Origin of the sequence: Pseudonocardia asaccharolytica DSM 44247 = NBRC 16224, from assembly GCF_000423625.1 — a bacterium.
GTDB classification, from domain to species: domain Bacteria; phylum Actinomycetota; class Actinomycetes; order Mycobacteriales; family Pseudonocardiaceae; genus Pseudonocardia; species Pseudonocardia asaccharolytica.
On the sequence record NZ_AUII01000027.1, the window covers coordinates 1 to 57,511 of the forward strand.

At 72.4% G+C, this 57,511-nt stretch carries 55 protein-coding genes and 2 pseudogenes (1 of these 57 cut by a window edge); 41 read left to right on the forward strand and 16 right to left on the reverse strand.

Annotated features, from left to right (window positions below):
- The 3 genes from pdxS to G567_RS30195 form a co-directional block, all read left to right on the forward strand.
- Window positions 1-861 (forward strand): pyridoxal 5'-phosphate synthase lyase subunit PdxS (pdxS, locus tag G567_RS0120625; protein ID WP_028931480.1); only part of this gene is annotated, 861 nt, incomplete at its 5' end.
- Between the two features lie 179 nt (window positions 862-1,040).
- The gene (locus G567_RS35660; protein ID WP_028931481.1) at window positions 1,041-1,304 is read left to right on the forward strand and encodes a hypothetical protein; all 264 of its coding nucleotides are present in this window, start codon (window positions 1,041-1,043) and stop codon (window positions 1,302-1,304) included.
- 467 nt (window positions 1,305-1,771) lie between these two features.
- Entirely contained in the window at window positions 1,772-2,536 is a 765-nt protein-coding gene (locus G567_RS30195) for a glycoside hydrolase family 16 protein (protein WP_051233352.1), read from the forward strand.
- Between the two features lie 17 nt (window positions 2,537-2,553).
- Here G567_RS30195 and G567_RS0120640 read toward each other — a convergent pair whose 3' ends face one another.
- Window positions 2,554-3,108, reverse strand: a complete 555-nt coding sequence (locus G567_RS0120640) for a helix-turn-helix domain-containing protein (protein WP_028931482.1) — start codon at window positions 3,106-3,108, stop codon at window positions 2,554-2,556.
- Window positions 3,109-3,161: 53 nt separating this feature from the next.
- On the opposite strand from G567_RS0120640, the gene G567_RS0120645 reads away from it, so the two are divergent.
- From G567_RS0120645 to G567_RS30200, 3 genes are all read left to right on the forward strand, one after another.
- Window positions 3,162-3,854 (forward strand): AzlC family ABC transporter permease, encoded by a 693-nt coding sequence (locus tag G567_RS0120645; protein ID WP_028931483.1) that lies wholly within the window; start codon window positions 3,162-3,164, stop codon window positions 3,852-3,854.
- Window positions 3,851-4,159 (forward strand): AzlD domain-containing protein, encoded by a 309-nt coding sequence (locus G567_RS0120650; protein ID WP_028931484.1) that lies wholly within the window; start codon window positions 3,851-3,853, stop codon window positions 4,157-4,159. The genes G567_RS0120645 and G567_RS0120650 overlap by 4 nt, the downstream gene beginning before the upstream one ends.
- A gap of 283 nt (window positions 4,160-4,442) precedes the next feature.
- Complete coding sequence (locus G567_RS30200; protein WP_051233353.1) at window positions 4,443-5,522, forward strand: glycoside hydrolase family 16 protein; 1,080 nt, start codon at window positions 4,443-4,445, stop codon at window positions 5,520-5,522.
- A 53-nt stretch (window positions 5,523-5,575) separates the two neighbouring features.
- Here G567_RS30200 and G567_RS30210 read toward each other — a convergent pair whose 3' ends face one another.
- Together G567_RS30210 and G567_RS0120665 are read right to left on the reverse strand one after the other, a co-directional pair.
- Window positions 5,576-6,808, reverse strand: coding sequence for an MFS transporter (locus G567_RS30210; protein ID WP_211223988.1), 1,233 nt, complete (start codon window positions 6,806-6,808; stop codon window positions 5,576-5,578).
- Between the two features lie 9 nt (window positions 6,809-6,817).
- On the reverse strand, window positions 6,818-8,953 hold the full coding sequence (locus G567_RS0120665; RefSeq protein ID WP_028931485.1) for an elongation factor G-like protein EF-G2: 2,136 nt from the start codon (window positions 8,951-8,953) through the stop codon (window positions 6,818-6,820).
- 126 nt (window positions 8,954-9,079) lie between these two features.
- On the opposite strand from G567_RS0120665, the gene G567_RS0120670 reads away from it, so the two are divergent.
- From G567_RS0120670 to G567_RS0120680, 3 genes are all read left to right on the forward strand, one after another.
- Window positions 9,080-10,456: an NAD-dependent malic enzyme gene (locus G567_RS0120670; protein WP_028931486.1), complete on the forward strand. Its 1,377-nt coding sequence runs from the start codon at window positions 9,080-9,082 to the stop codon at window positions 10,454-10,456.
- 130 nt (window positions 10,457-10,586) lie between these two features.
- Complete coding sequence (pdxT, locus tag G567_RS0120675) at window positions 10,587-11,234, forward strand: pyridoxal 5'-phosphate synthase glutaminase subunit PdxT (protein WP_037057782.1); 648 nt, start codon at window positions 10,587-10,589, stop codon at window positions 11,232-11,234.
- 133 nt (window positions 11,235-11,367) lie between these two features.
- Window positions 11,368-12,120 carry a YebC/PmpR family DNA-binding transcriptional regulator gene (locus G567_RS0120680; RefSeq protein ID WP_028931488.1) on the forward strand — a complete coding sequence of 251 codons (753 nt, stop codon included), beginning with the start codon at window positions 11,368-11,370 and terminating at the stop codon, window positions 12,118-12,120.
- A gap of 62 nt (window positions 12,121-12,182) precedes the next feature.
- Here G567_RS0120680 and G567_RS34445 read toward each other — a convergent pair.
- Window positions 12,183-12,855 (reverse strand): annotated as a pseudogene (locus tag G567_RS34445) (response regulator).
- Between the two features lie 402 nt (window positions 12,856-13,257).
- Between G567_RS34445 and G567_RS30220 the strand changes: the two are divergent.
- The 13 genes and pseudogenes from G567_RS30220 to G567_RS0120760 all read left to right on the forward strand — a co-directional run bounded on the left by G567_RS30220 (window position 13,258) and on the right by G567_RS0120760 (window position 27,064).
- Window positions 13,258-13,722 carry a hypothetical protein gene (locus G567_RS30220; RefSeq protein WP_051233354.1) on the forward strand — a complete coding sequence of 155 codons (465 nt, stop codon included), beginning with the start codon at window positions 13,258-13,260 and terminating at the stop codon, window positions 13,720-13,722.
- Between the two features lie 16 nt (window positions 13,723-13,738).
- A complete protein-coding gene (locus G567_RS30225) occupies window positions 13,739-14,143 on the forward strand; it encodes a multicopper oxidase domain-containing protein (protein WP_051233355.1) in 405 nt (134 codons plus the stop codon).
- 85 nt (window positions 14,144-14,228) lie between these two features.
- A complete protein-coding gene (locus G567_RS0120705) occupies window positions 14,229-14,741 on the forward strand; it encodes a GNAT family N-acetyltransferase (RefSeq protein ID WP_211223989.1) in 513 nt (170 codons plus the stop codon).
- Window positions 14,742-14,791: 50 nt separating this feature from the next.
- Window positions 14,792-17,584, forward strand: a complete 2,793-nt coding sequence (gene polA / locus G567_RS30230) for a DNA polymerase I (RefSeq protein ID WP_084796304.1) — start codon at window positions 14,792-14,794, stop codon at window positions 17,582-17,584.
- Window positions 17,585-17,703: 119 nt separating this feature from the next.
- Window positions 17,704-17,817: pseudogene (locus G567_RS36930) on the forward strand (VOC family protein); the annotation flags it as partial.
- Window positions 17,818-18,295: 478 nt separating this feature from the next.
- Window positions 18,296-18,865, forward strand: coding sequence for a crossover junction endodeoxyribonuclease RuvC (gene ruvC, locus G567_RS0120725; protein ID WP_028931491.1), 570 nt, complete (start codon window positions 18,296-18,298; stop codon window positions 18,863-18,865).
- A complete protein-coding gene (gene ruvA, locus G567_RS0120730; RefSeq protein ID WP_028931492.1) occupies window positions 18,862-19,467 on the forward strand; it encodes a Holliday junction branch migration protein RuvA in 606 nt (201 codons plus the stop codon). The genes ruvC and ruvA overlap by 4 nt, the downstream gene beginning before the upstream one ends.
- Window positions 19,468-19,477: 10 nt before the next feature.
- A complete protein-coding gene (gene ruvB, locus G567_RS0120735) occupies window positions 19,478-20,524 on the forward strand; it encodes a Holliday junction branch migration DNA helicase RuvB (RefSeq protein WP_051233356.1) in 1,047 nt (348 codons plus the stop codon).
- Between the two features lie 86 nt (window positions 20,525-20,610).
- On the forward strand, window positions 20,611-20,997 hold the full coding sequence (gene yajC, locus G567_RS30235; protein ID WP_037057783.1) for a preprotein translocase subunit YajC: 387 nt from the start codon (window positions 20,611-20,613) through the stop codon (window positions 20,995-20,997).
- A gap of 22 nt (window positions 20,998-21,019) precedes the next feature.
- The gene (secD, locus tag G567_RS0120745; RefSeq protein ID WP_028931494.1) at window positions 21,020-22,747 is read left to right on the forward strand and encodes a protein translocase subunit SecD; all 1,728 of its coding nucleotides are present in this window, start codon (window positions 21,020-21,022) and stop codon (window positions 22,745-22,747) included.
- Between the two features lies 1 nt (window position 22,748).
- Entirely contained in the window at window positions 22,749-24,011 is a 1,263-nt protein-coding gene (gene secF, locus G567_RS0120750) for a protein translocase subunit SecF (protein WP_028931495.1), read from the forward strand.
- 127 nt (window positions 24,012-24,138) lie between these two features.
- Entirely contained in the window at window positions 24,139-24,678 is a 540-nt protein-coding gene (locus G567_RS0120755; RefSeq protein ID WP_028931496.1) for an adenine phosphoribosyltransferase, read from the forward strand.
- Window positions 24,679-24,727: 49 nt separating this feature from the next.
- Entirely contained in the window at window positions 24,728-27,064 is a 2,337-nt protein-coding gene (locus G567_RS0120760) for a RelA/SpoT family protein (RefSeq protein ID WP_028931497.1), read from the forward strand.
- A 7-nt stretch (window positions 27,065-27,071) separates the two neighbouring features.
- On the opposite strand, the gene G567_RS30240 is transcribed toward G567_RS0120760, so the two are convergent.
- The 5 genes from G567_RS30240 to G567_RS0120785 form a co-directional block, all read right to left on the reverse strand.
- Window positions 27,072-28,799 (reverse strand): SulP family inorganic anion transporter, encoded by a 1,728-nt coding sequence (locus G567_RS30240; protein ID WP_051233357.1) that lies wholly within the window; start codon window positions 28,797-28,799, stop codon window positions 27,072-27,074.
- A gap of 97 nt (window positions 28,800-28,896) precedes the next feature.
- Window positions 28,897-29,250 carry a thioredoxin family protein gene (locus G567_RS0120770; RefSeq protein ID WP_028931498.1) on the reverse strand — a complete coding sequence of 118 codons (354 nt, stop codon included), beginning with the start codon at window positions 29,248-29,250 and terminating at the stop codon, window positions 28,897-28,899.
- A gap of 397 nt (window positions 29,251-29,647) precedes the next feature.
- A complete protein-coding gene (locus G567_RS0120775) occupies window positions 29,648-30,493 on the reverse strand; it encodes a peptidylprolyl isomerase (protein ID WP_028931499.1) in 846 nt (281 codons plus the stop codon).
- A 75-nt stretch (window positions 30,494-30,568) separates the two neighbouring features.
- Window positions 30,569-30,871: a Rieske (2Fe-2S) protein gene (locus G567_RS30245; RefSeq protein ID WP_051233358.1), complete on the reverse strand. Its 303-nt coding sequence runs from the start codon at window positions 30,869-30,871 to the stop codon at window positions 30,569-30,571.
- A 51-nt stretch (window positions 30,872-30,922) separates the two neighbouring features.
- The gene (locus G567_RS0120785) at window positions 30,923-31,753 is read right to left on the reverse strand and encodes a pentapeptide repeat-containing protein (protein WP_028931500.1); all 831 of its coding nucleotides are present in this window, start codon (window positions 31,751-31,753) and stop codon (window positions 30,923-30,925) included.
- A 115-nt stretch (window positions 31,754-31,868) separates the two neighbouring features.
- Between G567_RS0120785 and G567_RS0120790 the strand changes: the two genes are divergently transcribed.
- The 3 genes from G567_RS0120790 to G567_RS0120800 are packed head-to-tail and all read left to right on the forward strand — an operon-like array spanning window position 31,869 to window position 34,401.
- A complete protein-coding gene (locus tag G567_RS0120790; protein WP_028931501.1) occupies window positions 31,869-32,558 on the forward strand; it encodes an MBL fold metallo-hydrolase in 690 nt (229 codons plus the stop codon).
- On the forward strand, window positions 32,555-33,835 hold the full coding sequence (gene hisS / locus G567_RS0120795) for a histidine--tRNA ligase (protein WP_028931502.1): 1,281 nt from the start codon (window positions 32,555-32,557) through the stop codon (window positions 33,833-33,835). Before G567_RS0120790 ends, hisS begins: the two co-directional genes overlap by 4 nt.
- Window positions 33,832-34,401: a class I SAM-dependent methyltransferase gene (locus tag G567_RS0120800; protein WP_028931503.1), complete on the forward strand. Its 570-nt coding sequence runs from the start codon at window positions 33,832-33,834 to the stop codon at window positions 34,399-34,401. The genes hisS and G567_RS0120800 overlap by 4 nt, the downstream gene beginning before the upstream one ends.
- 26 nt (window positions 34,402-34,427) lie before the next feature.
- On the opposite strand, the gene G567_RS30250 is transcribed toward G567_RS0120800, so the two are convergent.
- Window positions 34,428-35,753, reverse strand: a complete 1,326-nt coding sequence (locus G567_RS30250; protein ID WP_307724151.1) for a YibE/F family protein — start codon at window positions 35,751-35,753, stop codon at window positions 34,428-34,430.
- 44 nt (window positions 35,754-35,797) lie between these two features.
- Window positions 35,798-36,388 (reverse strand): gluconokinase, encoded by a 591-nt coding sequence (locus G567_RS0120810; protein WP_245585729.1) that lies wholly within the window; start codon window positions 36,386-36,388, stop codon window positions 35,798-35,800.
- A 53-nt stretch (window positions 36,389-36,441) separates the two neighbouring features.
- On the opposite strand from G567_RS0120810, the gene aspS reads away from it, so the two are divergent.
- Genes aspS through G567_RS30255 form a run of 3 tightly spaced genes read left to right on the forward strand, consistent with a single transcriptional unit; the run spans window position 36,442 to window position 40,394 of the window.
- Window positions 36,442-38,241 carry an aspartate--tRNA ligase gene (aspS, locus tag G567_RS0120815; RefSeq protein WP_028931505.1) on the forward strand — a complete coding sequence of 600 codons (1,800 nt, stop codon included), beginning with the start codon at window positions 36,442-36,444 and terminating at the stop codon, window positions 38,239-38,241.
- Between the two features lie 9 nt (window positions 38,242-38,250).
- Complete coding sequence (locus G567_RS0120820; protein ID WP_028931506.1) at window positions 38,251-39,192, forward strand: DUF389 domain-containing protein; 942 nt, start codon at window positions 38,251-38,253, stop codon at window positions 39,190-39,192.
- A gap of 11 nt (window positions 39,193-39,203) precedes the next feature.
- Window positions 39,204-40,394: a hypothetical protein gene (locus G567_RS30255; RefSeq protein ID WP_037057784.1), complete on the forward strand. Its 1,191-nt coding sequence runs from the start codon at window positions 39,204-39,206 to the stop codon at window positions 40,392-40,394.
- Window positions 40,395-40,403: 9 nt separating this feature from the next.
- On the opposite strand, the gene G567_RS0120830 is transcribed toward G567_RS30255, so the two are convergent.
- Together G567_RS0120830 and G567_RS0120835 are read right to left on the reverse strand one after the other, a co-directional pair.
- Window positions 40,404-41,558 carry an aminotransferase class I/II-fold pyridoxal phosphate-dependent enzyme gene (locus tag G567_RS0120830; protein ID WP_028931507.1) on the reverse strand — a complete coding sequence of 385 codons (1,155 nt, stop codon included), beginning with the start codon at window positions 41,556-41,558 and terminating at the stop codon, window positions 40,404-40,406.
- Window positions 41,555-42,043: an Lrp/AsnC family transcriptional regulator gene (locus tag G567_RS0120835; RefSeq protein ID WP_028931508.1), complete on the reverse strand. Its 489-nt coding sequence runs from the start codon at window positions 42,041-42,043 to the stop codon at window positions 41,555-41,557. Before G567_RS0120835 ends, G567_RS0120830 begins: the two co-directional genes overlap by 4 nt.
- Before the next feature lie 540 nt (window positions 42,044-42,583).
- On the opposite strand from G567_RS0120835, the gene G567_RS0120840 reads away from it, so the two are divergent.
- The 3 genes from G567_RS0120840 to hepT all read left to right on the forward strand — a co-directional run bounded on the left by G567_RS0120840 (window position 42,584) and on the right by hepT (window position 44,804).
- Entirely contained in the window at window positions 42,584-43,936 is a 1,353-nt protein-coding gene (locus G567_RS0120840; RefSeq protein WP_028931509.1) for a replication-associated recombination protein A, read from the forward strand.
- 72 nt (window positions 43,937-44,008) lie between these two features.
- Complete coding sequence (locus G567_RS0120845) at window positions 44,009-44,395, forward strand: nucleotidyltransferase domain-containing protein (RefSeq protein ID WP_037057785.1); 387 nt, start codon at window positions 44,009-44,011, stop codon at window positions 44,393-44,395.
- Between the two features lie 16 nt (window positions 44,396-44,411).
- On the forward strand, window positions 44,412-44,804 hold the full coding sequence (gene hepT / locus G567_RS0120850) for a type VII toxin-antitoxin system HepT family RNase toxin (protein WP_211223990.1): 393 nt from the start codon (window positions 44,412-44,414) through the stop codon (window positions 44,802-44,804).
- 16 nt (window positions 44,805-44,820) lie between these two features.
- Here the strand turns inward: hepT and G567_RS0120855 are convergent, their stop codons facing one another.
- Together G567_RS0120855 and G567_RS0120860 are read right to left on the reverse strand one after the other, a co-directional pair.
- Window positions 44,821-45,192: a DUF488 domain-containing protein gene (locus tag G567_RS0120855; protein ID WP_028931512.1), complete on the reverse strand. Its 372-nt coding sequence runs from the start codon at window positions 45,190-45,192 to the stop codon at window positions 44,821-44,823.
- A gap of 80 nt (window positions 45,193-45,272) precedes the next feature.
- Window positions 45,273-46,502: an arginine deiminase gene (locus tag G567_RS0120860; protein ID WP_307724150.1), complete on the reverse strand. Its 1,230-nt coding sequence runs from the start codon at window positions 46,500-46,502 to the stop codon at window positions 45,273-45,275.
- Between the two features lie 19 nt (window positions 46,503-46,521).
- Between G567_RS0120860 and G567_RS0120865 the strand changes: the two genes are divergently transcribed.
- A complete protein-coding gene (locus G567_RS0120865) occupies window positions 46,522-46,977 on the forward strand; it encodes an Lrp/AsnC family transcriptional regulator (RefSeq protein WP_028931514.1) in 456 nt (151 codons plus the stop codon).
- 130 nt (window positions 46,978-47,107) lie between these two features.
- Window positions 47,108-48,331, forward strand: coding sequence for an ornithine--oxo-acid transaminase (rocD, locus tag G567_RS0120870; RefSeq protein ID WP_037057800.1), 1,224 nt, complete (start codon window positions 47,108-47,110; stop codon window positions 48,329-48,331).
- Between the two features lie 51 nt (window positions 48,332-48,382).
- On the opposite strand, the gene G567_RS32340 is transcribed toward rocD, so the two are convergent.
- Window positions 48,383-49,075, reverse strand: a complete 693-nt coding sequence (locus G567_RS32340) for a TetR family transcriptional regulator (protein WP_084796307.1) — start codon at window positions 49,073-49,075, stop codon at window positions 48,383-48,385.
- Between the two features lie 444 nt (window positions 49,076-49,519).
- Between G567_RS32340 and shbA the strand changes: the two genes are divergently transcribed.
- From shbA to G567_RS30275, 8 genes are all read left to right on the forward strand, one after another.
- Window positions 49,520-50,185, forward strand: coding sequence for an RNA polymerase sigma factor ShbA (shbA, locus tag G567_RS30265; RefSeq protein ID WP_051233364.1), 666 nt, complete (start codon window positions 49,520-49,522; stop codon window positions 50,183-50,185).
- 74 nt (window positions 50,186-50,259) lie between these two features.
- Window positions 50,260-50,673 (forward strand): DUF948 domain-containing protein, encoded by a 414-nt coding sequence (locus G567_RS0120885; RefSeq protein WP_028931516.1) that lies wholly within the window; start codon window positions 50,260-50,262, stop codon window positions 50,671-50,673.
- Window positions 50,670-50,966, forward strand: a complete 297-nt coding sequence (locus G567_RS34925) for a hypothetical protein (RefSeq protein WP_028931517.1) — start codon at window positions 50,670-50,672, stop codon at window positions 50,964-50,966. Before G567_RS0120885 ends, G567_RS34925 begins: the two co-directional genes overlap by 4 nt.
- Window positions 50,967-51,040: 74 nt before the next feature.
- Window positions 51,041-53,704: an alanine--tRNA ligase gene (gene alaS, locus G567_RS0120895; protein ID WP_028931518.1), complete on the forward strand. Its 2,664-nt coding sequence runs from the start codon at window positions 51,041-51,043 to the stop codon at window positions 53,702-53,704.
- Window positions 53,705-53,738: 34 nt separating this feature from the next.
- Window positions 53,739-54,173, forward strand: coding sequence for a Holliday junction resolvase RuvX (gene ruvX, locus G567_RS34930; protein ID WP_084796309.1), 435 nt, complete (start codon window positions 53,739-53,741; stop codon window positions 54,171-54,173).
- Window positions 54,174-54,277: 104 nt separating this feature from the next.
- On the forward strand, window positions 54,278-55,471 hold the full coding sequence (mltG, locus tag G567_RS0120905) for an endolytic transglycosylase MltG (protein WP_245585730.1): 1,194 nt from the start codon (window positions 54,278-54,280) through the stop codon (window positions 55,469-55,471).
- A 44-nt stretch (window positions 55,472-55,515) separates the two neighbouring features.
- A complete protein-coding gene (locus G567_RS30270; protein WP_281169691.1) occupies window positions 55,516-56,337 on the forward strand; it encodes a spermidine synthase in 822 nt (273 codons plus the stop codon).
- A 76-nt stretch (window positions 56,338-56,413) separates the two neighbouring features.
- Window positions 56,414-57,511 carry the 5' portion of an MFS transporter gene (locus G567_RS30275; RefSeq protein ID WP_084796311.1) on the forward strand. 726 nt of this gene lie beyond the right edge of the window, so the window shows 1,098 of its 1,824 coding nt (coding positions 1-1,098); it begins with the start codon at window positions 56,414-56,416; the stop codon falls past the right edge of the window.

Sequence of the window (57,511 nt, forward strand, 5' to 3'; positions counted from 1 at the left end):
GTCAAGCGCGGTATGGCCGAGATGCTCAAGGGTGGGGTGATCATGGATGTGGTCACTCCGGAGCAGGCGAAGATCGCCGAGGATGCCGGGGCGGTCGCGGTGATGGCCTTGGAGCGGGTGCCGGCGGATATCCGGGCGCAGGGTGGGGTGGCCCGGATGAGTGATCCGGACATGATCGCCGGGATCGTGGAGGCGGTGTCGATCCCGGTGATGGCCAAGGCGCGGATCGGGCATTTCGTCGAGGCGCAGGTGCTGCAGGCGCTCGGGGTGGATTACGTGGATGAGTCGGAGGTGTTGACCCCGGCGGACGAGGCGCATCACATCGACAAGTGGGCGTTCACGGTGCCGTTCGTGTGTGGGGCGACGAATCTGGGGGAGGCGTTGCGGCGGATCGCCGAGGGGGCGGCGATGGTCCGGTCGAAGGGGGAGGCCGGGACCGGGAACATCGTGGAGGCGACCCGGCACATGCGGGCGATCCGGGGGGAGATTCGCCGGTTGGGCGGGTTGGACGGGGCGGAGTTGTTCGGGGCGGCCAAGGCGTGGGCCGCGCCGGTGGAGTTGGTGGCCGAGGTGGCCCGGGCGGGGCGGTTGCCGGTGGTGTTGTTCACCGCGGGGGGGATCGCGACGCCGGCGGATGCGGCGATGATGATGCAGTTGGGTGCGGAGGGGGTGTTCGTGGGGTCGGGCATCTTCAAGTCGGGGGATCCGGCGCAGCGGGCGGCGGCGATCGTGAAGGCCACCACGTTCTACGACGATCCGGATGTGTTGGCGAAGGTGTCGCGGGGGTTGGGGGAGGCGATGGTGGGGATCAACATCCCGGATCTGCCGACCGAGCAGCGCTACGCCGATCGCGGCTGGTGAGCACGCCCCGTCGCTGAGCGGCACGTGAGCGGCTCAAGTACCACGAAGGACGTCCGGGCGATCCGTCGACCTGAGATGCGGCCGACCGTGGCGGATCCCTTCGTACTGGTGCACGGTGCGAGCCACGGGGCTGGTGCCGGACCCGCGTCGCGCGGCCGCTGCGCGCCGCGGGCCACGAGGTGCATACCCCGACGCTCACCGGACTCGGCAAACGGACCCACCTGCTCACCCCCGACGTCGGGCCGGATCTGCAGGTACGCGACATCGCCGCGGTGCTCGAAGGGGAGGAGCTGTCCGGGGAGGAGCGCAGCAATCATCACTCGTTCGGGCTCTCGATGTCCGCCTGCCCACTCGTCCCACCGCTCGACAGATCACAGATACCGGTCGGCGCGCACCGGGCGGAATCTCGACAGCGGTATGTAGCTCTCCCGTGGTTCGGGTGATCACACGGTTCGGTGGTTTGCCCGGTGCCCATCACGATCCGGAAATAGTCTCCGCCGCGACAGTGTGACGTGTGTGGCGGAGGGGACAGATGAGGCGATATCTGACGATCGGGGCCATCGTTGCCGCAACGGTGCTCTGCGGTTCCATGGTCGCCTTCGCCCAACCGGCGCCGCCGCCGGTGGAGGACTGCACCCCGGCCGCGCCTCCGACCGGGTCGCCGGCCGAGCCCTCGACCGTGTCGCCGACCATGCCGCCGGCCGCGCCGGGGGCCACCTCGCTCCCGGCGGTTCCGCTCGCGGCGACGCCTGCGCCACCGTCGCCCGCGGTCGACCCCACGTCGGCCGCCGGCCTCCCTGCGCCGACGCCATCGGCCACGCCGGTCCCGGCCACGCCCGACCCGTGCGCCCCGGCGGGCGGCCGGTCAGCGGGATACGAGACCAGTGCGGCGGCGATTCACCGCTGGGGTATGCCCAACCGCGTCGACGAGTTCGACGGCACGTCGCTGTCGCAGGCCTGGGAGGTCTACGACGGTCCCGGCCACGCCGGCAACGGGCGGCGGACGCCCGATGCGGTCAGCGTCGAGAACGGGATCCTGACCATCACCGGTGACTCGCACGGCAATACGGCGGGCATGGCGTGGAATCCGGGCCAGAAGTACGGCCGCTGGGAGGGCCGGGTGCGCGCACCCGCCAGCGACCCTTCCTACAACGCGCTGCTGCTGCTCTGGCCGGATGCGGAGGACTTCCCGGTCGGCGGGGAGATCGACTTCATGGAGATGATGGATCACACCCGCCAGGAGACGCACGTCTTCCTGCACTACGGGGCGAGCAACTCCCAGGTCAGCGGCTCGGTCACGATCGACGCCACACGGTGGCACAACTGGGCGGTCGAGTGGACCCCCACCCACGTCGCGGCGTTCGTCGACGGCAATGAATGGTGGCGCACCACCGATACGAGCATCCTGCCGCCCGGCCCGATGCATCTGTGCATCCAGCTGGACTGGTTCCCCAGCGGCGGAAGCGTCCAGGAGTCGACCATGCACGTCGACTGGGTCAAGCAGTATTCGTTGAGCCCGCAGGAACTCACCGAGGACGCCACCGCGGACATCGGCAACGCTGTCCGGGAGGGCGGAGCCGACCCGGCGACCATCCAGCGCCGGGTCACGGATGGGCTGCCGGGCGGCGGCACCGGTGGGCTCGTGCCACACGCGGTGCCCGCGCCGCGGGGCTGAGCGGCAGGGTCGGCCGGTCAGACGTACTCCATGACCAGCACCGCCCCGGCGCCCGGCTCCAGCGCCGTATAGCGGTGCGGCCGATCGCCGGGGAAGCAGGCATAGTCGCCGGGCCCGAGCTCGACCTCCTCGCCCTCCGGTCCGGCCTGCCAGCGACCGGCCGTCACGAGCAGATGCTCGGTGGTGCCGCGGATATGCGCGTGTGCCGCCCGCGGCGGCCCCGGCTCCCCGGTGATGTGGTGCAGATCGCGGCGGGCGCCCGGCGGGCAGGCCGCCAGCAGGGTGCTGGTGAACCGGGCCTGGTCGGACGCGATGGCGTGTCCCTCGCCGGCCCTGATGACCCGGACCGGCCGGGTGGGCGGGTCGACGAGCCGGCTGAACGGGACGTCGAGGGCGACCGCCAGCGCCCACAGCGTCTCCACGCTCGGGTTGCCCGCCGCCGCCTCCAGCTGGGACAGCGTCGACTTCGCGATTCCGGCTCGGCGGGCCAGCTCCGCGAGCGACACCCCGAGCCGATCCCGTTCCCGCCGCAGCGCGATCGCGATCGTCTCCAGAGGGCTCGTTCGGTTCATCCATCTCCTCGTTCGGTTTGACGAACGCATGACGAGCGTTCAGTGTAGGGTACGTGCGTTCGCTCTATCGAACACTCACGCGCGACGACCTGCGTGACGCCCTCGCCCTCGCGGCCGCCCTCGGGGTGGTGGGCGCGTCCTTCGGTGCGCTGGCCGCGGCGGCGGGCTTTCCGGTCGGGCTGACCCTCGCCATGTCGCTGTTGGTCTTCGCCGGCGGCTCGCAGTTCCTCATGGTCGCCATCGTCGCCGGGGGCGGCGGGGCGGCCGCCGCGGTCGCGGCGGGACTGCTGCTCAACGCGCGGCACCTGCCGTTCGGGCTCGCGATGGGTGATGCCGTGGCCGACCGATGGCCGGCCCGCCTGCTCGGGACCCACGTGATGATCGACGAATCGGTCGCCTTCTCCCGGGCGCGCGGCAGCGGCCCGCGCGCCCGGGCGAGCTACTGGCTGTGCGGGGCGCTGTTCTTCGTGCTGTGGAACGTGGGCACGGTTCTCGGTGTGCTCGCCGGATCCGCGGTGCCCGACCCGGCGGCGTTCGGCGTCGACGCCGCGTTCCCCGCGGGCCTGCTCGCGCTGCTGCTGCCCACGCTGCGCCACCCCGATGCCCGCCGGGTCGGTCTCGGGGCCGCGGTCTCCTCCCTCGTCGTATCCCCGTTCCTGCCCGCCGGGCTGCCGGTGCTGATCGGCCTCGCGGGCCTGCTCCTGCTCCCCGCGAGTCGCGGTATTTCAGAGGGTGAGTCGCGGTGACGTGGGCAGCGGTTCTCACGCTCGCTGCCGGGACGTACCTGCTGCGGCTGGCCGGGGTGGTGCTGCGCAACCGGGTCGAGGTGCCCGAGCGCGTGGAGCGTTACGTCGACCTCGGCGCGACGGCCCTGCTCGTCGCGCTGGTTGCGACGGCCGCGCTCACCGAGGCCGGCGATTTCGTCGGCTGGGCCCGTCCGGCCGGCGTCGCGGTCGGCGCGCTCGCTGCCTGGCGGAAGGTCCCGTTCGTGATCGTGGTGGTGCTGGCGGCTGGGACGACCGCCGGGATGCGCGCGCTCGGAGTGCCCTGACCGTGTTCGTCCTGAGTAGATCGTCTATGGAGTGGTTCACGCTCATGTGGACGATTGCGCGACCGCCCCATAGGGTGATCGCGCAGTGACCGCTGAGCGCAGATGAAGAACCGCTTGCCCGAAACATCCGACCGGTAAGCGGAACGTTTGCGCTGTTCGAGTGTCTGATCTTGCGATCTTGTCCTGCCTGTGCATGCCATCCGAATGGCGGATCCACTGTGGACGAAATGGGGCATAGCCTCGGTGATCGTCATGAAGATGATCAACCGGACGGGAGTGCTCCATGCGGCGGATCGCCGTGGTCGGTGCCATGCTGGTGATGGCGTTGCTGGGCAATGCGACGGCGGCGGTGGCCGCCGAGGGAACAAGGGGCACCGCGCTGTCGGCGGGAGCGGAGACGAGCGCGGCCGTCCGCTACGGATGGGGGGCCCCGTCGCGCACGGAGGAGTTCAACGGTCCGCTCGGCTCGAACTGGTCCGTCTATGACGGCCCCGGCCACGCCGGCAACGGGCGACGCAGCCCGAGCGCGGTGACGGTGCGCGACGGCATCCTGACGATCACCGGCGATTCGGCGGGCACCACCGCGGGGATGGCCTGGGAACCAGGCCAGAAGTACGGCCGCTGGGAGGGCAGGGTCCGGGTCCCGGCGGGTGACCGGTCCTACAACGCACTGTTGCTCCTGTGGCCCGATGCGGAGAACTTCCCGGTCGGCGGCGAGGTCGACTTCATGGAAATGATGGAGCCGACCCGTCAGCTGGTCCACGGCTTCCTGCACTTCGGCCCGCAGAACTCGCAGGTCTCCAGTTCGGTGCGGGTGGACGGCACGCAGTGGCACAACTGGGCCGTCGAATGGACCCCCGACCACATCGTCATGTTCGTCGACGGCCGCGAGTGGTGGCGGATCACCGACCGGTCGATCCTGCCGCCCGGGCCGATGCACCTGTGCATCCAGCTGGACTGGTTCCCCAAGGGTGGGCCGGTGCGCGAGTCGCGGATGGAGGTCGACTGGGTCAAGCAGTATCCGCTGCGGTCGTCGTCGGCCGGGGCGGCGTCGACCACCACGACAGCGGTTCCGCCGGTGACCTCGACGGTCCCGACCCCGGCCACGACGACGCCCCCGGCCACGACGACGCCCCCGGCCACGACGACGCCCCCGGCCACGACGACGCCCCCGGCCACGACGACGCCCCCGGCCACGCCGCCCAGCCCGCCATGGCGGCCCGGTGCGGCCGCCGGGTCGACCGGTGCTCCGCTGACCGTCGACGCCGTGGCCAGCTGGGTTCAGGCGCAGCTGCGGTGGACGTCGTCCCAGATCTGGCTGCGTCTCCTCGGCGGCAGCGGTCGGCCGACGCCGGGCAGCTGAGCCCGGACGGACACGTGAGCGGCGCAAGCGTCAACCAGCGGCGCCTGCGCCGCTCACGTGCGGTCTGGGCGGAGCGCGCGCCGCTCACGCAGGTCGGCGGGCTGGGGCGTGACCAGCCGGCGCGCGGCCGGGGTGAGCAGCAGCGTGGCCACCACCGCGGCGATCACGGCGAGCCCGGCCAGCGCGCCGGCGAAGCCGTTCGCGCCCCGGGCCAGCGACAGCAGCACCGGGGCGCCGAAGCCGAGGTAGGCACAGGCGTAGAAGGTGCCGGTGAGCGCGCCGCGCGCGGTCGGCGACGCGATCTGCGCGGTCAGCGTGAGCCCGGCCGCGAGACACAGCCCGTAGGCCACGCCGAGCAGCACCGAGACCGGGACGAGCAGCGGCCAGCTGCCCAGCGCATCGGCGAGCAGGCTCAGCCCGAGCCCGCCCGCGCCGACCGCGACGCCGACCGGGCCGGCCAGCGTCGCACCGAGCCTGCGGACGAGTGGTTGCGCGATCACCCCGGTGCCCAGTGTGATCCCCGACACGATCCCGGTGACCGCCACCGCGATACCCGGCATCGCCGGGACGAGCTGCAGCGGCAGCACGGTGACCGCCGTCGAGGGGAAGGTGAACACCGCGACCGCGATCGGTGCCACCACCAGCACGAACGGCCATCGCGCCGCCGCCGGCACGCCGAGGTGGACCAGCGGGCCCCCCAGCCGCCGCCGCTGCCGCGGCAGCGTCTCCGGGATGATCGGGAGCAGGGCGAGCCCGACGAGCATCAGCGCGACGTGCACCGCGAACGGCAGCACAGTCGGCCACGGCGCCCACTGGGCGAGCAGTCCGGTGACGAGCGGGCCCACGGCCCAGCCGCCACCCAGCGCCGCGGTGGTCAGCCGGGCCGAACGGGCGGCGGCCGCGGGGTGGGTGCCGACCAGCTCGCCGAGCCACGCCGTGCCGATGCTGAACACCACCCCGGACACCGCGCCCTGCAGGAAGCGTCCGGCGAACAGCACGAACGTCGAGGACGCCGCGCCCAGGAACAGCAGGGAGGTCAGCGCGGCGAGTACCACGAACGGGACGACGACCGGTTTGCGGCCGAACCGGTCCGACGCCGGCCCGGCCAGCAGCAACGCAGGCACGAGCCCGGCCGCGTACACGCCGAATGCGCTGGTCAGCTGGGTGGGTGAGAGCCCGAGCAGGTCCTGGTAGATCAGCAGCAGTGGGGTGGGAACGTTGGTGCCGTATGCGACGACGAAGACGACTGCCCACAGCGCGGCGGGGGCGGACCAGCGTCGTAGCACCCGCCCAGGCTACGAGCCCAGTGACGCGGGCGCCCCCTCGTACCGCGCGAAGCCGCGGCTGAACGTCGCGGTACCCGAGGTCATCGCCCGCAGGTCCACCGCGTAGCGCACCAGTTCGGTGGCCGGGACCTCGGCGCGGACCAGGGTGCGCCCGGCGCCGGCGACGTCCGTGCCGAGCACGCGTCCGCGCCGGGACGACAGGTCACCGAGCACGGAGCCGAGGTGCTCGTCGGGAATGCGGACGGTGACCTCGTCGAGGGGTTCCAGCAGCGTCGTTCCGCACGCCTCGGCGGCCTCCCGCAGCGCCAGCGCGCCCGCGGTCTGGAATGCGGCGTCGGAGGAGTCGACGCTGTGCGCCTTTCCGTCCACCAGCCTCGCCCGCACGTCGACGACCGGGTGGGCGGTCTCGCCGCCCGCGGCCAGGCCGCGTTCGAGCTGGGCGCGGATGCCCTTCTCGACACTCGGGATGAACTGCGTGGGCACCGCGCCGCCGACCACCTTGGACTCGAACTCGAAGCCGGCTCCGCGGGGCAGCGGCTCGAACTCGATGTGGCACACCGCGTACTGGCCGTGCCCGCCGGACTGTTTGACGTGCCGTCCGGTGACCCGTCCGGCGCGGGCCAGAGTGACCCGCATCGGCACCTTGACCGGTTCGGTGTCGACCTCGGCCCCGCCGGCCCGCAGGCGGGACAGCACGACGTCGGCATGCGCCTCGCCCATGCACCACAACACCGTCTGGTGGGTCTCGGAGTTGCGTTCCAGGCGCAGCGTCGGATCGGCCGCCACGAGCCGCGACAGCGTCTTGACCAGCGCATCCTCGTCGCCCCGGGAGCGGGCGACGACCGCGACGGGCAGCAGCGGGTCGGGCAGGTCCCATGGCTGCAGCAGCAGCGGGTGGTCGCTGGCGGAGACGGTGTCACCGGTCTCGGCCGTGCCGAGCTTGGTGAGTGCGCAGATATCGCCCGCGATGCAGCCGTCGACCTCGCGCAGGGTGGCCCCGAGCGGGGAGTAGACGTGGGCGAGCCGCTCGTCGGTGTCGTGGCCGTCGGCGCCGCCCCGTGCGTCCGCGGTGCGCTGCGCCGGCAGGTGCCCGCTCACGTGCACCGTGGCATCGGGTCGCAGCGTGCCGGAGAACACCCGCACCAGCGACACCCGGCCGACGTAGGCGTCGGCGGAGGTCCGCACGACCTCGGCGGCCAGCGGACCGGACGGGTCGGCGGTGAGGACCGGATGCTCGGCGCCGTCCACCCCCGACACCGACGGCAGCGGGTGTCCCAGCGGTGACGGGAAGCCGCCGATGACCAGTTCGAGCAGCGCGTCGAGGCCGATCCTGCTGTGCGCGCAGGCGGGGATCACCGGGTGGAACGAGCCGCGCGCGACGGCCTTCTCCAGGTCCGCGGTGAGCGTCGCGACGTCGATCTGTTCGCCGTCGAGATAGCGCTCCATGAGGGTCTCGTCCTCGGACTGCTCGATGATCCCCTCGATGAGCGCGGCGCGGGCGTCCGCGGCCCCCTCGGGCGCAGCGTCCTGCGGGGTCTGCGACAGCAGCCCGTAGAGGCCGGTCAGCCCGCCGTCGTCGGCGCGGATCGGCAGGTAGAGCGGGATGACGCCGGTACCGAACGCGTCCTGGCAGGCGGCCGTGGTGGCCTCCAGGGCGGCGCGGGCATGATCGCAGCGGGCGATCACCACAGCCCGCGGCATGCCGACCGCGGCGCATTCCTCCCACTGCTCGACGGTGGCCGGGTCGATGGTGCCCTCGTGGCCCTCCGCGGCGGAGATGACGAACAGGGCGGCGTCGGCGGCGCGCAGGCCCGCGCGCAGCTCGCCGACGAAGTCGCCGTATCCGGGGGTGTCGATCAAGTTGATCTTGATGTCCTCGTGCAGGAGCGGCGCCACCGAGAGCGCGACCGATCGCTGCTGGCGGACCGCGGCGGGATCGTGATCGCAGACCGTGGTGCCGTCGAGGACGGTGCCCTGCCTGGTGATCGCACCGGTGTGCGCGAGCAGCGCCTCCACCAGCGTCGTCTTTCCCGAGCCGCTGGGCCCGACGAGGACCACATTGCGCACCCGGGCGGGATCGGCGACGGCCGGTACCCGGGACGACCCGGCTCCCGCGCGCTGCCCGCTGTCTGCTCTGACGGCCATATCGACCACCCCCGGAACCGGAGTCGCAACACTGCGCTGGTGTGTCCGATTTCACTCCACTTGGCGGGACAACTCAACCCCTGCGCGGCGCGGGGGTTGCAACGGCAACCGGGGTAGGTTGCGGATGTGCCGATCCCCGGACCCGGATACGCCATCACCGCGCGGGTGGAGGCACCCGCCTCCGCCAGCGCCGCGGGCGACCTCGCGCTGGCGGTCGGACGGGTCGGCGGCGTCGTCACCGCCTTCGACGTGGTCGAGGCGGCGACCGGCCACGTCGTGGTGGACCTCAGCTGCAATGTGGTCAACGAAACCCACGTCAGCGCGATCACCGCCGCTCTCGAGGCGCTCGACGGGGTCCGCGTCCGGAAGGTCTCGGACCGCACGTTCCTGGTGCACCTCGGCGGCAAGCTGGAGGTGCAGTCCAAGGTCAGCCTGCGCAACCGTGACGACCTGTCCCGCGCCTACACCCCCGGCGTCGCCCGAGTGTGCCGGGCGATCGCGGCCCACCCCGCCGACGCCCGGCGGCTCACGATCAAGCGCAACACCGTCGCCGTCGTCAGCGACGGGTCGGCGGTGCTGGGGCTCGGCAATCTCGGCGCCGCCGCGGCGATGCCGGTGATGGAGGGCAAGGCGGCGCTGTTCAAACGGTTCGCCGGGGTCGACGCCTGGCCGGTCTGCCTGGACACCCAGGACACCGAGGAGATCATCCGCACCGTGCAGGTGATCGCGCCGGCCTACGGCGGGATCAACCTGGAGGACATCGCCGCGCCGCGCTGCTTCGAGATCGAGCGCAGGCTGCGCGCGCTGCTCGACATCCCGGTCTTCCACGACGATCAGCACGGCACCGCCGTCGTGGTGCTCGGCGCGCTGCGCAACGCGCTGCGGGTGGTGGGCAAGAAGCTCGCCGACTGCCGGATCGTGATCTGCGGTGCAGGCGCGGCCGGGTCGGCGATCATTCGGCTGCTGACCGCGGAGAGCACCGCCGACATCCTGGCCGTCGACGTCGACGGGATCGTGCACCGCGACCGGCCGGGGCTGGATGAGAACCTGCGCTCCATCGCCGCCCGAACCAACATCCACAACCGCCGCGGCGCGCTCGCCGACGCGCTCGTGGGCGCCGACGTGTTCATCGGGGTGTCGGCCCCGAACCTGTTCGGCGCCGCCGAGGCCGCCGGGATGGCGGAGAACGCGATCATCTTCGCGCTGGCCAACCCGGAACCGGAGATCGACCCGATGATCGCGCACCAGCATGCGGCCGTTGTGGCCACCGGTCGTTCCGACTACCCGAACCAGATCAACAACGTGCTCGCGTTCCCCGGGGTGTTCCGCGGGCTGCTCGACGCGCAGGCGTGCGATATCACCGACGCGATGCTGCTGGCCGCCTCCGCCGCGATCGCCGACGTGGTGGCCGAACCGAACCCCTCGTTCATCGTGCCCAGCGTCTTCGATGCCGCGGTGGTCCCGGCGGTGGCCGCGGCGGTCCGCACCGCGGCATCGGCGTGATCACCGTTTCGGAGCCCGCGGCCGCGATCGGCGCGGCGGCCGGATCCCAATCGGCGATCTTCGCCGGGGCGAGGCTGCGGTCACGTCGCTGACGGCCGCGGCGGGCGGCTGACTACGCTGGCTGTCTGTGGTGGAGTCCAAGACCGGTTCCGACCTGACCGTCGGTGTCCTCGCCCTGCAGGGTGACGTTCGCGAGCACCTGGCCGCGCTGACCGCATGCGGCCTGCGGGCGGCACCGGTGCGCCGTCCCGCCGAGCTCGACGCCATCGACGCCATCGTGCTGCCCGGCGGGGAGTCGACCACGATGAGTCGGCTGCTGGAGACCTTCGAGCTGCTCGAACCGCTGCGCGCCCGGATCGCGGCCGGGATGCCCGCCTACGGTTCGTGTGCCGGGATGATCCTGCTCGCCGCCGAGGTCCTCGACGGGCGCCCGGACCAGCAGCAGCTCGGCGGCCTCGATGTCGTCGTCCGGCGCAACGCCTTCGGCCGGCAGGTCGACTCGTTCGAGACCGATCTCGTCCTCGACGGTATCGGCGGCGACCCGATCCGCGCGGTGTTCATCCGCGCGCCCTGGGTCGAGAAGACCGGCGCGGACGTCGAGATCCTCGCGACCGTGCCCGCGGTGAGCGGTGCGGGCGCCGCGGCGGGGCAGGTCGTCGCCGTGCGCCAGGGCCGGGTGCTGGCCACCGCGTTCCACCCCGAGCTGACGGGCGACCGCCGGATGCACGCGCTGTTCTGCGACATCGTGCGCGAGGCGGCAGGCGGCGACCACGGTTGAGCCCCGCGGCCGCGCTTCGGCCGTGCGGAGCAGCGTCGGTGCCCTCGGTAGGATTGACGGCTGCCGACGGCGTCGACGGTATCGGTTGACGCAGCCGGTTGACGCAGGTGAACAGCAGAAGGGGAGCACGTCGATGAGCGGCCACTCCAAGTGGGCGACGACCAAGCACAAGAAGGCCGTTGTCGACGCCCGGCGAGGCAAGATGTTCGCCAAGCTGATCAAGAACATCGAGGTTGCGGCGCGCACCGGCGGCGGCGACCCGGACGGCAACCCGACGCTCTACGACGCCATCCAGAAGGCCAAGAAGAGCTCGGTGCCCAACGACAACATCGACCGTGCGGTCAAGCGCGGCTCGGGCGCCGACGCCGGCGGGGCCGACTACCAGGCGATCACCTACGAGGGGTACGCCCCGAACGGCGTCGCGCTGCTCATCGAGTGCCTCACCGACAACCGCAACCGCGCGGCCACCGAGGTCCGCACGGCGATGAACCGCAACGGCGGTCAGATGGCCGACCCCGGCTCGGTGTCGTATCTGTTCACCCGCAAGGGCGTCGTCATCGTGCCGAAGGGCGACCTCGCCGAGGACGATCTGCTGCTGGCGGTGCTGGAGGCGGGCGCCGAGGAGGTCAACGACCTCGGGGAGAGCTTCGAGGTCATCTCCGAGCCGGGAGACCTGGTGGCGGTGCGGACCGCGCTGCAGGAGGCGGGGATCGACTACGACTCGGCGGATCCCACGTTCGTGCCGTCGATGCAGGTCCCGCTCGACGTCGAGGGGGCCAAGAAGGTGTTCCGGCTGATCGAAGCCCTCGAGGACAGCGACGACGTGCAGAACGTGTACTCGAACTTCGACGTGTCCGACGAGACGCTGGCGTTGCTGGAGGCGTAGCCGGTCCGGGAAGGGCGGCTCTGGACGGTGTCGTTGCGCCGTTGGCGCATCTGCGGAGGTACTCACGGCGGATCCGGTCGCACCAGCCCGTGCCGGTAGGCCAGTGACACCAGATGCGCGCGGTCCCGCACGCCGAGCTTGGTCAGTGCCCTGCTGATGTGGATCTTCGTGACGGCCGGGCTGATGACCAGCCGCCGGGTGATCTCCCCGTTGCTCAGGCCTTCGGCGACCAGCGCGACCACCTCGCGCTCGCGGGCGGTGAGCCCGGAGAACACGTTCTCGTCGACGGTGAGCGGCGGTGGCGCCGCCAGCTTGGCGATCAGCCTGCGGGTCAGTCCGGGCGCCAGCAGCTCCTCCCCGCCGGCCACCACTCTGATCCTACGCAACAGCCGGGCGGGATCGTGTTTTCTTCAGCAGGAAACCACTCGCGCCCGCGTTGATCCCCTCGACCGCGTAGGAATCCTCGTCGAACGTCGTCAGGATGAGGATGCGCACGGCCGCGAGTTCCGGGTCCGCGCTGATCCGCCGGATGCCCTCCGCCCCGTCGGTGCCCGGCATCCGGATGTCCATCAGCACCACGTCGGGCCGGGCCGCGCGGGCGAGCTCGGCCGCCGTGGCCCGTCGCCAGCCCTCACCGACCACCTCCATGTCGTCCTCGGACTCGATGAGCACGCGGAAACCGGCCCGCACGAGCGCCTGGTCGTCCGCGACCGGGGCGAGACGTCGCACACTCACGGTGGCGGCGACCGCCGCGGCCCGCACCACGGCGCCCGCGCCGAGCGAGCCCGCAGGCCCGCCGGGGCCGATGTGTGCGGCTCGGGTTCGGGCCACGATCGATTCATCCGATTCCGCTGAACCCGCAGGGCATCCGGCCCATCGGTGGAAAGCCGCCGATGGCGCGAATTGCTCGCGATCGACGCCGCGGGATCGACGCCATGGGAAACGAGTGAGAAACGAAATGATGGCGAGAATTCTCGGGGACGTTGTCGGACTCGTCGTCGGAGCCATTGCCGGCGCGGTGCTGTTCGACCAGGGGCCGGGCCATCGTCGGTGCGGCGGTCGGCGCGACGGCCGGGTCGGTCGCGGCACGGCGCAACCGACCCGGCTCGTCGGCGACGCACGGGAACATCGACGACGATGACCGGACGGAGCGGTAGACGTGCCGCTGCGGACAACGGTGCAGCGACCACGCGGGGCGGCACCCGAGCGGGTGCCGCCCCGGATCTGGTTCCGCTGCGGATCACCGCGGTATCGGCCGCCGCGGTGCTCCTGGCGCAACCGGTGTGGGCCGGTCTCTTCATCACCGGGCAGGTGTCGTACCTGGGTGCGCACGGCGGGGGCGCCTTCGTCGCACTGCTGCTGGTGCTGTGTCAACTCGTCGCCGTGCTCGTGCTATGGCGGCCGGGGCACGGCAGCCCCGGGCCGGTGCTGTACTCCGTCGCGGAGCTCGGCCTGGTGATCACGCAGATGGCGCTCGGCGGCGCCCGGGTGCTGGCGGTGCACATCCCGCTCGGGGTGGCGCTGATCGGGACGGCGCTGCTGTTCGCGCGGTGGGCCTGTTCGGACCGGGGCGCCCGGCGGCGCGGGCGGGCGGCCCGATGAGCCCGATGAGCCCGAGATGGAGACCCTGCGGCGCGCACAGTCCGCGACGACCCGCCAGTTCGACTTCCGCCGCATGTCCGTCGACGGCTACGACGAGCAGGTGTGGACGATCAACGGTCAGGTGTTCAGCCCGACCACCATCCTGGCCCGGCCGCGGCTGGACACCGTGGAGCTGTGGCGGTTCACCAGCGACTTCCACCACCCGATCCACACCCACCTGGCGCACTTCCAGGTCGTCGGCCGCGACGGCGGATCCCCGGACCCGGCCGACGCCGGTTGGAAGGACGTCGTCGACCTGCGCCCGTACGAGGTGGTGGAGGTGCTGGTGCGCTTTCGCGGCTACCGCGGCCGCTACGTGCTGCGCTGCCACCACCTCGAACACGAGGACATGGCCATGATGGCCAACTTCCAGGTCACCTGAGCTCACCGGGGAAACCGCCGCGCCGGGCGGACGTCCCCGGTACCCGGGATCCAGGGGACCCACAGGAAACTCCATGATGAACGGTGTGGAAGCCGAAACCGCCGTGCCCGCGGCCGCCGGTGCCGAGGTGCGGGTCGCCCCGCTCGGCGCCGAGTACGCGGGCGAGGCCTGGACCGTGCAGCGGGCCGCCTATGTCGCGGAGGCGCAGCGCTACTGCGCCCAGATCCCGCCGCTGGTCGAGACGCTCGCCACGGTGCGGGCCGAGCTGGCCCGCGCCGACGGTCCCGAGCTGGTCGCCCGCGGTGCGTGGCTGGGTCCGCGCCTGGTGGGGTCGGTCCGCGGCCGGATCGACGGCGACCGGATGGAGGTGTCCCGCTTCGCCGTCGCGCCGGACGTGCAGCATCGCGGCATCGGGCGCGCGCTGCTGGCCGCTGTGCACGCGGCCGCCCCGCCGCCGGTGCGGACGTTCTGGCTGGTGGCGGCGGCGGGCAGCGAGGACAACCTCCGGTTCTACGCCGCGGCCGGCTACCGGGTCGTCGATCACCTCGTCGACCACCTCGGCGTCACGCTCGCGCGGATGGAGCGCCCGGCCCGCTGATCACCTCGCGGGTGCGGGCCTGTCGGTGTCCGGTCCTAGACTCGCCCCCGATGAGCTCCGCGACACCGACCCCAGCGAAGAACGCCGCTCCCGACCTCGCCGCCGCGCCGGCCGCGGGAGGCAAGCGGCTGCTGCTGCTCGACGGGCATTCGCTCGCCTACCGGGCGTTCTTCGCGCTGCCCGCGGAGAACTTCCGCACCCGCACCGGGCAGACGACGAACGCGGTCTACGGCTTCACCTCGATGCTGATCAACCTGCTGCGCGACGAGCGGCCGACGCATCTGGCCGTGGCGTTCGACGTCTCCCGCAAGACGTTCCGCGCGGAGCGCTTCGCCGACTACAAGGCGAACCGCACGACCACCCCGGACGACTTCCGGGGCCAGGTCCACCTGATCAAGGACGTGCTCGGCGCGCTGAACATCCCGGTGTTCGCCGTCGAGGGCTACGAGGCCGACGACGTCATCGCCACGCTGGCCACGAGGGCCGAGGCCGAGGGTTTCCAGGTGCTCATCACCACCGGCGACCGGGACGCCTTCCAGCTGGTCACCGACAACGTCACGGTGCTCTACCCGCGCCGCGGCGTGTCCGACCTCGGCCGGATCGACCCGGCCGAGGTGGTGGAGCGCTACGGGCTCACCCCGGCCCAGTATCCCGACTTCGCGGCGTTGCGCGGCGATCCCAGCGACAACCTGCCGAGCATCCCCGGGGTCGGGGAGAAGACCGCGGCCAAATGGGTGCGGGAGTTCGGCTCGCTGGGTGAGCTGACCGACCGGGTCGACGAGGTCAAGGGCAAGGCGGGCGACGCGCTGCGGGCCAACCTCGCGGGCGTGCTGCTCAACCGGCAGCTCACCGAGCTGGTCCGCGACGTCGCCGTCGACGCCGTCCCCGCCGAGCTGGAGGTCCGGTCCTGGGACCGGGACGCGGTGCACCGGCTGTTCGACGAGCTGGAGTTCCGGGTGCTGCGCGACCGGCTGTTCGCCACGCTGCGCAGCGCCGAGCCGGAGGCCGACGAGGGCTTCGAGGTGGCGGGCGAGGTGCTCCCGGCCGGAACGGTGCGTTCGTGGCTCGACGCGCATGCGCGTGCCGGGCGCCGGATCGGGCTGGCGTTCTCCGGGATCACCGGCGGCGCGACGGCGGGTGACGTGGCGGGGATCGCGCTGGCGACGGGCGAGCCGACGGTCGAGGCGCGCGCGGCCGGTGCCGCCGCAGGCGTGCCGCAGGCCGGCTACGTCGACGTCCAGACGCTGGCCCCCGACGACGAGGCGGCGCTGGGCGCGTGGCTGGCCGACGCGTCGGTGCCCAAGGCGGCGCACGACGTGAAGGCGGCGCTGCACGCGCTGCGCGGCCGTGGCTGGGTGCTGCGCGGGCTGACCAGCGACACCGCGCTGGCGGCGTACCTGGCCCGGCCCGGCCAGCGCAGCTTCGACCTGGCCGACCTGGCGCTGCGCTACCTGCGCCGCGAGCTGCGCGCGGACGGCGAGGGCGCGGACGGCCAGCTGTCCCTGCTCGAGGAGGAGGATGCGGCCGAGCGGCAGCGGGCTCACGAGCAGATGGTCGCCGCCTCGGCGGTGGCCGAGCTGGCCGACGCGCTCGACACCGAGCTGGGCGACCTCGGCGGCACCGATCTGCTGGCCGATCTCGAGCTGCCGCTGGAGTACGTGCTGGCCGATCTGGAGGCCGCCGGCATCGCGGTCGACCAGGACGCGCTGGCCGCGCTGGAGGCCGACTTCGCCGCCCAGGTCAGGCAGGCCGCCCAGGACTGCTATCGGGTGATCGGCAAGGAGATCAACCTCGGCTCCCCGAAGCAGCTGCAGGTCGTGCTCTTCGACGAGCTGGGCATGCCCAAGACCAAGCGCACCAAGACCGGCTACACCACCGACGCCGACGCGTTGCAGAGCCTGTTCGAACAGACCGAACACCCGTTCCTGTCGCATCTGCTGCTCCACCGCGACGCGACGCGGCTGAAGGTCACCGTCGACGGGTTGCTGAAGTCGATCGCCGATGACGGTCGCATCCACACGACCTACAGCCAGACGATCGCGGCCACCGGCCGGCTCAGCTCCACCGAGCCCAACCTGCAGAACGTCCCGATCCGTACCGCCGCGGGCCGGCGGATCCGGCAGACGTTCGTCGTCGGCGCGGGATATGCGGATCTGATGACCGCCGACTACAGCCAGATCGAGATGCGGATCATGGCCCACCTCTCGGAGGACGCGGCGCTGATCGAGGCGTTCCGTTCGCGGCACGACTTCCACGCCGAGACGGCCGCGCGGGTGTTCGGCGTCGCGGCCACCGAGGTCGACCCCGAGCGCCGCGCCAAGATCAAGGCGATGAACTACGGCCTGGCCTACGGGCTGTCCGCGTTCGGGCTCGCGGCGCAGCTGCGGATCTCCACCGAGGAGGCCCGCGTCCTGATGGACGAGTACTTCAAGACCTTCGGCGGGGTCCGCGACTATCTGCGCAGCGTCGTCGAGCGGGCCCGCAAGGACGGCTACACCGAGACGATGCTCGGTCGCCGCCGCTACCTGGCCGACCTGACCAGCGACAACCGGCAACGCCGCGAGATGGCCGAGCGGATGGCGCTCAACGCCCCGATCCAGGGCAGCGCCGCGGACATCATCAAGGTCGCCATGCTCAGGGTCCACCGGGCGCTGGCCGCGGCGGGGTTGCGCAGCCGCATGCTGCTGCAGGTCCACGACGAGCTCGTCCTGGAGGTCGCGCAGGAGGAGCGGGACGCCGTCGACGCGTTGGTCCGCCGGGAGATGGGTGCCGCGCACGAGCTCTCCGTGCCGCTGGAGGTGTCGGTGGGCTACGGGCACAGCTGGGACGACGCGGCGCACTGAGCCGCGGATCGTCAAGGTGGGGCGAGGATGTACCCGTGGCCCGCGCCCCCGCCGTCCCGAGCGTGTTCCACCTGCGGCGCGCCCGGGACCTCGTCGACCGGCGCTTCGCCGACAAGAAGATGTCGCACGCCTGCTCCTACGCGCTCGACCAGGAGCGGGCCAAGCAGTTCTACACGCAGAAGCTGGGCTTCGAGGTGCGGGTCGACGTGACGATGGGCGGGGAGTTCGGGGGCGCCGGCCAGCGCTTCCGCTGGCTCACCGTCGGCCCGCCCGAGCAGCCGGACGTCGAGATCATCCTCGCCGGCTGCCACATGGGTCAGGACCCGGAGACGGCCGAGCAGGTCCGCGCACTGGTCGCCAACCGGCCCAGCGCCCCTCACCCCGGCGCGGGCGTTCGACCGCGAGCCCGACACCCGGTACCCGATGACGTTCGCCTGCGCCGACCTGACGGCGACCGCCGGGCGGCTGCGGGAGGCCGGGGTGGAGGTCGAGGGGCCGACCACACGAGCCGTGGGGCAGCTACCTCCGCATCACCGATCCGGAGGGCCGTCAGCTGCTGGTCAACGACCGGGGTTGACCGACGATCACGGGCTTCGGAGACCCGGCGGCGGGCGGCGCGCGACGACCGATCGGCGCGCCCCCCGCGCCCCCCGCGGCTGCGGCCGGTAACCTGCTGTCTCGAACGGCTGTTCGCGACATCGAGGAGTGCAGGTGCGGGTGCTCGGCGTCGACCCGGGGTTGACCCGATGCGGCCTCGGGGTCGTCGACGGCACCGGCGGCCGGGGAGTTCGCTTCGTGGCGGTGGACGTCGTCCGGACCTCGTCCGAGGCGGTGCTGACCGACCGGCTGCTGGCCATCGGCGACGCCGTCGAACGCTGGATCGCGACGCACCGACCCGACGTCGTTGCCGTGGAGCGGGTGTTCAGCCAGCAGAACGTCCGCACGGTGATGGGCACGGCGCAGGCCGGCGGGGTGGTGGCGCTGATCGCCGCGCGGGCCGGCCTGCCGGTCGCCTTCCACACCCCGAGCGAGGTCAAGGCCGCCGTCACCGGGGCGGGCCGGGCCGACAAGCGCCAGGTCACGGCCATGGTCACCCGGCTGCTCGGGCTGACCGAGCCGCCCCGTCCGGCCGACGCCGCCGACGCGCTCGCGCTGGCGGTCTGCCATTGCTGGCGCGGGCCGATGCTCGAGCGGATGGCCTCGGCCCAGGCCCGTTCGGCCGAGCTGGCCCGGCGGCACCGGGCCCGGCTGGCGGCCGCGGCGAAGGGACCGGGCCGGTGATCGCCAGCGTCCGGGGCGAGGTGCTCGAGATCGGTCTCGATCACGCCGTCGTCGAGGTGGGCGGGGTCGGGCTGGCCGTGCACGCCACGCCGGCCACGCTGGCCGGGTTGCGGCGCGGCGAACAGGCCCGGCTGGCGACGACGCTGCTGGTCCGGGAGGATTCGCTGACCCTGTTCGGGTTCGCCACCGCCGCGGAGCGCGAGTTGTTCGGGCTGCTGCAGACCGTGAGCGGGGTCGGGCCGCGGCTGGCCATGGCCACGCTGGCGGTGCTCGACCCGGACACGCTGCGCCGCGCGCTGGCCGAGGGCGACCTCGCCACCCTGACCCGGGTCCCGGGGGTCGGGCGCAAGAGCGCGGAGCGGCTGGTGGTGGAGCTGCGGGACAAGGTCGCCGCCCCCGTCCCGGCCGGCGTCGCCGCGGCGCCCGGGACCGCGGTGGTGGCCGGTAACGCCCGGCGCGACCAGGTTGTCGAGGCGCTGGTCGGGCTCGGGTTCACCGCGAGACCGGCCGAGCAGGCCGTCGACGGCGTCCTCGCCCAGAGCCCGGACGCCGATCCGGCGGTGTTGCTGCGTGCCGCGCTGTCCCAGCTGGGCCGCACATGACGGGCATGCCATGACCGAGGAGCGCCGGGACGTCCGGGACATCGACGCCGAGCCGATCGACGACGACCTCGAGGTCGAGGCGTCGCTGCGGCCGCGGCGGCTCACGGAGTTCATCGGGCAGCCGCGGGTGCGCGAACAGCTCCAGCTCGTGCTCGAGGGCGCGCGGCGGCGCGGCACCCCGCCCGACCACATCCTGTTGTCCGGGCCGCCGGGGCTGGGCAAGACGACGCTGGCGATGATCATTGCCGCCGAGCTGGGCGCGGCGATCCGGCTGACGTCAGGACCGGCGCTGGAGCGGGCGGGCGACCTCGCGGCCATGCTGTCCAACCTGATGCCCGGCGACGTGCTGTTCATCGACGAGATCCACCGCATCGCCCGGCCCGCCGAGGAGATGCTCTACCTGGCGATGGAGGACTTCCGGGTCGACGTCGTCGTCGGCAAGGGTCCGGGCGCCACCTCGATCCCGCTGGACGTCGCGCCGTTCACCCTGGTCGGCGCCACGACGCGGGCCGGGGCGCTGACCGGGCCGCTGCGCGACCGGTTCGGGTTCACCGCGCACATGGAGTTCTACGCACCCGCCGAGCTGGAGCTCGTGCTGCGCCGGGCCGCGCCGATCCTCGACGTCGACCTGCGCACCGACGGCGGCTCCGAGATCGCCGGCCGGTCCCGGGGAACCCCCCGCATCGCGAACCGGCTGCTGCGCCGGGTCCGTGACTTCGCCGAGGTACGCGCCGACGGCATCGTCACCCGGGAGGTCGCCCGCGCCGCGCTCGCCGTCTACGACGTCGACGAGCTCGGCCTCGACCGGCTGGACCGTGCCGTGCTGTCGGCGCTGGTCCGCTCGTTCGGCGGCGGGCCCGTCGGAGTCTCCACGCTCGCCGTCGCCGTCGGCGAGGAACCGGGTACCGTCGAGGAGGTCTGCGAGCCCTACCTGGTGCGCGCGGGCATGCTGGCCCGAACTCCCCGAGGCCGGGTGGCGACAGCAGCCGCGTGGGGCCATCTCGGTGAAACGCCGCCGCCGGACGTCACCGGATCGGCCCCGCAGGCGTTGTTCTGACGCGGCGCGGTCGAGGGGCCGCGGCATCGGCAGCGCGCCGGTGCTGGCACACTCGGGGCCCTTCGACGTGCGGAGATACGGAGATCATGGAAACCCTGCTGTTCCCACTGCTCATCCTGCTGCTGTTCATCCCGATCTTCCTGTCCGGGCGCAAGCAACGGCGTCAGATGCAGGAGATGCAGCGGCTGCAGGCGGCCCTTGAGCCCGGTGACGTCGTCATGACGACCTCGGGTCTGCGGGCCACCGTGGTGGACGCCTCCTACGAGGAGACCGTGGACCTGGAGATCGCCGACGGCATCGTCACCACCTGGGTGCGGGCCGCGGTGCGGGAGAAGGTGAACCCGACGCCGGACGAGGCCACCCCCTCGGCCGACCCGGCCGACTCCGTAGTCGACGAGACCCCGACCGCGTCCACGACGGCGCTGGGTGACGACGACTCCCGCACGAACGGCACGCCGGGCTCGCGCAACTGACCCACCGCAGGAGAGGCAAGCAGTGGCACCCACCCCGGGGCAGATCCGCCCCTGGCGGTACCTGACGGCGTTCGTCGGCATCGTCGTCGTGCTGTACGCACTGGTGTTCTTCACCGGCGACGGCAGACCCGCCCCGAAGCTCGGGATCGACCTGGAGGGCGGCACCCGGGTCACGCTGAGCGCGCGCACCGAGACCGGCGCCGTTCCGCCGCGCGACCAGCTGCTGCAGGCCCAGCAGATCATCGAACAGCGCGTCAACGGCCTCGGCGTCAGCGGCGCCGAGGTCGTCCTCGACGGGAGCAACCTGACGATCACCGTGCCCGGCGCCCAGGGCGACGACGCCCGGTCGTTGGGTCAGACCGCCCAGCTGCGGTTCCGGGAGGTCATCGGGGGTCCGTTCCCGGCGACCCTGCCCGAGCAGCCGGGTGCCACCCCGCCCGGCACCGAAGAGGGTGTGCCCGGGGAGAACCCGGGGACCGCGCCCCAGCCGCCCAACCCCCAGCCGCCGGCCCCACAGCCGCAGGGCGCGGGGGACAGCTCCGGCGCCATCGCTCCGGTGGCGTACTCCCGGCCGCTTCAGCAGCCCACCCCGCCGCCCACACCCCCGCCGGCGCCGGACGGGTCGGCCAACCCGGCACCCGCCGACCCCGAGCTGGCCGCGGCGATCGCCACGGCCCGCGAGACCCGCCAGAGCACCGATCCGGCCGTACAGGAACAGGCGCTCGTCGCGCTGGACTGCTCGGCCAAGGACCCGCTGCGCGGTTACGACGACCCGGCGAAACCGCTGGTCGCGTGCAACCAGGAGGGCACCGAGAAATACCTGCTCGGGCCGGCGTTCCTGGAGGGCACGCAGATCGAGAGCGCGACCGCGGGTGTCAACCCGAACGGCCCGGGCTATGTCGTGAGCCTGACCTTCAAGAGCGAGGGCGCTGCGATCTGGGGCGACTACACCAGCAAGAACGTCGGCAAGAACGCCGCGTTCGTGCTCGACGGGGAGGTCGTCTCCGCGCCGACGATCAACAGCGCGATCTACGGCCCGACCGAGATCTCCGGCCAGTTCACCCAGCAGGAGGCGCAGGACCTCGCCGCGGCGCTGCGCTACGGCTCGCTGCCGCTGTCCTTCGAGGCCTCGGAGGCCGAAACGGTCTCGGCCACTCTCGGGCTCGCCTCGCTCGAGGCCGGCCTGCTCGCGGGCATGGTCGGGCTCGCCATGGTGTTCCTCTACTGCCTGTTCTACTACCGCATCCTCGGGGTTCTCACGATCCTCTCGCTGGTGCTGTCCGGGGTGGTCGTCTACGCGGTGCTGGTGCTGCTCGGACGGTGGATCGGGTTCACCCTCGACCTCGCGGGCGTCGCCGGGTTCATCGTGGCGATCGGCATCACGGCCGACTCGTTCGTGATCTTCTTCGAACGGCTCAAGGACGAGATGCGCGAGGGCCGTACGTTCCGCTCGGCGGTGCCCCGCGGCTGGGTGCGGGCGCGGCGGACGATCCTCACCGCCGACGCGGTCAGCTTCCTCGCGGCCGCCGTGCTCTACATCCTCGCGGTCGGCCAGGTGAAGGGCTTCGCGTTCACGCTGGGCATGTCGACGGTGCTCGACCTCGTGGTCGTGTTCCTGGTGACGCATCCGCTGGTCGCGATGGCCTCGCATTCGCGGATCTTCTCCAGCCCGACGCTGTCCGGGCTGGGCGCCGTCGCGAAGATCGGTGCGCAACGGCGGCGGGCCGCCGCGACCGCGAAGGGAGCCTGAGATGGGTGCCTCCAGGACCGGCACCACCACCGGCACCGCGAAACCGGGCGTCTTCACCCGGCTCTACACCGGCACCGGCGCCTTCGACATCGTCGGGCGGCGCAAGACCTGGTACATCGGCTTCGGGGTCCTGCTGCTCATCTGTGTGCTCTCGATCGCGCTGCGCGGGTTCAACCTCGGCGTCGACTTCACCGGCGGCACCCAGATCCAGTTCCCGGCCACCGGCACCGCCGGGACGATCAGCGTCGAGCAGGCCGAGGAGGCCTTCCGCCAGACCGTCGGCGACGACCCGGCGTCGGTGCAGTCGGTGGGCTCTGGGGCGGCCGAGTCGGTCATCATCCGGTCCGAGCCGCTCGACGAGGCGCAGACCCTCGCGCTGCGGCAGACGCTGTTCGACGCCGTCCAGCCGCTCGGCCCGGACGGCACCCCGTCGGAGAACGCGATCAGCGTGACCGCGGTCAGCGGCACCTGGGGCGGGCAGATCACCCAGCAGGCGGCCATCGCGCTGGCGGTGTTCCTGGTGCTCGTCACGATCTTCCTCGCGCTGTACTTCGAACGTCCGATGGCGGTCGCCGCGCTGGTCGGGCTGCTGCACGACGTGGTGGTCACCGCGGGCATCTACTCGCTCGTCGGGTTCGAGGTCACGCCCTCGACGGTGATCGGGCTGCTGACGATCCTCGGGTTCTCCCTGTACGACACGGTCGTGGTGTTCGACAAGGTCAAGGAGAACACCCGCAGCCTGCTCGGACTCACCCGGCGCACCTACCCCGAGGCCGCCAACCTGGCCGTCAACCAGGTCCTGATGCGCTCGATCAACACCTCGCTGATCGCGGTGCTCCCGGTCGTCGGGCTGATGGTCGTCGGGGTCGGGCTGCTCGGCGTCGGCACCCTCGCGGACCTGGCGCTGGTCCAGATGGTCGGCATCCTCGTCGGCACCGCCTCGTCGGTGCTGCTGGCGACCCCCATCCTGGTCGACCTGAAGATGCGTGACCCGCGGTTCCGCGAGCATGCGGAGAAGGTCCGGCTGCGGCGTCGCCGCACCGCGGCGGCGCCGGTCGGGGAGGGTCCGGATACCGCCGACGCGGCCACCGACGTCATCGACGACGGCGCGCCCGCCGCCGAGCTGCGCAGGGAACAGGCCGTGGCCGCCGCGTCCGGCGTTCCCGCCCGCCCCGGCAAGACCGAAACGCCCCGGTCCGGGGGCAGCAGGGCCGCGCGACCGCGGGGCAAGACCTCGCGGCCGACCGGGAAGCGGCGCCGATGAGTGAGCTTGCGAACGAATCATCAGCACAGCGCCTGCGCGCTGAGATGTCGCCTCATGGGCCGGCCGAGCAGCGGGGGACGGCAGCCGGCGGAGCCGGCGGGGCGGGTGGGCACAGCGAGGCCGTGCGTTGAGCCTCGCCGAGAACGTCGACCCTTCGCTCGCGCGGCTCGCCGGCCTGGTCCGCGACGTCCCGGACTATCCCGAACCGGGCGTGCTGTTCCGTGACATCACTCCGGTACTGGCCGACGGGGAGGCGTTCACCGTCGTGTCGACCGAGCTCGCGGCGCTGGCCGGGGAGGCCGACCTCGTGGTCGGTGTCGAGGCGCGCGGATTCCTCATCGGCGCCGCGGTCGCGTTGGTCGCGGGCACCGGGATCGTCCCGGTCCGCAAGGCGGGGAAGCTGCCGCGGGTCGCGGCGTCGCGCACCTACGACCTGGAGTACGGCAGCGCGACGCTGGAGATCCCGGCCGACACCGTGCCCGCGGGTGCCCGGGTCTTCCTCATCGACGACGTCCTGGCCACCGGCGGCACCGCGGCGGCCGCGGCGGCGCTGCTCGGCGACGTCGGCGCGCAGGTCACCGGGTTCGGGACGCTGGTCGAGCTCACCGCGCTCGGCGGCCGCGCCCGGCTCGCGGGCATCCCGGTGCACACGCTGCTGCGGTACTGAACGCCTCCGCCGCTGAGCGGAGGGTTATCCTTCGGGGGGTGGAGCGCGAATGACCGACCTGCAGCCGGTCGCGCCGCCGGTTCCGGGGCCCGAGGGACCGGCTGTAGCGACCTCGAAGCCCTCGGCCACCCGGCGGGTACGGGCGCGTATCGCTCGCCGGATGACCCCGCAGCGCGTCGCCGTCGTCAAGCCGGTGCTCGAGCCGCTGGCCGCGGTGCACCGCACGCTGCACCCGAAGGCCGACCTGGTGCTGCTGCAGCGGGCCTACGATGTCGCCGAGGAGAAGCACGCCCACCAGAAACGCAAGTCCGGTGACCCGTACATCACCCATCCGCTGGCCGTCGCGACGATCCTGGCCGAGCTGGGGATGGACACCACGACGCTGGTCGCGGCCCTGCTGCACGACACCGTCGAGGACACCGACTACTCCCTGGAGCGGCTGCGCGCCGACTTCGGCGACGAGGTGGCGCACCTGGTCGACGGGGTGACCAAGCTCGACAAGGTTGAGCTCGGTTCGGCCGCCGAGGCCGAGACCATCCGCAAGATGGTGGTCGCGATGGCCCGCGACCCCCGGGTGCTGGTGATCAAGCTGTCCGACCGGCTGCACAACATGCGCACGATGCGCTTCCTGCCGCCGGAGAAACAGGCCAAGAAGGCCCGCGAGACGCTCGAGGTGCTGGCGCCGCTGGCCCACCGGCTCGGGATGGCCACGATCAAGTGGGAGCTGGAGGACCTGTCCTTCGCGATCCTGCACCCGAAGAAGTACGACGAGATCGTCCGGCTGGTCGCGACGCGGGCGCCGTCGCGGGACACCTACCTCAAACAGGTCATCGACGAGGTGACCCAGCAGCTCGACTCGGCGCGGATCGCGGCGACCGTCGAGGGCAGGCCCAAGCACTACTACTCGATCTACCGCAAGATGATCGTCAAGGGCCGCGACTTCGACGACATCCACGACCTCGTGGGTGTGCGGGTGCTCGTCGACGAGGTGCGTGACTGCTATGCGGCGATGGGTATGGTGCACGCGCTGTGGCAGCCGATGCCCGGCCGGTTCAAGGACTACATCGCCCAGCCCCGGTTCGGGGTGTACCAGTCGCTGCACACCACCGTGATCGGCCCCGACGGCAAACCGCTCGAGGTGCAGATCCGCACCCACGAGATGCACCGCACCGCCGAGTACGGCATCGCGGCGCACTGGCGGTACAAGGAGACCCGCGGCGCGCACACCGGCCAGGCCGTCGAGGTCGACGAGATGGCCTGGATGCGCCAGCTGCTCGACTGGCAGCGGGAGGCCGCGGACCCCGGCGACTTCCTGGAGTCGTTGCGCTTCGACCTGGCCGCCAAGGAGATCTTCGTCTTCACCCCCAAGGGCGACGTGATCACGCTGCCGCTCGGTTCGACCCCGGTCGACCTCGCCTATGCGGTGCATACCGAGGTCGGCAACCGCTGCATCGGCTCGCGGGTGAACGGCAGGCTGGTCGCGCTGGAGCGCAAGCTCGAGTCCGGCGACGTCGTCGAGATCTTCACCTCCAAGGCCGAGGGCGCGGGCCCGAGCCGCGACTGGTTGTCGTTCGCCGCCTCGCCGCGGGCCAAGACCAAGATCAAGCACTGGTTCGCCAAGGAGCGCCGCGAGGAGGCCATCGAGGGGGGTAAGGACGCGATCACCCGGGAGGCCCGGCGGACCGGGATGCCGCTGCAGCGGCTCGTCTCCTCGGACTCGATGGCGGCGCTGGCCCGCGAGCTGCACTTCCCGGACCTCTCCGGCCTCTACGCCGCGGTCGGGGAGGGGCATGCGAGCGCCCGGCACGTCGTGCAGCGGCTCGTCGCGCTGCTCGGCGGCATGGAGGACGCCGAGGAGGAGCTCGCCGAGCGGTCCACGCCGTCCACGGTGCGGCTGCGCCGGGCGACCGGTGATGTCGGCGTGGTGGTGCGCGGCGACAGCAGCGTCAACGGCGATCTCGGCGATCTCTACATGAAGCTGGCCCGCTGCTGCACCCCGGTGCCCGGCGACGACATCCTCGGCTTCGTCACCCGCGGCGGCGGGGTCAGCGTGCACCGCACCGACTGCACGAACGCGGCCGATCTGCAGTCGCGTTCCGAGCGGCTGGTCGAGGTCTCCTGGGCGGTGCAGCCCGGGTCGGTGTTCCTGGTCGCGATCCAGGTCGAGGCGCTGGACCGGCACCGGCTGCTCTCGGACGTGACGAAGGTGCTGGCCGACGAGAAGGTCAACATCCTCTCGGCGTCGGTGACGACCTCGCGCGATCGGGTGGCGGTGTCGCGGTTCACCTTCGAGATGGGCGATCCCAAACATCTGGGGCATCTGCTGCGGGCGGTGCGCAACGTCGAGGGTGTCTACGACGTGTACCGGGTGACGAGCGCGGGCTGAGCAGTGCTCACCGCGGCCTGACGTCGCGGCCCGGCCGCAGTGGCGAGTCCGGATCGAGCCCCAGCGCGGCCACCGCGGCCGCGACGTCGGAATGCACCCGGCCCTCGGCGCGCAGCCGTTCGAGATAGCCGGCGCGGGCCAGCACATCGGCGACGGGCCCGCGGACCGCGGCCAGGTGCAGCTGGACGCCGGCCTCCCGCAGCTCCCCGTCCAGCTCCGAGATCGCCTCGCTGCCCGTGTAGTCGATCCACGGTGTGGAGCTGGCGTCCAGCACGACGGCGCGCAGCGCGGTCCGCTCCGCGGTCGCCTCGGTGATCGTGTCGGCCACCGACCGGCTGTTCGCGAAATACAGCGGCGCGTCGAGGCGGAACAGTGCCACCGCCGGGTCGGTCAGCGCGTCGTCGTGGCGGTCGAGGTTGCGGAAACGCGCGGTCCCCGGTAGGCGCCCGAGCTCCGGGAAGTGGGGCCGCACCGACTGACGCAGGAAGACCACGAGGCTCACGGCGACCCCGACGCCGAGGCCCTGGGCGGCCCCCAGCAGCAGCGTGGCGAGGAACGTCGCGGCCAGCGCGACCAGGTCGCTGCGGCGGACCCGGGCGATGGCGATCGCGCCGCGGACGTCGACCAGCGACGCGACGGCCACGATGATGATCGCGGCGAGGGCGACCTTGGGCATCAGGGCGAGCAGCGGGGTGATCGTCACCAGGGCCACCGCGATCAGCGCTGCTGCCAGCACACCCGACATCGGGGTCCGCGCCCCGGCCCCGAAGTTGACCGCGCCGCGGGAGAACCCCGCGGCGACGCTGAACCCGCGGACGAACCCCGCGGCGAGGTTGGCCGCACCGACCGCGACGAGCTCCCCGTTCGGGTTGACGCGGGTGCGGGTCCGCCGGGCGAACGCGGTCGCCGTGCTGATCGATTCGAGGTAGGAGACGAGTGCGAGGGCCGCGGCCGAGGGCAGCAGCGCCTGGACGTCCGACAGTGCCAGCGACGGCAACACAGGCACGGGCAGGCCTGCGGGCACCTCGCCGAGGACCGCCACGTTCCCCGACAGCCCCGGCAGCAGGACGACGAGCGCCGCCGCGGTCACCACGATCAGCGGCCCGGGCGCCCTCGGCGCGACGCGCCGCAGCAGCAGTAACGCACCGACGGCACCGACGCCCACGACCAGCGTGAGCGGCTTGGTCTCGCCGAGCCGGGGGACCAGGCCGCTGAGGGTGGCCAGCAGGTTGGTCGAGCCGCCACCCCCGGTGATGCCGAGCAGATCCTTGAGCTGGCTGGCGGCGATGGTCAACGCGGCCGCGGTGGTGAAGCCGCTGATCACGGGCACCGAGATGAAGCTGACCAGCGCGCCGAGCCGCAGCGCCCCGGCGCCGAGCTGGAGCGCGCCGGTGAGCGCCGCGAGCAGGCCGGCGAGCGCGACGTAGCGCGTCTCGTCGCCGCCGGCCAGCGGGGCGACGGCGGCGGCGACCAGCAGGGAGTCGATCGCGACCGGGGCCACCGACGAGTAGTTGCTCGTGCCCAGCAGGGCGTAGACGATCAGCGAGGCCAGCGCCGCGTAGAGCCCGGTGATGGGCGGCAGGCCGGCGAGCGCGGCGTAGGCCATCGACTGCGGGATGAGCAGCACGCCGACGGTCGCCCCGGCCCGGGCGTCGGCGGCCAGCTGCGAGCGGTCGTAACCGCGCAGCCAGCGGAGGAACGGCAGGGCGCTCGACGCCGCGCTCGGGGCTTTCACCGGCTTAATAGTACGGACAATTGAACGGCGGGTCCCCCCCGACCGGGGGTGCCGGCGGGGGAACCGGGCCGCCCGTGCCACCCGCGGCGGGGCCGGCTCAAGGCAGGTGGGCGCCGATCTTGCGCAGGATCGTGGTGGGGTTGCGCGCCCCGCGGATCCGTTCGACGACGGTCCCCCCGGAGAACAGCAGCATCGCGGGAATGCTCCAGATCCGGTAGCGGCGCGCCAGCGCCGGACTGGTGTCGACGTCGACGCTGACCACACGCAGCCGGCCGGGGTGCTCGGCCGCGATCGCGTCCAGGGTCGGGCCCAGCGTGCGGCACGGCCCGCACCATTCGGCGCCGAAGCGGACCAGCACGGGAGTCGGGCTCTCCAGGACCTCGCGGGCGAACTCGTCCTCGGTAACCGGCCGGACGGCCGCGACCGGGTGGTTCCTCGCCTCAGAGGTCATCTCGTCTCCTTGATACTGGTAGGGGTATTCGACCTGCCCAAACCTTCACGGAGAGGCTGTTCATTCCGGTCGATCGTCGTGAGTAGCATCACTGCCTCGATCCAAAATGTCCGGACCTTTATTCGAGTTTACCGGAGGTACGAGCCATCGTCGCGGACCTCGCCGAAACGCCTTCGTCCGCCGCTCCGACCGTGCCTCCCTGCGCTCGGACCTGACCGCGGGGCTGACCGTCGCCGTGATGCTCGTGCCGCAGAGCATGGCCTACACCCTGCTGGGCCCTACTGGTCGGCGCGGTGCAGATCCTGCGCGGCGAGCCCGCCTCCGACCTCACCACCGTCCTGTGACGGGCAAATCGGGCGGGGGCGGCAGCGGGAGCACCGCCGATCCGCGGTACGGCTTACTGCACGGCCGCCTTCTCGATCGTCACGGGCAGCAGGGGCTTGCCACCGCCGGGGACCGGATCCAGCGAACCGTCGTGACCGGCCTGTGCGATCCGATCGATCACCGCGAGCCCGTCGGCCGAGATCGAACCGAAGACCGCGTAGTTCGGCGGGAGCTGCGCGTCGCCGTAGATCATGAAGAACTGACTGCCGTTGGTGTCGGGACCGGCGTTCGCCATCGCCAGGAGGCCGCGGCCGTAGGTCAGCTCGGGGAAGGTCTCGTCGGCGAACGTGTAGCCGGGGCCACCCCCGCCGGTGCCCGTCGGGTCGCCGCACTGCAGGACCTGCAGCCCGGCCGACGTGGTGAGCCGGTGGCAGCCGGTGCCATCGAAGTAGCCCTGCTGGGCCAGGCTCACGAAGCTGTTCACCGTGCACGGGGCCAGCGCCCGGTCCAGCGTCAGCGGGATGGCGCCCGAGCTGGTCTCCAGCGTCACCGGCACCGTCCCCTGCGCGCTGATGTCCGCGGTGGCCGGCGGCTGCACCGGTCTGGCGGCATCGCCGCTCGCCGGGTAGGCACAGTTCACGGTGGCCGGCAGGGCGGTGGGCCTGGTGGGAAGCGGCGCGCTGTCGGTGGGGATCCGTTCCGGGGAGATGCCTGCGGCGGCCGGATCGGTGGTGTCGGCGGAACCGCCCGATCCACCGAGCGTGGTCAGCAGCACGACGGCGACCACCACGACCACGACCACCGCCGCCGAGGTGATCATCGTGATCTGCTTGCGCCGCTTGGCCTGCAGGGCGCGCCGCTCCTGCTGTCGCGCCAGCTTGCGCTTGGCGGCCTCCCGTCGCATCTGGTTCGTCGCCACCGTTTGACATCCTCCCGGCTCGCGTGCTTGCAGCGGAGCGTAGCGATCGCCACGCGACGGGACCTGCGGGGCTGGTCAGCCCACGCGGATCACCTCGCCGGTCACCGTGATCGGGACCCGGGGGAGCGGCTCGGGTGCGGGGCCGCCGACGACCGCGCCGTCGTCGATCCGGAACCGGCTGCCGTGGCAGAAGCAGTTGATCGTCCCGCCGGCCACGGAGTGGACCGTGCAGCCCTCGTGGGTGCAGGTCGCGCTGAACGCGACGAACGTGCCGGGTGTCGGCTGCGTGAGCACGACCCCCGGCCCGCGAAGGACCACGCCGCCGCCCACGGGGACCGCGGCCGTGCGGATCAGCGGGGCTGGATCGTCGCCGGTCATCGATGACCTCCGGTCGGTGCGGGCCCGGGCCACGCACCCTACGCCGGGCCGCTACCAGTGCGCGGGGCGCGCGAGCGCAGCCGGCAGCCGGGTGGTGGCGTCGCCCCGGGCGGCATCGAGCTGGGCCTGGATGAGGAAGATGCTGCCGGTCAGATCGGCCCCACGCAGGTCCGTGTCGCGCAGGTCGGCCCCGATCAGGTCGGCGGATCGCAGGTCGGCGCCGGTGAGGACGGCCGCGATGAGCAGGGCCCCGCGCAGGTCGGCGCCGCGCAGGTCGGCGCCGCGCAGATCGGCCCCGACGAGATCGGCCCGCCTGCGGTCCTTGCGGCCGTCGATCGTCGCCCGCGCGAGTTCGCTCGTGCCCAGCAGCAGGACGTTCACTCGCTCCCGGTGCGCTGCGACGTCCAGGTCCGCGAGGTCGCGGGCATCGCGGCGGGTGAGGTGTTCGATCTCGTCGAACGTCTCGCGCAGCTCGTCGTGGAGGGGCCGGGCCTGCGGCAACGTCAACGCCTCGGCCAGGTACCAGAGCAGCTCGTGGAGCTGGCGCACGAGCGGAAAGACGGCGAACATCTGCCGGGCCGTGTGCGGGGCGCGGCGCCAGTCCCGCCCGCCGAAGGTGAGCTGAGAGACCTTCTGCCCGGCGCCGAAGCAGTCGTAGACCGTGCAGCCCGGAAAACCCTCCTGCCGCAGCCGGGAATGGATGCCGCAGCGAAAGTCCGCCCGCAGGTTGGGGCAGGGCCGGCCCGCGTCCTTGTCGATCGCGAAGTCGGCCGAGGCCGCGAAGGGTAGCGCGACGCAGCACAGCCCGAAACAGTTGGCGCAGTCCGCCCGCAGCTCACCGGAGCCCGCTTCGGCGGCTCGGGCCTCGGTCCTCGGTGACACCGTACGGATCCCGCCTTCCAGATGGGTACCGGTCCGCCCTGATACTCGACGTGAGCCCGCCATCATCCCAGGGCCGGCCGCCGGGTGGGCGTCGCCGTCGGATTAGGCTGGCCAGGTGCTCGTCGCAGGATTTCCGGCCGGTGCCTTCCAGACCAACTGCTACGTCCTCGCCCGCGACGCCGGGGAGGCGTGCATCGTCGTCGACCCGGGTCAGGACGCCGTCGAGCCGCTGGAGGAGCTGCTCGCCGAGCATCGGCTGACCCCGGTCGCGGTGCTGCTCACCCACGGGCATTTCGACCACACCTTCTCCGTCGCGCCCGTGTGCGACGGCCACGACATGCCGGCCTGGATCCATCCCGACGACCGGGAGATGCTGGCCGACCCGCTGAAGGGGATCTCGGCGGATTCGGCGGCGTTCTTCGGCGGACGCCTGGAGCTGCGCGAGCCACGTGAGGTGCGCCACCTCGACGACGGGTCGACCCTCTCGCTCGCCGGTCTCGAACTGCGCGTCGACCACACCCCCGGGCACACGCCCGGTTCCGTGGTGTTCTCGACGCCGACCGAGGAGGGCGTCGAGGTGGTCCTGGCGGGCGACACGCTGTTCGCGGGCTCGGTGGGCCGCACCGACCTGCCCGGCGGGTCGCACGAGCAGCTGCTGGCCAGCATCCGGGATCGGTTGCTCACCCGCGACGACTCGGCGTTCGTGTTGCCCGGGCACGGGCCGACCACGACCATCGGGCGGGAACGCGCGTCCAACCCGTTCCTGCAGGGGCTGTCCGCCCCTGCTCCGAGGCGCGGGCTGTGAGCGCCGCGGTCGAGGAGTCCCGAGCCTTCGCCGCGCCGAAGGGGATCCCGGAGTACCTGCCCTCCGACGGTTTCGTCCGGGTCCGCGAGGCGCTGATCGCCGCGGCCGACCGCGCCGGCTACGGGCATATCGAGCTGCCCGTCTTCGAGGACACCGGGCTCTATGCGCGCGGCGTCGGCGAGTCCACCGACGTCGTCAGCAAGGAGATGTACACCTTCGCGGACCGCGGCGAACGCTCGGTGACGCTGCGTCCGGAGGGCACGGCGGGCGTGGTCCGGTCGGTGATCGAGCACGGCCTCGACCGCGGCGGGCTGCCGGTGAAGCTGCGCTACGCGGGGCCGTTCTTCCGCTACGAGCGCCCGCAGGCCGGACGTTACCGGCAGCTGCAGCAGGTCGGGATCGAGGCCATCGGCGTGGACGACCCGGCGCTGGACGCCGAGGTCATCGCCGTCGCCGACGAGGGGTTCCGCGCGCTGGGCCTGACCGGGTACCGCCTCGAACTGACCTCGCTGGGCGACGCCGAATGCCGTCCCGCCTACCGCGAGCGGTTGCAGGCCTTCCTCGCGCAGCTGCCGCTCGACGAGCCGACCCGGCGCCGGGCCGAGATCAACCCGCTGCGGGTGCTCGACGACAAGCGACCCGAGATGCGAGCCATGCTGGCCGGCGCGCCGCTGCTGGTCGACCACCTCTCGGCGGCCTCGGCCGCCCACTACACCGAGGTCCGGCGGCATCTCGACGACCTGGGCGTCGCGTATGTGGAGAACCCGCGGATGGTGCGCGGGCTCGACTACTACACGAAGACGACCTTCGAGTTCGTGCACGACGGGCTCGGCGCTCAGTCGGGGATCGGCGGCGGCGGGCGTTACGACGGGCTGATGGCCGTGCTCGGCGGGCAGCCGCTCTCGGGCATCGGGTTCGGCATCGGGGTCGACCGGACCCTGCTGGCCTGCCGAGCCGAGGGGCTCCCGATCGACGACGCGCCGCGGGTCGAGGTGTTCGGGGTGCCGCTGGGCGAGGCGGCACGCCGCAGGCTGGTCGTGCTCGCCGCGCGGCTGCGGGCCGTCGGGGTGCGGGTCGACCTCGCCTACGGCGGGCGCGGGCTCAAGGGCGCGATGAAGTCGGCCGACCGGTCCGGCGCCCGGTATGCGCTGGTCCTCGGCGATCGCGACCTCGAGGCCGGCGCCGTCGCGATCAAGAACCTCGGCTCGGGGGAGCAGCGCACGGTGCCGCTCGACGACGCCGTCGACGAGCTGGTCGGGCGGCTCGCCTCACCATGAGCCGGGCCGATCGGGAGCGCTGGGACGCCCGGCACGCCGCGCTGGATCCCGGCACGCCCGCGCCCCCGGCGGCGCTGGGCGGGCGGCTCGACCTGCTGCCGCCCGGTGGCCGGGCTCTGGAGCTGGCGTGCGGCCGGGGCGTGGTCGCGGTGTGGCTGGCCCGGCACGGGTTCGCCGTCGAGGCCGTCGACGTCTCCGGCGCGGGCCTGGACGCGGGCGCGCGGCTGGCGGAACGCCACGGGGTCGCGGTGACCTGGATCGAGGCCGATCTGGACGACGGCATTCCCGAGGGTTGCCGGGGTCCCTACGACCTGGTGGTGTGCCAGCGGTTCCGCGACCCGCGGCTCTATCCGGCGATGGCCGCGCTGCTCCGGCCGGGCGGGCTGCTGGCGGTCACGGTGCTGTCGCAGGTCGGGGACGGTTCCGGGCCGTTCCGTGCCGCTCCGGGCGAGCTGGTCACCGCCTTCGCCGGGCTGGAGGTGCTGGTGGACGCCGAGGGCGACGGCGAGGCGCATCTGGTCGCGCGCCATGGCGAGGCCGCGCTCGCCCCAGCGCCCCCCCGTTGAGGCCCACCCCGCCGATGAGGCGCCGATCACTGTGCGGGTGAGCCGCCGGGCCGCCGCGCGGTGTGTACCCACGGCCGCTCCCGCACGGCGACGGCCGCGGCCAGTGCCGTGGTGATCGGCACCGACGCGACGAGGCCGATGCTGCCGACCAGCGTCCGCACGATCTCGGTCGCCACGTCCTGGGTGGTCAGCGCCTGGCCGATCGAGCGCCCGGAGACGCTGAACAGCAGAAGCAACGGCAGCGCCGCGCCCGCGTAGGCCAGGACCAGCGTGTTCACCGCGGAGGAGACGTGGTCGCGGCCGATCCGCATCGCGGCGCCGTACAGTTCGCGGGCACCCAGTCCCGGGTTGGCGGCGCGCAGTTCCCACACCGCGCTGGTCTGGGTGATCGTGACGTCGTCGAGCACACCCAGCGCGCCGATGACGACCCCCGCGAGCAGCAGCCCGCGCGCGTCGACCGCGGCGTCGAGGGTGGCGATGAGGCTGGCGGTCTGGTCGTCGAGCCCGGTGAGCCGGGCGGCAGCGGAGAAACCGGCCCCGAGCAGCCCGATCAGCCCGAGCGAGAACACCGTCCCGAGGACTGCCGTGGAGGTCCGGGCGGACGGGCCGTGCGCCAGGTACAGCACCAGGAACATGATCAGACACGAGCCGACGATGGCCACGGCGAGCGGGTCGCTGCCGCTGAGGATCGCGGGCAGCACGAACCACAGCAGCACGACGAAGCTCAGCCCGAGCCCGACGAGCGCGGCGAGCCCACGCCAGCGTCCCAGCAGCAGCACGGCGCCCGCGAACAGCGCGGCGAGCCAGATCAGCGCGGCGCCGCGCTGGAAGTCGGCGACCCGGTAGGAGCTCGGGTCGAGCGGGTCGGCACCCGACCAGGCCAGCACGATCTCGTCGCCGACGGCGAACCGCGGCGTGGCCGGCTCGATCGGGACGAGCTGCACGAGGTCGCGCCCGGGCAGCGGGCCATCCTCCATCCGGACGACGAGCCCCAGGCAGCCGCCGTCGCCGGAGCCGCGGACGCAGTCGGCCCGTTGCGCCGCGACGACCTCGGCGTTGATCGGCTGCTCGATGCCGGTCCCGGCGACGGCGGGCGGGTTCGCCGGCGGGTACAGCGCCACCAGCCCGACCAGGGTCGCGAGCGCGCACGGGACGAGCAGCGCCGCGATCAGCATCCGGACCCGGCGTCCGGCCGGGGCCGCGGGCCGGCGCCCGTGGCCGTGGCCGTGCCCGATGACGGGCAAGGTGGCCGGCCCGCCCGGCGCGGGCGCCGCCCGAGATCGGCGCCCGCGGTGCCGGTGACGGCCGTCGGCGCTGCCCCGGGCAGGAACCGGGGGCTCGGGGGGAGCCACTCCCATATCCTGCCAACGCCCGCCTCGACCGCAGCATGGTGGCTTTACTCCGGTCGGACCGGAGTAAAGCCACCATGCTGGGGCTGGGTGGGGGACGGGTTCGAGCCGGACCACAGCATCCCCAGCACTTGACCGACCGCGGCGGCGGGGTCGCGGTGCGCGGGCACGGCGATACCCGGTTCGTCCGGCTGCAGCGGCTCGAGGGCCGCGAGCTGGCTCGCGAGGAGCGAGGCGGGCATGTAGTGGCCGCGGCGGCGCCGCAGGCGTTCGGCCAGCACGTCGCGCTCGGCGACCAGATGCACGAACCAGACCGAAGGGTGGCCCTCGCGCAGCAGGTCGCGGTAGCTGCGTTTGAGCGCGGAGCAGGTGACGACTCCGCTGCGACCGGCGGCTTCCTGGTCGCCGATCCAGCCCGCGATCCGCCGCAGCCACGGCCGGCGGTCGTCGTCGGACAACGGCTGACCGGCGGCCATCTTGCGCCGGCTGGCCTCGGGGTGCAGGTCGTCACCCTCCAGCGACACCCAGCCGGTGCGCCGGGCCAGCTCCGCCGCCACCGTCGTCTTGCCGACGCCGGATACCCCCATCACCACCGCGATCGTCTGCCGTCGGACGCCCATCCGCCCACTCTCGCCCATGGTGGGGAAGGCTGCTGGCCGGGTGCCGGGGGGATCCGGATAGCCTCTTTCGCGTGATGCGCACCCACCCCTGCGGCACCCTTCGTGCCGAGCACGCCGGACAGTCCGTGACCCTCGCCGGGTGGGTGGCCCGTCGCCGTGATCATGGTGGCGTGATCTTCATCGATCTGCGCGACGCGTCCGGCGCGGCCCAGGTGGTCTTCCGCGAGGGCGAGATGGCCGAGCGCGCGCACCGCTTGCGGTCCGAGTTCGTCGTCCAGGTCACCGGTCAGGTGGCGCGCCGTCCCGCCGGCAACGAGAACCCGGACCTTGCGACCGGCGAGATCGAGGTGACCGCGCTTGAAATAGACGTACTGTCGGAGTCCGCCCCCCTCCCATTCCCGATCGACGAGCACACCGAGGTCGGGGAGGAGGTCCGGCTCAAGTACCGCTACCTCGACCTGCGCCGCCCCGGCCCGGCCGCCGCGCTGCGGCTGCGCAGCGAGGCCAACCGGATCGCCCGCGCCGTGCTGCACGAGCGCGACTTCGTCGAGGTGGAGACGCCGACGCTGACCCGCTCGACCCCGGAGGGCGCCCGCGACTTCCTGGTGCCTGCCCGGCTGCGTCCGGGTTCCTGGTACGCGCTGCCGCAGAGCCCGCAGCTGTTCAAGCAACTGCTGATGGTGGCCGGCACCGAGCGGTACTACCAGATCGCCCGCTGCTACCGCGACGAGGACTTCCGCGCCGACCGTCAGCCCGAGTTCACCCAGCTCGACATCGAGATGAGCTTCGTGGACCAGGACGATGTCATCGAGCTCGGTGAGGCCGTGACCGCGGCGCTGTGGAGAGAGCTCGCCGGCTACGAGATCCCGCTGCCGATCCCGCGGATTACCTACGCCGAGGCGATGGCGCGCTATGGCACCGACAAGCCGGACCTGCGGTTCGGCCTCGAGCTCACCGAGCTCACCGACTACTTCGCCGACACCAGCTTCCGGGTGTTCCAGGCGCCCTACGTCGGCGCCGTCGTGATGCCCGGCGGGGCCGACCAGCCACGCCGCCAGTTCGACGCCTGGCAGGAGTGGGCGCGGCAGCGCGGCGCCCGGGGGCTGGCCTACGTGACGATCAGCGCGGGCGGTGAGCTCGGCGGGCCGGTCGCCAAGAACCTCTCCGACGCCGAGCGGGACGGCCTGGCCAAGGCGGTCGGCGCCAACCCGGGCGACGCGATCTTCTTCGCCGCCGGACACCCGTCGGACGCCCGCGTCCTGCTCGGCGCGGCGCGCGTCGAGATCGCCCGCCGGATCGGCCTCGTCGACGAGGACGCCTGGGCGTTCGTCTGGGTCGTCGACGCCCCGATGTTCGAGCGGGTGCGCGACGACAAGGGCGCCGACGTCGGGTGGACCGCCGTGCACCACCCGTTCACGGCGCCCAACGACGAGTGGATCGACCGCTTCGAACAGGCCCCCGACCAGGCACTCGCCCACGCCTACGACATCGTCGCCAACGGCCACGAGATCGGTGGGGGCTCGATCCGTATCCACCGTTCCGATGTGCAGCAGCGGGTGTTCGAGCTACTGGGTATGGACGAGGTGCAGCAGCGCGAGAAGTTCGGCTTCCTGCTCGAGGCCTTCCAGCACGGTCCGCCGCCGCACGGCGGTATCGCGTTCGGCTGGGACCGGATCTGCATGCTGCTGACCGGGGCCGACTCGCTGCGGGACGTCATCGCCTTCCCGAAGACCGGCGGCGGCTTCGACCCGCTGACCCAGGCACCGGCGCCGATCACGGCCGAACAGCGCAAGGAGGCGGGGGTGGATGCCCAGCCGGCGAAGCCCGCGACGGACTCACCCGCGGCACCGGCGGTGACGGCACCCCAGTAGTCCATCGGGATGCTGCATCTGCGGGTGATCTGCCCGCCCGAGCGAACCGGCGTCGTGCAGGCCGAGCTCGTCGCCGAGCCGGGTGCCACGCATATCACGGTTCAGCCCGGGATCGCGCTGGCGCCCGCGGGTGACGTCGTCGAGGCCGATGTGACCCGGGAGGCGGCCGACCAGGTGCTCGCGACGCTGCGCGACCTCGGGATCGACCGCAGTGGCGGCATCACCCTCGAGACGATCGACACCACGCTGTCGGAGGCCGCGGACGCCGCGGAGAAGGCCGTGCCCGGGGATCCGGCGGACGCCGTGGTCTGGGAGGAGCTGATCACTCGCACGGGCGAGGAGTCCAGGCTGACGGTGACCTTCCAGGTGTTCCTGACCATCGCGTGCGTACTCGCGGCCATCGGTGCCATCACGGACTCCCCGGTCACCGTCGTCGGGGCCATGGTGCTCGGTCCCGAGTTCGGCGCGCTCGCCGCCGTCGCGGTGGGCCTGGTGCTGCGCCGCCGCGACCTGATCCACCACGGGGCATTGGCGCTCGCGGCGGGCTTCCCGGTGGCGATGATCATAACAGCCCTGGCCACGATCGCGTTCGACGCGATCGGGCTGCTGCCCACCGGGTCGCTCGACCAGATGGACCAGGTCAAGTTCATCTACACCGTCGGCCCGTTCTCCCTCATCGTCGCGCTGCTTGCCGGCTCCGCCGGGATGCTCGCCCTCACCTCGGCGCGGTCGGCCATCCTCGTCGGGGTGTTCATCTCGGTCACGACGGTGCCCTCGGCCGCGTACACCTCGGTGGCGCTGATCGAACAGCGGTTCGACGAGGCGTGGCAGGCCGCGCTCCAGTTGGTCGTCAACGTCCTCGGGATCGTCGTGGCCGCGGTTGCGGTGCTGCTGCTGTCCCCGCGCGCGCGAGCCTGGCGGGGGAGCGGCAAGCGGCGCGTTGCCGGGTAGGGTCATCGACGATGGTTCGTGACCTGGCCGACTTTCCCAGGCCCGTACTCGCCGCATTGGCCGCTGCGGAACGCCTGCTCACCCGCCGCTCCGGCTCCTCGGTGGTGCTGGCCGACCCCGAGGATCTCGGCGGGAGCGACCGGTCGGTGGTCGCCAGGGCCCGGGTGGCACGCAACCCGTTCTCGATGCCGCGCACAGTGGTCGTCAAGCACTACATCGCCGAGCCCGACCGCGACCGGCCCGACCCGTTCCACTACGAGGTGGCCAGCTGTCAGCTGTTCACGGCGCTGCCCGCGGACATCCGGCCCAGTCCCGAGATCATCGCCTACGACCCGCAGACCCGGTTGCTGGTGCTCGAGGACCTCGGGCGCAGCTCCACCCTCGCCGACAAGCTGTTCGGGTCGGACGCCGCGGGCGCGCAGCGCTGCCTGCTCAGCTGGGCGCGGGGGCTGGGGCGGATGCAGGCCGCGACCGCGGGCCGCGAGAACGACTTCGGGGCGCTGCTGCGCAGGCTCGGGGAACGGGCCTGGCGCGACCCCGTCGCCGACGACGCCCGCGCAGCGATCGCCGGACTGCCCGACCTGCTGACCTCGGCGCTGGGCGTGACCCCCTCGGCCGCGGCCATCGGGCAGGCCCACGCCACGGCGCGGCTGCTGGGCGGGACCCGCTACCGCGCGTTCAGCCCGTCGGACACCTGCCCGGACAACAACCTCGTGACCAGCCGCGGGGTGCGGTTCGTCGACTTCGAGGGGGGCTGCTTCCGCGACGTCGCCCTCGACGCCGCGTACTTCCGGGTGCCGTTTCCCGGCTGCGAGGCGAGCTTCGCCCTGCCCGACGGGATGGGCGAGGCGATGCTCGAGGCGTGGCGCGACGAGATCGTCGCCGTGTGGCCCGACCTCGACGACCCGGTGCGGCTGGAGCGCAGACTGCTCGAGGCGCAGCTGCTGTGGGTGTGGCTGTGCACCTGGTGGCTGTTGCCGCGGATCCGGATCCGCGACTGCTACGTCGGACCCGACGCCGGCCGTTCGCCGCGGATCAGCATCGCGCTCACCGACTACTGGAGCAGACTCGCCGAGGCCGCCGACGGCGTCGACGGGCTGACCGCGACCGCCGATCTCGCGGTGGCCGTCACCGCCGCGCTGCGCGAGCGGTTCGCCGCCGCCGCGCTGCCGCTGTTCCCCGCCTTCCGCGGGGCGGGCTGAACAACCCGGTCACTCCCGGCGCAGGAACCGGTCGATCCGGCCCAGCGCCTCCTCCAGCAGCGGCAGCGCCGTGGCGTAGGAGCAGCGGATATGGCCCTCCCCGGACGGACCGAACACGCTGCCCGGCACCACCGCGACCCCCTCCTGCCTGAGCAGCCGCTCGGCGAAGGTCTCCGAGTCCAGCCCGGAGGAGCGGATGCTCGGGAAGGCGTAGAACGCGCCGCCGGGCTCCGGACAGTCCAGCCCGATCTCGCGCAGGCCCTTCACGAACACCCGCCGGCGCCGGTCGTAGTCGGCGACCATCTCGGTGACGTCGTCCTCGGCGGAGGTCATCGCCTCGACGGCGGCGAGCTGGGAGACGTGCGGCGCGCACAGCATCGTGTACTGGTGCACCCGCACGCACAGTTCGGCGACGGGCCGGGGCGCGCAGATCCAGCCGACGCGCCAGCCGGTCATCGCGTGCGCCTTGGAGAATCCGCCCAGCACGACGGTGCGTTCGCGGGCTCCGGGCAGCGCGCCCAGACAGGTATGCGTTCCGGTGTAGGTGAGCCGGTCGTAGATCTCGTCGGAGATCAGGTACAGGTCGTGCTGTTCGGCCAGCCGAACCAACGCCTCCAGCGCCGGCCGCGGCTGCACGGCACCCGTCGGGTTGGCCGGCGAGCCGATGAGGATCGCCTTGGTGCGCGGGGTGATCGCGGCGGCCACGGTGGCGGCGTCGATGGCGAAGCCGTCCTCCCAGCGGGTCGGTACCCGGACCGCGGCGCCACCGGCGAAGGTGACGCACGGCTCGTACGCGACGTAGCAGGGCTCCGGGACGATCACCTCGTCGCCCGGGTTGAGCAGCACCCGCAGGGTGAGGTCGAGGCCCTCGGACACGCCGGTGGTGATCAGGCACTCGGAGTCCCACGCGTAGTGCGCGTCGTACCGGTTCGCGAGGTCCGCGCAGACGAGCTCGCGCAGCCGCGGCAACCCGGCGTTGGACGTGTAGGTGGTGTAGCCGTGTTCGAGGGCGTAGATCCCGGCCTCGCGGATACGCCATGGCGTGACGAAGTCGGGCTCGCCGACGCCCAGCGAGATGACGTCGTCCAGCTCCGCGGCGATGTCGAAGAAACGCCGGATGCCCGACGGCGGGCAGGCCGCGATCACCTCGTTGAGCGGTTTCACGGGGTCACCGGCAGCCGATGGTCGGGTTCGGGCTCGGCGAACACGTCGCCGTCGCGCTTGTGGGTCTTGAGCACGAAATGTGTCGCGGTGGACCGCACCCGGTCGATGGTGGAGAGCTTCTGGCTGACGAAGTCGCTCACCGCCCGGATATCCCTGCCGACCACGGTGCAGCGCAGGTCGTGGCTGCCCGAGACGAGATAGACACTGCGCACCTCGTCGAACCGGGAGATCCGCAACGCCACGTCGTCGAAACCGACCCCGCGGGCGGGCGCGACCGAGACATCGATGAACGCGGTCACCGACTCGGAATGCTGCCCCTCCACGGCGTCCCAGTTCACGACCGCCTTGTAGCGGCGGATGACGCCGGCCTGCTCGTATTCGGCGATCGTGGCCGTGACCTCGTCGACCGGAAGCCCCGTCATCGTCGCGATCGTCTCGTGAGGCAGCCGGGCGTCGCGCTCCAGCAACTCGAGGATTTCCCGCACCCTGCGACCTTACGTCGCCGCCGCGGCCAGCCGACGCACGGCGTCGCGCAGCACCGGCCCCGGTTGCGGGCTCCGGCCGCTCCTCAGCCTGCCCCACTGTCCTGAGATATGAAAATGTGATCCCATTCATTGGGAAGCCGGGGTATTCGGTGGCACGTATGGGCCGCGCGGGCTGTGATCAACGTTTCGGGGACATCGGCGCCACCCGCGGCGCGGATGTCCCTCAACCGGCGATCATGCGGGATGGCGGGGGAGCGCAGCGGGCGTCAGCGATCGCCGCGGCGTCAGGGTTGGTATCGATCGGCCGGTGAGCATCATGGGGCGGTAGGGGTCCCGTTCGACTACGACTCCGCCCCCGGCCGCTACCGGCTGAGGATGGCCGTCGCGCGGGTGGTCGGGCTCGACCGGGCCGCCCCGCTGCTGCGGGCCCACCCCCGCCCGGCCGTGCGGGCCGGCGCTTCGCGCCTGCCGTTCCGGGCCGACATCCGGGGCAGACGGGCGAACTCGTCGTACCGGGGTGGCAGGCTGGGGGCGATGAGCATGGAGACGGACGGGCTGTTCGAGCTGGACGACCCGGTGGCCGAGGAGGACGTCCCGGTGCGGGCCACCGCGCCGCTGGCCGTCCGGATGCGCCCGCGGACGCTCGACGAGGTCGTCGGCCAGCGTCACCTGCTGCGGCCGGGGGCCCCGCTGCGCCGTCTCGTCGAGGGCGGGGCGGCGGCGTCGGTGCTGCTCTACGGCCCGCCCGGCACCGGGAAGACCACGATCGCGCGGCTGCTGGCCGGCGTGGGCAGCAGGCATTTCGTCGCGCTCTCGGCGCTGTCGTCCGGGGTCAAGGAGCTGCGCGCCGTGATCGACGACGCCCGGCGTCGGCGCGACCGGCTCGACCAGCAGACCGTCCTGTTCATCGACGAGGTGCACCGCTTCTCCAAGACCCAGCAGGACGCGCTGCTCGGCGCCGTGGAGGACCGGCTGGTGCTGCTCGTCGCGGCCACCACCGAGAACCCGTCGTTCTCGGTGGTGTCGCCGCTGCTGTCGCGGTCGCTGGTGCTGCCGCTGCACTCGCTCGACCCCGACGATGTGCGCGGGCTGTTGCGCCGCGCGGTCGCCGACCAGCGCGGCCTCGGTGGCGCGGTGGCGATGAGCGAGGAGGGCGAGAATGTCCTCGTCCGGCTCGCCGCGGGCGACGCGCGCCGCGCGCTCACCGCGCTGGAGGCCGCCGCCGACGGGGTGCTGGCCGACGGCGCAGGCGTGATCGACGTGCCCGCGGTGGAACGCGCCGTCACCGAGGTGGCGGTGCGCTACGACCGCGCGGGCGACCAGCACTACGACGTGATCAGCGCGTTCATCAAGTCCATCCGCGGCTCCGACCCCGATGCCGCGCTGCACTATCTGGCCCGCATGATCGTCGCGGGGGAGGATCCCCGGTTCATCGCGCGCAGGCTCATGGTGCACGCCAGCGAGGACATCGGTCTGGCCGACCCCGCCGCGCTGCAGGCGGCCGTGGCCGCGGCGCAGGTGGTGCAGCTCGTCGGGATGCCGGAGGCGCGGCTCGCGCTGGCCCAGGCCACGCTGCACCTGGCCACGGCGCCGAAGTCCAACGCCGTGATCGCGGCCATCGACGCGGCGATGGCCGATGTCCGCGGCGGCGCGGTCGGCGCCGTCCCGGCGCATCTGCGCGACGGGCACTACGCCGGGGCGCAGCAGCTGGGCAACGCCGTCGGCTACCGGTACCCGCACGACAGCCCCGACGGCGTGCTCGCCCAGCAGTACCCGCCGGACGCGCTGGTGGGGCGCGACTACTACCGGCCGTCCACGCACGGAGCCGAGCGCGTGCTCGCCGAGCGGTTGCCGAAGCTGCGCCGGGCCGTCCGCGGGGAGCGGCCGGAGTGACCGGAGCCGCCCGCCCGGGCCCCGGGTTCGTGGGACACGCAGGAAGGACGGTCGCGTGCCAGACTGATCGCTGTGATCGTTGTGATCCCGGGCGCGCTGCGTGGTGAGATCATCGACGTCCTGCGCGGCGCCGGAGCGAGGTTCGCGTTCCTGCACGGCAGCCGGGCGAGTGGGGCCTGTCGCCCCGACTCCGACGTTGACGTCGCGGCCTGGTGGCCGGGCCGGGCTCCGCAGTCGTTCGATGTGTTGCTTCCTCCATGCGTCGACCTGATGGTGCTCAACCACGCTCCACTGGAGCTGGCCGGGCGGGTGGCGCTGGGCGGCGTACTCCTGTTCGACGACGATCCGCCCGCCCGGGTGCACTGGGTGGCGACCACCCGCAAGATCTATGCCGACGAGCTGCCGCGCATTCGCCGTAGCCATCGGGAGTTCATGGAGAGCATGCTGCGTGGTCGATGAGGCGAGGATTCTGCGGTTGCTCCGGTCGGTCAGCGATGACCTCGCGGTGCTGCGGGCCGAGGCCACCGCAGGCGAGGCCCGCCGCGCCGACCCGCTGTGGCTGCGCGGCATCAAGTACACCTTCGTGACGGCGATCGAAGCGTGTGTCGATGTTGCACAGCACGTCTGTGCGTCCGAGGGGTGGGGGCCACCCCGCGACAACGGCGATGCCGTGCGTCTCTTGGGGAAGCATGGAGCTCTCCCGCCGGGCCTCGCTGATCGGGTGGGTCGGGCGGTCGGATTCCGCAACGTTCTGGTCCACGAGTACGTCGGCGTCGATGATCAGGTGGTCCTCGACCGCCTCGACGACCCGGCGGACCTGGCCGACTTCGTTGTCGCTGTCCTGGGATGGCTCTCGGGCGGGCGCTGAGCGCGTCGAGTGCCGGTCAGCGTTCCGGCTGCTCGCGCAGCACGTCGGCGAGCACCGCGGCCGCGCTGATCGCGGGGTCCTTCGTCGCGGTCAGCAGCGTGACCGGCCCCTGCCGCGCACGGGCCCGCAGCTGTCCGACCGCGCGGGACGGCTCGGCCTGCCCGAGCTCGGCACGGTAGCGGCGGCCGAACTCGGCGAACCGGTCCGGGTCGTGGCCGTACCACTTCCGCAGGTCGGTCGAGGGTGCGACGTCCTTGCACCACTCGTCGAACTCGGCCGTGTCCTTCGCGATCCCGCGCGGCCAGAGACGGTCCACCAGCACGCGATATCCGTCGCCGTCCGCGGCCGGCTGATAGATCCGGCGCACCTGCACCTGCGGTGTGGTCACATCGTCCTCCTCCTGCACGGCAACGAGGTCACGGTGATCAACAGGGCGTTTCGATCACCACGAGTTCGTTCTCGACGGGGTCAGGCCGGGTCGCGCTGCACCGGGCAGCTCATGCACCGGGGCCCGCCGCGGCCGCGCCCGAGCTCACCGCCGGGGATCTCGAGCACCTCGATTCCATGCCGGCGCAGGTGGGTGTTCGTCGTGACATTGCGCTCGTAGGTGACCACGACGCCCGGCGCGACGGCGAGCACGTTGCAGCCGTCGTCCCACTGCTCGCGTTCGGCGGAGTGCACATCCTGTTCGGCGGTGAGCACCCGGATCGAGTCCAGCCCGAGCGCATCGGCGATCGCGGCGTGCATGCCCTCGGGCGGGTGGTCGGTCACCGCCATCTCCTTCTCGCTGTCGCCGGGGCGCACGGTGTAGGTCGGCAACATGCCCAGCCCGGCGAACTTCACGAAGGTCTCCGGATCGGCCATGGTCAGCACGGTGTCCAGATGCATCAGGGCCCGCGTATGGGGCACCCGGACCGCCACGATCCGGTCGACCTCGCCGCCGGCGAACAGCCGCCGGGCCAGCCGCTCGACACCCTGGGGTGTGGTGCGTTCGCTCAGCCCGACGAGCACCGCACCACCGCCGAGAACCAGGACGTCACCGCCCTCGGTGGTCGCCGGGCCGTCCCCCACGCCCTCGGACCACACGCTGAACGGCTGCGTCTCCCACAGCGGATGCCACCGGTAGATCGCCTCGTAGTGGATCGTCTCGCGCATCCGGGCGATCTTGCGCATGCTGCTGATCGCGACGCCGCCATGGATCCAGGACGAGGGGTCGCGGGGGTAGAGGTGGTTGGGCAGCGGTTCGAGGACGAAATCGTCCGGGCGCAGGACGTGGAAGGCGATCGAACGGGGCTCGGCGATCCGGTCGAGCACCTCCCGCTTGGTGATACCGCCGACGAGGTGATCGGCGAGCGTGTCGATGTCCATGGCGTCGAAGCAGTTGCGCAGCGCGTCGATGGCGAGCGGGCCGAAGATCCGGTCGTCGAAGATCCGGTCGAGGACGAACTTCCTCGCCTCGGTGATCTCCAGGGTGCGGCGTAACAGATCGCCGAACAGGTGCACCGCGACCCCGCGCTCGCCCAGCAGGTCGGCGAAGGTGTCGTGTTCGGCCTGGGCCCGCTGCACCCACAGCACGTCGTCGAACAGCAGCCGGTCCTTGTTGCCCGGGGTCAACCGCTTCAGCTCCAGCCCGGGCCGGTGCAGGATGACCTGGCGCAGCGTGCCGACCTCGGAGTCCACCCGGTACATGCCGTCCATCGTGGCCGATGATGGCCGCATGCGGCTGGATCGGCTCGACGAACGGCTCCTCGCGCTGCTGGTGGACGACGCCCGGCGCAGCTACGCCGAGCTGGGTACGCACGTCGGACTGACCGCGTCCGCGGTCAAACGCCGGGTGGACCGGCTCCGCGGTGGGGGCGCGATCACCGGGTTCACCGTGCTGCTGAACCCGCACGCGCTGGGCTGGACGGTCGAGGGGTACGTCGAGCTCTACTGCCGATCGAGCACCCCACCCGAGACGATCAAGGCGGCGATCGACGGGCTCGCCGAGGTCGTCGAGGCGAGCACGATCTCCGGTGAGGCCGACGCGATGCTGCGCATCCTCGCCGCCGATATGCGTCACTTCGAACGGGTCCTGGAACAGATCGGGGGGCAGCCGTTCGTGGCCCGCACCAAGTCGGTGCTCGTGCTCTCCCCGTTGCTGCGCCGCGCGGCCGGTACCGCACCGCCATGACGGCCGCGCGCAACGATCGGGTCCGGATGAGCCGCGATACGCAACGAATCGCCGTTGACCGGCAATGGATCGCGGTTGTCGATGTGGCAGAGCGTTCCTAGCGTGGGAGATGTCCCTGCCGGAGGTGCGCATGACCCTGACCGCGGAGAACTCCACGCGCTGGCACGAGCAACTGATGGCCGAACACTCGGCGCACAACTACCACCCGCTGCCCGTCGTGATCGCCGAGGGCCGCGGCGCGTGGGTGACCGACGTCGAGGGGCGCCGCTACCTCGACTGTCTTGCCGGGTACTCCGCGCTGAACTTCGGGCACGGCCACCCCGGGCTGGTCGCGGCGGCGCGCGGGCAGCTCGAGCGGCTGACGCTGACCAGCCGGGCCTTCGGCAGCGACCAGCTCGGTCCGTTCTGCGCCGAGCTCGCCACGCTCGTCGGCAAGGACATGGTGTTGCCGATGAACACCGGTGCCGAGGCGGTCGAGAGCGGGCTCAAGCTCGCCCGCAAATGGGGCTACGAGGTGCGGGACGTGCCGGCGGACCGGGCCCGGATCGTGGTCGCCGCGCGGGGGTTCCACGGCCGCACGATCACGATCGTCGGCTTCTCGACCGATCCCGAGGCGCGCGGCGGGTTCGGCCCCTTCACCCCCGGGTTCGACGTGGTGCCCTACGGGGACGCCGACGCGCTGCGGGCGGCGATCACCCCCGAGACGGTCGCGGTGCTGCTCGAGCCGGTGCAGGGGGAGGCCGGGGTGGTGGTGCCGCCCGCGGGCTACCTGCCGGCGGTCCGGGAGGCGTGCACCGCGGCGAACGTGCTGTTCATCGCCGACGAGGTGCAGTCCGGGTTGGGCCGCACCGGGCATGTTCTCGCGACCCGTGCCGCCGGTGCCGACGCCGACGTCTATCTGCTCGGGAAGGCCCTCGGCGGCGGGATCCTCCCGCTGTCCGCCGTGGTCGCCGACGCCGATGTGCTCGGCGTGCTGCGGCCGGGCCAGCACGGCAGCACCTTCGGCGGCAACCCGCTGGCCTGCGCCGTCGGACGTGCGGTGATCGAGCTGCTGCGCGAGGGCTCGATGCTGCAGCGGGCCCGGGCCCTCGGCGCCAGGATGCACGCGCGGCTGGGTGAACTGGTGGGGCAGGGGGTGCTGAGCGCGCGGGGTATCGGGCTGTGGGCCGGAATCGACATCGACCCCGCGCTGGGCACCGGCCGCGAGGTCTGTGAACGGCTGTGCGCCCGCGGGGTGCTGGTGAAGGACACCCACGACTCGACGATCCGGCTGTCCCCGCCGTTGGTGATCACTGCCGAGGAGCTCGACGGCGCCCTCGACGCGGTGACCGCGGTGGTGCGGGAGCTGGGCTGAGGGGAGCCTGCGGAGCGAACGAGCAGCGCGGAGCGACAGCATCGAGAAGGATCATCCGGTGCGGCGGAACGGCCGGCCCGCGGCTCCCCCGGCGACCAGCAGTTCGGGGCGCAGAGCGCCGAACAGCATCGTGAGCAGGAGCTCCGCGGCCTGCTCGTGGGGTTCGTGCGGCCGGTTGATGCTGCGGATCAGGAGCAGGTTGATGATGAATCCGCTGATCTCGGTGGCCGGCGGGTAGGCGTGCAGCGCTCCGGCGAGCTGGCCGTAGGTGACGAGGCCGTGTATCGCCGAGGTCAGCGGGACGAGGATCCGTGGGTCCTGCTCGTCGTCGGGACGGGGTGGGCCCCCGACCCGGATCGTGTAGTCCTGCGCCGCCGCGCAGAACGCCGCGGTGAGGGCCCGATACCGCCAGCAGACCCTCGTCAGGGCGCCGATGTGGTCGATCAGCGCGTCGACGACCGGACGACCCTGGTCCAGGTCGATTGCCGCCTGCGCGAGGACGGGCCCGACGAGCGGGGCGTAGACGTGCCCGATCAGGGCATGTTTGGTGGGGAAGTGGTTGTAGGCCGTCGCGGTGCTGACCCCGGCGGCCGCGGCGACGTCCTCCACCCGCGTCTGCAGCCAGCCTCTGGCGCTGAATGCCGCAGCTGCGGAATCGAGTAACGCCCGACGCGTACGGTCACGCTTTGTGCGCGCAGCCCGAGTGTGGGCGTCACCCATTCGAGTATCTCGGGCGTCCTTCATCTGCGGAGAGTAATGACTTCGGGCCCAATCTCTCTTGACTCCAACTTGGGTATCACCCAAACTGCTTATTGCTGCAAGTAGTGCAAGCAACTGAAGGACGCAGGGCACAGCGGCCTTCAGGCACGACGGGGATGTCGGTCACGCCGATCGCCGGGACCTGAACGCATCAGAGCGGCCGTCCGGTATCCCCGGCACTGGCCACAGCCTCCGGGTGTCGCCGGCAGACGGCGGCGGTCGAGCTGGGGACCACGATACCGGCCGGCTCGGCCGGGGCGTGGGGAGGGGAACCCGAAGATGACCGCGACCGCTGGCCACCGGTTCAACGGCACGTCCGGCACTCCAGCCACAGCAGCCCGGCCCCGGGAGACCAAGGGGGCCGGGGATCCCTCCGCCGGCACCTCAGCGGTGTCGGACCGCTCCGGCGCCCCGGTCGACGGCGCCGAGATCGCCGAGGCCAATGAGGCCAGTAGATCCACGGCGGCCCCCGGCGTCGCGACCCGGCTCGAATCGCTCATCGGGGATGCGGTCGTCGGCGATCCCGCTGCCCGCGCCGCGCTGCTCACCGAGATCCACCCCCTGGTGCTGCGCTACTGCCGCGCCAGGCTCGGCCGTCAGGAGACCCCGGTCGGCTCCGCCGACGACGTCGCTCAGGACGTATGCCTGGCCGTGGTCAGCGCGCTGCCCACGTACACGGTCAAGGGTCTGTCCTTCCGGGCCTTCGTCTACGGCATCGCCGCGCACAAGGTGACCGATGCGTATCGGGCGATCGGGCGCAACCGGTCCGAGCCCGTCGCCGAGGTCCCCGACGCCGTGGTCGGCGACCGCGGGCCGGAGAACCGGGTGTTGTCCAGGGAGCTCGGTGAGTGGGTCGGGGAGCTGCTGCACATCCTGACCCCGCGCCAACGGGAGGTGATCGTGCTGCGGTTGGCGGTGGGCCTCAACGCCGAGGAGACGGCGGAGGCCGTGCGCTCGACACCGGGAGCGGTTCGCGTGACCCAGCACCGCGCGCTCGGACGGCTGCGCGAGTACCTGCTCGACCGGCAGCTGGCGCGCCCGGCCACCGGCGAGGTCACCGAAGGTCTCGAACCGGTCGACTCCTGGGTCGGCTGAGCCCTCCGCTGGCCACTGGGGGTACCCTGTCCGGCGATCAACTCACCGTTGTCGATCGGGCACAGGGAGGGCACGTGTCGGCTGGTCAGATCGCCGCGCTGATCGCCGCAGGAGCCTTCGTGGTCCTCGTGGTGTTCCTGGTGGTTTCGTTGGTAAAGCTCGGCCGCACCCTCGACGAGGCGACCGTCGCGATCCGCAAGGCCCATGAGGGCAGCGCCCCGCTGCTGACCGACGCGCAGACCACGCTGCACCAGGTCAACACCCAGCTGGAACGGGTCGACGGCATCACCTCCAGCGCCCGCACGGTCTCGAGCAACGTCTCGGTGCTGACGTCGTTGTTCACCGCGACGCTGGGCGGCCCGCTGGTGCGGGCCGCCGCTTTCTCCTACGGTCTGAGCAAGGCCATCAAGGCGCGCAGGGCAGGCAAGGAAGCCGGTGCGCACGCGCTGCGCGCGGGTGTTCGCGGCACGCGGCGGAGGAAGAAGTGAAGCGGCTGTTCTGGCTCGGTATCGGGCTCGCGGCGGGAGCCTACGCCACCCGCCGCGCCTCGCAGGCCGCACAGAACCTCACCCCGGCCGGGCTCGGGGCCAATATCGCCGACGGGCTGCGCGAGCTCGGGGCGGGGTTGGGCGCCTTCGGCGCCGAGGTGCGCGCCGGGATGATGACCCGCGAACGGGAGCTCGCCGATCTCGTCGAGCGGCAGACCGGCACCCCCGTCCCGACGCTGGCCGACGCGCTGACCGAGGAACCCACCCCGCGAGCGCGCCGGGCGGGGCGGTAGACCGGTCCCCGGCCGGTGGCCGCCCTGCCGCCGCCGCATCCGACGTCCGTATCCCGCAGAGAGCCGTTCGCCCCGTGCAGACCCATGAGATCGCCCGCCGGTTCACCGAGTACTTCACCGCCGCCGGGCACACCCGCGTGCCCAGCGCGTCGCTGATCCTCGACGACCCCACCCTGCTGTTCGTCAACGCCGGCATGGTGCAGTTCAAGCCGTATTTCCTCGGCGAGGCGCCGCCGCCCTACCCGCGGGCCACCTCGATCCAGAAATGCGTGCGCACCGGCGACATCGACGAGGTCGGGAGGACCACCCGGCACAACACGTTCTTCCAGATGGCCGGCAACTTCTCCTTCGGCGACTACTTCAAGGCCGGTGCGATCGAGCACGCCTGGAAGCTGGTCACGGGACCGCAGTCCGAGGGGGGCTACGGGTTCGACCCGGACCGGATCTGGGTCACCGTCTACCTCGACGACAACGAGGCCGCCGAGCTGTGGCGCTCCATCGCGGGCATCCCCGCCGAGCGGATCCAGCGCCGCAGCGGCAAGGACAACTATTGGGACATGGGCGTTCCCGGGCCCGGCGGGCCCTGCTCGGAGATCTACTTCGACCGGGGGCCCGAGCACGGTGCCGAGGGCGGCCCGGTCGTCGACGAGGACCGGTACCTGGAGATCTGGAACCTCGTGTTCATGCAGGACGTGCGCGACGAGCTGTCCCCCAAGGACGGGTACCCGCCGATCGGGGAACTGCCGAGCAAGAACATCGACACCGGGATGGGCGTCGAACGGGTCGCGTATCTGCTCCAGGGCGTCGAGAACGTCTACGAGACCGACCTCGTGCGCCCCGTGATCGCCCGCGCCGAGGAGTTCTCCGGCCGTCGCTACGGCGCCGACCACGACGATGATGTGCGGTTCCGGGTCATCGCCGACCATGCCCGGTCCGGCGTCATGATCATCGGTGATGGGGTGACGCCGTCCAACGAGGGCCGCGGCTACGTCCTGCGCCGGCTGCTGCGCCGGATCGTGCGTTCCTCGCGGCTGCTCGGCGTCCGGGAGCCGGTCCTGAACTCCTACGCCGAGGTCGTCCGGGACGCGATGGTCCCGTCCTACCCGGAGCTCGTCACCGACTTCGAGCGGATCTCCGCGGTCGTCCGTGCGGAGGAGGAGGCCTTCCTCACCACGCTCACCGCGGGCTCGCGGATCTTCGATCTGGCGGTCACCGCGACGAAGGCGGGTGGCGGCACCCAGCTGGCCGGGGACAAGGCCTTCCAGCTGCACGACACCTACGGCTTCCCGATCGACCTCACCCTCGAGATGGCCGCCGAGGCCGGCCTGACCGTCGACGAGCAGGGCTTCCGCACGCTGATGGCCGAGCAGCGGGCCAGGGCCAAGGCCGACGCCGCCGCGCGCAAGACCGGGCACGGCGACGCGCAGGCCTACCGCGCCGTCCTGGACGCCGGTGGCGGCACCGAGTTCCTCGGCTACACCGACCTGGTCGCCGAGGCGCGCATCGTCGGGCTGATCGCCGACGGTGCGGGTGTGCCCGCGGCGGGCGCCGGCAGCGCGGTGGAGGTCGTGCTCGACCGCACCCCGTTCTACGCCGAGGGCGGCGGCCAGCAGGCCGACACCGGCGTCGTCCGCGGCGACGGGTTCGCCATCACCGTCACCGACGTGCAGTCGCCGGTCACCGGCCTGATCGTGCACCGCGGCACGGTGGACGAGGGCGAGGCCACCGTCGACGCGGTCGTCCACGCCGAGGTCGATACCTCCCGGCGCGCCGCGATCTCGCGCTCGCATTCGGCGACCCACCTGGTGCACACCGGGATGCGCAGGCACCTCGGGGACGCCGCCGCCCAGGCCGGTTCGCTCAACGCGCCCGGCAGGCTGCGGTTCGACTTCACCTCGCCCGGCGGGGCGGTTCCCGCCTCGGTGCTCTCCGAGGTCGAGGACGAGGTGAACGCCGTGCTCACCGACGACCACGAGGTGCGCGCGTTCGTCACGAGCCAGGAGGAGGCCCGCCGGATCGGCGCCCTCGCGCTGTTCGGCGAGAAGTACGGCGACGCGGTGCGGGTCGTGGAGATCGGGGACTACTCCCGCGAGCTCTGCGGCGGCACCCACGTGCATCGTTCCGGACAGCTCGGGCTGGTCAAGCTGCTGTCGGAGGCCTCGATCGGGTCCGGCGTCCGGCGCGTGGAGGCCCTCGTCGGGCTCGACGCGTTCCGCTTCCTGGCCCGCGAGCATGTGCTCGTCTCCCAGCTCGCCGAGCAGTTCAAGGCCCGGCCCGAGGAGCTGCCCGAGCGCATCGGGGGGATCGTCGAGCGGCTTCGGGCCGCCGAACGGGAACTGGAGAAGGTGCGCGCCGACGCGCTGCTGGCCTCGGCGGGTTCGCTGGCCGACGCGGCGGAGAACGTGAACGGGATCGCGCTGGTGGCCGTCGCCGCGCCGGAGGGCCTTGGCGGCACCGACCTGCGCGCGTTGGCCACCGATATCCGCGGACGGCTGGGGACTCGCCAGGGGGTGGTCGCGCTGTTCTCCGCCGATGGCGACAAGGTCTCGTTCGTCGTGGCCACCACGGCGGCCGCCCGGGACCGGGGGGTGGCGGCGGGGAAGCTCATCCCGGCGTTCGCCCCGGCCGTCGGCGGTCGCGGTGGCGGCAAACCCGATCTGGCTCAGGGCGGTGGCGGCGACCCCTCGGGGATCCCGGCGGCGATCGACGCGCTGCGCGGCGCCGTCGCGGCCGCCTGATCCGGGCCGCCACCATGTGGATGCGGGGAATGCGGTGAGCGGGCCCGGCCGCGGGCGCCGGCTCGGGATCGATGTCGGGACGGTGCGGATCGGCGTCGCGCTGAGCGACCCCGATGGGGTGCTGGCGACTCCGCTCACGACCGTGCCGCGCGACGCGGGGGGCGGGGCCGATCTGCGCGCGATCGCCGATCTGGTCGCGGAGCACGAGGTCGTGCAGGTCATCGTGGGGCTGCCACGGACCCTGGCCGGCCGCGAAGGACCCGCGGCCAAGGCGGCGCAGGCGTTCGCGGCCGGGCTGGCCGGCGTGCTCGACGTGTCGGTCGCACTGGCCGACGAGCGGCTCACCACCGTGGTCGCCACCCGGCAGCTGCGCGACCGCGGAATCAAGGCGCGCAAGCAGCGGGCAGTGGTCGACCAGGTCGCGGCGGTCGGCATCCTGCAGGGCTGGCTCGATGCGCAGCGTCGCTGATCCCGGGAAGTCGATCTTGTCGAGCCTCGGCCGAGCCGGGCAGGCGCCATGCCGATACGCTGCCGGGCTGTGAACCCCGCTCGTCACCCCGCTGTGGCCGATCCGTGAGCGAGCGGGTGACCACCGTCCCGACCCGCCTCGCCCAGCTCGCCGCCCGGCGAGCCGAGATGCGAGCCCGGGCCCGCCGCCGTCGCCGCCGGGCCGGCATCGTCGCACTGGCCCTGCTCGTGCTGTTCGGCATCGGGGCCGGCGGTGGCGCCATCCTGCTCGGGTGGTTCAACGAGGACTACGAGGGCACCGGTGAGGGCCACGTCGTGGTCCGGGTGCTCGACGGCGACTCCACCACGCGGATCGGGGAGATGCTCGCCGACCGTGGGGTCGTGGCCAACGCCAAGGCGTTCACCAGCGCCGCGGCGCGCAACGGCCGGATCCGTTCGGTACAGCCCGGCTACTACCAGATGCACCGGAAGATGTCGGGTGCGGCGGCGGTCAGCATGCTGCTGGACCCGGCGTCGCGGGTCGGGCACCTCGACATCCGGGGCGGCGTCCAGCTCGACGACACGCGCGCGCCGAACGGCGCCGTGACCCCCGGCGTGCTCAGCCTGATCGCCCAGGCCAGCTGCGCGGTCTTCGACGGCCAGCGACGCTGCGTCGGGGTCGAGGACCTGCGGCAGGTGATGGCCGAGACCGACCCCGCCGAACTGGGCGTCCCGGACTGGGCCGTCCAGGACGTCCGCCGCGCCGACCCGGCCCGTCGGCTGGAAGGCCTGTTCATGCCGGGCGTCTACGACATCGCGCCGGGCACGCCGGCGGTCGAGGTGCTCCGCGGCGTGCTCGCGGTCTCGGTGGCCCGGCTGGAGTCCACCGGCATCGCCGACGACGCCCGCGCGATGGGTTTCGATCCCTACCAGGTCCTGGTGGTCGCGTCGCTGGTGGAGAAGGAGGCGATCACGCCGGATATGCCCAAGGTGGCCAGGGTGGTCTACAACCGGCTCGATGCCGGCCAGCGGCTCGAACTCGACTCCACGGTGAATTATCCGCTCGACGTGCAGGCGCTGCGGACCACCGCGGCGGCGCGGGCGCAGGTGGGCCCGTACAACACCTACGCGGTCACCGGGCTGCCCCCGACGCCCATCGCCGCCGCGGGCAAGACCGCGGTGGCCGCGGCGCTCGCCCCGCAGCCGGGCCCGTGGACGTTCTTCGTGCGCTGCGAGCAGGCCGGTACGTCGTGTTTCAGCACCTCTTTGGGCGAGCACGAGGAGAACGTGCGCCAAGCCATCGCCAACGGGGCGTTCTGATCGCCCGGTCCATCCGCTCCGAGGTCGACCACGGCGTCGCCGAGCTGGTCGAGGATCCGGACCGGCCCATGTCCTGGACGTTGCTGGTCGACGGCACCGCCCAGTCACACGTCGATCTGACCGACCCGACGCACCTCGAGTTCGAGTACGTCCGCCGCCTCGGCCACGTCCTCGACGCCGCGGCCCCACCCGCCGCTCCGCTGCGGGTGCTCCACCTGGGAGGTGGCGCGTGGACCCTGCCGCGTTACGTCGCTGCGACGCGGCCGGGGTCGGGGCAGCGGGTCGTCGAGCTCGACGGCGCGCTGGCCGAGCTCATCGCCGCCCGGCTGCCCGCCGACGGGCTCGGCCTGGAGGTACGCGTCGGGGACGCCCGCGCCGAGCTCGCGCGGGTCCCGGACGCCTCGGTGGATGTGCTCGTCGTCGACGTGTTCGCGGGCGCGCGGATACCGGCCCACCTGACCTCGGTGGCGTTCGTCGGCGCGGCGGCACGCGTGCTCGCCCCCGGTGGCCTGTACGCCGCGAACCTGGCCGACGGTGCGCCGCTGGAGTTCGCGAAATCGCAGGTGGCGACCGCGCGGGCGGCGCTGCCGGAGCTGGCCGTGATCGCCGCCCCGGACGTGCTGCGCGGACGCCGGTTCGGCAACCTCGTGCTCGTCGCGGGCCGTGAGCCGCTACCGCTGGCCGCGCTCATCAGAGCGGCGGCCGGCGATCCGTTCCCGGCGAGGGTCGAACACAGCCGTGCGTTGGGTCGGTTCTGCGCCGGGGCGCCGGTGGTGACCGATGCGACGGCCCGCCCGTCGCCGGTGCCGCCGCCGGGGTTCTTCGGCAGGCCGGAGCCTCAGCCCGACAGCTCGGCCCAGCCGTAGACGTGGTCGAACCGTTTGGGCCGCCGGGAGCCGGGTAGCCGGGACCACTGATCCGGAGCAACTCGACGGAGAAGCCATGGCTGCAGGCACCGAGGTCGTCCAGACTCGCATCCCCGCCCGGATGGACCGACTGCCGTGGGTCCGATGGCACTGGTTGATCGTCATGTCGCTCGGCACCGTGTGGGTGCTCGACGGTCTCGAGGTGACGATCAAGGGTGCGGTCGGTGCGCAGCTGACCCAGAGCCTGGGCTTCTCGACCGTCCAGGTGGCGGGCTCCGCCTCGATCTACATCTTCGGGGCGATTTCCGGAGCACTGTTCTGGGGGTACCTCACCGACAAGTTCGGCCGCAAGAAGCTGTTCCTGATCACCCTGGGCGTCTACATGGTCGGGGTCTTCGCGACCAGCCTCACCGGGGCGGCCGGCCTGGGTTACGAGTACCTCTGGTTCGCCGTGGCCCGGTTCATCACGGGTTTCGGCATCGGCGGTGAGTACGCCGCCATCAACTCCGCGATCGACGAGCTGATGCCGGCCCGGGTGCGCGGGCGGATCTCGCTGGCGATCAACGGCAGCTACTGGCTCGGGGCGCTGCTCGCCGCGTCGCTCGGCTATCTGTACCTCACCTCCCTGCCGTCCGACCTGGGCTGGCGGATCGCCTTCGGGACCGGCGCGCTGCTGGCGATCGGGATCCTGCTGCTGCGGCTGTTCGTCCCGGAGAGCCCCCGGTGGTTGCTCACCCACGGCCGCGCCGAGGAGGCCGAGCGGGTGACCCGAGGGATCGAGTCGCAGGTTGAGGAGGAGGTCGACGAGCCGCTGCCGGAGGCCACCGAGGAGATGTCGCTGCGGCAGCGGGAGGCGGTCGGCTTCGTCGAGATCGCCAAGACCGTCTTCGTCCTCTACCCGAAGCGTGCGGTGGTGGGCTTCTCGCTGATGGGCGCGCAGGCGTTCCTCTACAACGCCATCTTCTTCACCTACGGGCTGATGCTGACCACCTTCTACGGCATCGACCCGGCAACCGTGGGCCTGTACCTGATCCCGTTCGCGGCCGGCAACTTTCTCGGGCCGCTGCTGCTGGGCCCGCTGTTCGACAACTGGGGACGGCGGGTGATGATCCCCGGGACGTTCATCCTGTCCGGGCTGCTCACGGTCCTCGTCGGATGGTTGTTCTCGGCCGGG

What these genes read in the sequence shown, in the direction of transcription:
- G567_RS30195 (WP_051233352.1), top strand. Translation starts at nt 1,772, where the DNA reads ATGCCCAACCGCGTCGACGAGTTCGACGGCACGTCGCTGTCGCAGGCC.
- G567_RS0120640 (WP_028931482.1), bottom strand. Translation starts at nt 3,108, where the DNA reads ATGAACCGAACGAGCCCTCTGGAGACGATCGCGATCGCGCTGCGGCGG.
- G567_RS30200 (WP_051233353.1), top strand. Translation starts at nt 4,443, where the DNA reads ATGCGGCGGATCGCCGTGGTCGGTGCCATGCTGGTGATGGCGTTGCTG.
- G567_RS0120665 (WP_028931485.1), bottom strand. Translation starts at nt 8,953, where the DNA reads ATGGCCGTCAGAGCAGACAGCGGGCAGCGCGCGGGAGCCGGGTCGTCC.
- G567_RS0120680 (WP_028931488.1), top strand. Translation starts at nt 11,368, where the DNA reads ATGAGCGGCCACTCCAAGTGGGCGACGACCAAGCACAAGAAGGCCGTT.
- G567_RS30220 (WP_051233354.1), top strand. Translation starts at nt 13,258, where the DNA reads ATGACCGGACGGAGCGGTAGACGTGCCGCTGCGGACAACGGTGCAGCG.
- G567_RS30225 (WP_051233355.1), top strand. Translation starts at nt 13,739, where the DNA reads ATGGAGACCCTGCGGCGCGCACAGTCCGCGACGACCCGCCAGTTCGAC.
- polA (WP_084796304.1), top strand. Translation starts at nt 14,792, where the DNA reads ATGAGCTCCGCGACACCGACCCCAGCGAAGAACGCCGCTCCCGACCTC.
- ruvB (WP_051233356.1), top strand. Translation starts at nt 19,478, where the DNA reads ATGACCGAGGAGCGCCGGGACGTCCGGGACATCGACGCCGAGCCGATC.
- yajC (WP_037057783.1), top strand. Translation starts at nt 20,611, where the DNA reads ATGGAAACCCTGCTGTTCCCACTGCTCATCCTGCTGCTGTTCATCCCG.
- secF (WP_028931495.1), top strand. Translation starts at nt 22,749, where the DNA reads ATGGGTGCCTCCAGGACCGGCACCACCACCGGCACCGCGAAACCGGGC.
- G567_RS0120760 (WP_028931497.1), top strand. Translation starts at nt 24,728, where the DNA reads ATGACCGACCTGCAGCCGGTCGCGCCGCCGGTTCCGGGGCCCGAGGGA.
- G567_RS0120770 (WP_028931498.1), bottom strand. Translation starts at nt 29,250, where the DNA reads ATGACCTCTGAGGCGAGGAACCACCCGGTCGCGGCCGTCCGGCCGGTT.
- G567_RS30245 (WP_051233358.1), bottom strand. Translation starts at nt 30,871, where the DNA reads ATGACCGGCGACGATCCAGCCCCGCTGATCCGCACGGCCGCGGTCCCC.
- G567_RS0120800 (WP_028931503.1), top strand. Translation starts at nt 33,832, where the DNA reads ATGAGCCGGGCCGATCGGGAGCGCTGGGACGCCCGGCACGCCGCGCTG.
- G567_RS0120810 (WP_245585729.1), bottom strand. Translation starts at nt 36,388, where the DNA reads ATGGGCGAGAGTGGGCGGATGGGCGTCCGACGGCAGACGATCGCGGTG.
- G567_RS0120820 (WP_028931506.1), top strand. Translation starts at nt 38,251, where the DNA reads ATGCTGCATCTGCGGGTGATCTGCCCGCCCGAGCGAACCGGCGTCGTG.
- G567_RS30255 (WP_037057784.1), top strand. Translation starts at nt 39,204, where the DNA reads ATGGTTCGTGACCTGGCCGACTTTCCCAGGCCCGTACTCGCCGCATTG.
- G567_RS0120840 (WP_028931509.1), top strand. Translation starts at nt 42,584, where the DNA reads ATGGAGACGGACGGGCTGTTCGAGCTGGACGACCCGGTGGCCGAGGAG.
- G567_RS0120860 (WP_307724150.1), bottom strand. Translation starts at nt 46,502, where the DNA reads ATGGACGGCATGTACCGGGTGGACTCCGAGGTCGGCACGCTGCGCCAG.
- G567_RS0120865 (WP_028931514.1), top strand. Translation starts at nt 46,522, where the DNA reads ATGCGGCTGGATCGGCTCGACGAACGGCTCCTCGCGCTGCTGGTGGAC.
- rocD (WP_037057800.1), top strand. Translation starts at nt 47,108, where the DNA reads ATGACCCTGACCGCGGAGAACTCCACGCGCTGGCACGAGCAACTGATG.
- G567_RS32340 (WP_084796307.1), bottom strand. Translation starts at nt 49,075, where the DNA reads ATGAAGGACGCCCGAGATACTCGAATGGGTGACGCCCACACTCGGGCT.